Source organism: Pelagimonas varians, assembly GCF_003208435.1.
Lineage (GTDB): Bacteria > Pseudomonadota > Alphaproteobacteria > Rhodobacterales > Rhodobacteraceae > Pelagimonas > Pelagimonas varians.
Map to the genome: position 1 here is coordinate 1 of NZ_QKMF01000021.1, position 56,966 is coordinate 56,966.

54 protein-coding genes and 1 pseudogene (1 of these 55 running past the window's edge) are annotated in these 56,966 nt (G+C 52.2%); 28 read left to right on the forward strand and 27 right to left on the reverse strand.

Going from position 1 to position 56,966, the window contains the following annotated elements; genetic code table 11:
- From C8N36_RS20535 to C8N36_RS20570, 8 genes and pseudogenes are all read right to left on the reverse strand, one after another.
- Positions 1-109 (reverse strand): annotated as a pseudogene (locus C8N36_RS20535) (IS5/IS1182 family transposase); the annotation flags it as partial.
- A gap of 1,078 nt (positions 110-1,187) precedes the next feature.
- On the reverse strand, positions 1,188-3,446 hold the full coding sequence (locus C8N36_RS20540) for a tetratricopeptide repeat protein (RefSeq protein ID WP_141468219.1): 2,259 nt from the start codon (positions 3,444-3,446) through the stop codon (positions 1,188-1,190).
- On the reverse strand, positions 3,443-4,312 hold the full coding sequence (gene motA, locus C8N36_RS20545) for a flagellar motor stator protein MotA (protein WP_097806591.1): 870 nt from the start codon (positions 4,310-4,312) through the stop codon (positions 3,443-3,445). The genes C8N36_RS20540 and motA overlap by 4 nt, the downstream gene beginning before the upstream one ends.
- 77 nt (positions 4,313-4,389) lie before the next feature.
- On the reverse strand, positions 4,390-5,466 hold the full coding sequence (locus tag C8N36_RS20550) for a flagellar basal body P-ring protein FlgI (protein ID WP_245911010.1): 1,077 nt from the start codon (positions 5,464-5,466) through the stop codon (positions 4,390-4,392).
- Positions 5,467-5,501: 35 nt separating this feature from the next.
- Entirely contained in the window at positions 5,502-6,500 is a 999-nt protein-coding gene (locus tag C8N36_RS20555; protein ID WP_097806593.1) for a flagellin, read from the reverse strand.
- 11 nt (positions 6,501-6,511) lie between these two features.
- Positions 6,512-7,960 (reverse strand): flagellar hook-associated protein FlgK, encoded by a 1,449-nt coding sequence (gene flgK / locus C8N36_RS20560; RefSeq protein ID WP_097806594.1) that lies wholly within the window; start codon positions 7,958-7,960, stop codon positions 6,512-6,514.
- Positions 7,961-7,995: 35 nt separating this feature from the next.
- The gene (locus C8N36_RS20565; RefSeq protein ID WP_097806595.1) at positions 7,996-9,303 is read right to left on the reverse strand and encodes a flagellar hook protein FlgE; all 1,308 of its coding nucleotides are present in this window, start codon (positions 9,301-9,303) and stop codon (positions 7,996-7,998) included.
- Positions 9,304-9,408: 105 nt separating this feature from the next.
- Complete coding sequence (locus tag C8N36_RS20570; protein WP_097806596.1) at positions 9,409-10,245, reverse strand: flagellar motor protein MotB; 837 nt, start codon at positions 10,243-10,245, stop codon at positions 9,409-9,411.
- A gap of 208 nt (positions 10,246-10,453) precedes the next feature.
- Here C8N36_RS20570 and C8N36_RS20575 point away from each other — a divergent pair, with 208 nt between their 5' ends.
- Positions 10,454-12,610 (forward strand): YjbH domain-containing protein, encoded by a 2,157-nt coding sequence (locus C8N36_RS20575; protein WP_245911007.1) that lies wholly within the window; start codon positions 10,454-10,456, stop codon positions 12,608-12,610.
- Entirely contained in the window at positions 12,607-13,278 is a 672-nt protein-coding gene (locus C8N36_RS20580) for a YjbF family lipoprotein (protein ID WP_097806597.1), read from the forward strand. The genes C8N36_RS20575 and C8N36_RS20580 overlap by 4 nt, the downstream gene beginning before the upstream one ends.
- A gap of 16 nt (positions 13,279-13,294) precedes the next feature.
- Here the strand turns inward: C8N36_RS20580 and C8N36_RS20585 are convergent, their stop codons facing one another.
- On the reverse strand, positions 13,295-13,906 hold the full coding sequence (locus C8N36_RS20585; RefSeq protein WP_097806598.1) for a sugar transferase: 612 nt from the start codon (positions 13,904-13,906) through the stop codon (positions 13,295-13,297).
- Positions 13,903-14,739 (reverse strand): NAD-dependent epimerase/dehydratase family protein, encoded by an 837-nt coding sequence (locus C8N36_RS20590; RefSeq protein ID WP_097806599.1) that lies wholly within the window; start codon positions 14,737-14,739, stop codon positions 13,903-13,905. Before C8N36_RS20590 ends, C8N36_RS20585 begins: the two co-directional genes overlap by 4 nt.
- 121 nt (positions 14,740-14,860) lie before the next feature.
- Between C8N36_RS20590 and C8N36_RS20595 the strand changes: the two genes are divergently transcribed.
- Entirely contained in the window at positions 14,861-15,985 is a 1,125-nt protein-coding gene (locus C8N36_RS20595) for a polysaccharide biosynthesis/export family protein (protein ID WP_245911008.1), read from the forward strand.
- 101 nt (positions 15,986-16,086) lie between these two features.
- Here the strand turns inward: C8N36_RS20595 and C8N36_RS20600 are convergent, their stop codons facing one another.
- Positions 16,087-16,512: a c-type cytochrome gene (locus C8N36_RS20600; RefSeq protein WP_097806654.1), complete on the reverse strand. Its 426-nt coding sequence runs from the start codon at positions 16,510-16,512 to the stop codon at positions 16,087-16,089.
- Between the two features lie 168 nt (positions 16,513-16,680).
- Here C8N36_RS20600 and idi point away from each other — a divergent pair, with 168 nt between their 5' ends.
- Positions 16,681-17,223, forward strand: a complete 543-nt coding sequence (gene idi / locus C8N36_RS20605) for an isopentenyl-diphosphate Delta-isomerase (RefSeq protein ID WP_097806655.1) — start codon at positions 16,681-16,683, stop codon at positions 17,221-17,223.
- Here idi and C8N36_RS20610 read toward each other — a convergent pair whose 3' ends face one another.
- From C8N36_RS20610 to C8N36_RS20620, 3 genes are read right to left on the reverse strand one after another with little or no spacing between them, the layout of a single operon-like run.
- Positions 17,224-17,817 (reverse strand): Smr/MutS family protein, encoded by a 594-nt coding sequence (locus C8N36_RS20610; RefSeq protein ID WP_097806600.1) that lies wholly within the window; start codon positions 17,815-17,817, stop codon positions 17,224-17,226.
- Positions 17,814-18,812 (reverse strand): murein transglycosylase A, encoded by a 999-nt coding sequence (gene mltA, locus C8N36_RS20615; protein WP_097806656.1) that lies wholly within the window; start codon positions 18,810-18,812, stop codon positions 17,814-17,816. Before mltA ends, C8N36_RS20610 begins: the two co-directional genes overlap by 4 nt.
- A 50-nt stretch (positions 18,813-18,862) precedes the next feature.
- Positions 18,863-19,519 carry a Tim44/TimA family putative adaptor protein gene (locus C8N36_RS20620; RefSeq protein ID WP_097806601.1) on the reverse strand — a complete coding sequence of 219 codons (657 nt, stop codon included), beginning with the start codon at positions 19,517-19,519 and terminating at the stop codon, positions 18,863-18,865.
- A 104-nt stretch (positions 19,520-19,623) separates the two neighbouring features.
- Between C8N36_RS20620 and C8N36_RS20625 the strand changes: the two genes are divergently transcribed.
- A complete protein-coding gene (locus C8N36_RS20625; RefSeq protein ID WP_097806657.1) occupies positions 19,624-20,127 on the forward strand; it encodes an FxsA family protein in 504 nt (167 codons plus the stop codon).
- An 81-nt stretch (positions 20,128-20,208) separates the two neighbouring features.
- A complete protein-coding gene (secB, locus tag C8N36_RS20630) occupies positions 20,209-20,700 on the forward strand; it encodes a protein-export chaperone SecB (RefSeq protein WP_097806602.1) in 492 nt (163 codons plus the stop codon).
- A 14-nt stretch (positions 20,701-20,714) separates the two neighbouring features.
- On the opposite strand, the gene dnaQ is transcribed toward secB, so the two are convergent.
- Genes dnaQ through C8N36_RS20650 form a run of 4 tightly spaced genes read right to left on the reverse strand, consistent with a single transcriptional unit; the run spans position 20,715 to position 23,455 of the window.
- Positions 20,715-21,443, reverse strand: coding sequence for a DNA polymerase III subunit epsilon (dnaQ, locus tag C8N36_RS20635; protein ID WP_097806603.1), 729 nt, complete (start codon positions 21,441-21,443; stop codon positions 20,715-20,717).
- A complete protein-coding gene (coaE, locus tag C8N36_RS20640) occupies positions 21,436-22,029 on the reverse strand; it encodes a dephospho-CoA kinase (RefSeq protein WP_097806604.1) in 594 nt (197 codons plus the stop codon). Before coaE ends, dnaQ begins: the two co-directional genes overlap by 8 nt.
- Positions 22,026-22,859 carry a shikimate dehydrogenase gene (locus tag C8N36_RS20645; protein ID WP_097806605.1) on the reverse strand — a complete coding sequence of 278 codons (834 nt, stop codon included), beginning with the start codon at positions 22,857-22,859 and terminating at the stop codon, positions 22,026-22,028. Before C8N36_RS20645 ends, coaE begins: the two co-directional genes overlap by 4 nt.
- Positions 22,856-23,455 carry a Maf family protein gene (locus tag C8N36_RS20650; RefSeq protein ID WP_097806606.1) on the reverse strand — a complete coding sequence of 200 codons (600 nt, stop codon included), beginning with the start codon at positions 23,453-23,455 and terminating at the stop codon, positions 22,856-22,858. Before C8N36_RS20650 ends, C8N36_RS20645 begins: the two co-directional genes overlap by 4 nt.
- Positions 23,456-23,967: 512 nt before the next feature.
- Here C8N36_RS20650 and rho point away from each other — a divergent pair.
- From rho to C8N36_RS20680, 6 genes are read left to right on the forward strand one after another with little or no spacing between them, the layout of a single operon-like run.
- The gene (gene rho / locus C8N36_RS20655) at positions 23,968-25,239 is read left to right on the forward strand and encodes a transcription termination factor Rho (protein ID WP_097806607.1); all 1,272 of its coding nucleotides are present in this window, start codon (positions 23,968-23,970) and stop codon (positions 25,237-25,239) included.
- Positions 25,240-25,246: 7 nt separating this feature from the next.
- Positions 25,247-26,530: a tRNA uridine-5-carboxymethylaminomethyl(34) synthesis GTPase MnmE gene (mnmE, locus tag C8N36_RS20660; protein WP_097806608.1), complete on the forward strand. Its 1,284-nt coding sequence runs from the start codon at positions 25,247-25,249 to the stop codon at positions 26,528-26,530.
- A gap of 3 nt (positions 26,531-26,533) precedes the next feature.
- Positions 26,534-28,411 (forward strand): tRNA uridine-5-carboxymethylaminomethyl(34) synthesis enzyme MnmG, encoded by a 1,878-nt coding sequence (mnmG, locus tag C8N36_RS20665; RefSeq protein ID WP_097806609.1) that lies wholly within the window; start codon positions 26,534-26,536, stop codon positions 28,409-28,411.
- A complete protein-coding gene (gene rsmG, locus C8N36_RS20670; RefSeq protein ID WP_097806610.1) occupies positions 28,411-29,028 on the forward strand; it encodes a 16S rRNA (guanine(527)-N(7))-methyltransferase RsmG in 618 nt (205 codons plus the stop codon). Before mnmG ends, rsmG begins: the two co-directional genes overlap by 1 nt.
- Entirely contained in the window at positions 29,021-29,830 is an 810-nt protein-coding gene (locus C8N36_RS20675) for a ParA family protein (RefSeq protein ID WP_097806611.1), read from the forward strand. Before rsmG ends, C8N36_RS20675 begins: the two co-directional genes overlap by 8 nt.
- A gap of 20 nt (positions 29,831-29,850) precedes the next feature.
- Complete coding sequence (locus tag C8N36_RS20680; RefSeq protein ID WP_097806612.1) at positions 29,851-30,747, forward strand: ParB/RepB/Spo0J family partition protein; 897 nt, start codon at positions 29,851-29,853, stop codon at positions 30,745-30,747.
- 19 nt (positions 30,748-30,766) lie between these two features.
- Here C8N36_RS20680 and hemW read toward each other — a convergent pair whose 3' ends face one another.
- From hemW to rph, 3 genes are read right to left on the reverse strand one after another with little or no spacing between them, the layout of a single operon-like run.
- Positions 30,767-31,924: a radical SAM family heme chaperone HemW gene (gene hemW, locus C8N36_RS20685; protein ID WP_097806613.1), complete on the reverse strand. Its 1,158-nt coding sequence runs from the start codon at positions 31,922-31,924 to the stop codon at positions 30,767-30,769.
- Positions 31,917-32,528, reverse strand: coding sequence for an RdgB/HAM1 family non-canonical purine NTP pyrophosphatase (gene rdgB, locus C8N36_RS20690; protein WP_097806614.1), 612 nt, complete (start codon positions 32,526-32,528; stop codon positions 31,917-31,919). Before rdgB ends, hemW begins: the two co-directional genes overlap by 8 nt.
- Complete coding sequence (gene rph / locus C8N36_RS20695) at positions 32,525-33,238, reverse strand: ribonuclease PH (protein WP_097806615.1); 714 nt, start codon at positions 33,236-33,238, stop codon at positions 32,525-32,527. Before rph ends, rdgB begins: the two co-directional genes overlap by 4 nt.
- 104 nt (positions 33,239-33,342) lie before the next feature.
- Between rph and hrcA the strand changes: the two genes are divergently transcribed.
- Complete coding sequence (gene hrcA, locus C8N36_RS20700; RefSeq protein WP_097806616.1) at positions 33,343-34,407, forward strand: heat-inducible transcriptional repressor HrcA; 1,065 nt, start codon at positions 33,343-33,345, stop codon at positions 34,405-34,407.
- Positions 34,408-34,416: 9 nt separating this feature from the next.
- Positions 34,417-34,980: a nucleotide exchange factor GrpE gene (locus C8N36_RS20705; protein ID WP_097806617.1), complete on the forward strand. Its 564-nt coding sequence runs from the start codon at positions 34,417-34,419 to the stop codon at positions 34,978-34,980.
- A 36-nt stretch (positions 34,981-35,016) separates the two neighbouring features.
- Here C8N36_RS20705 and mutS read toward each other — a convergent pair whose 3' ends face one another.
- A complete protein-coding gene (mutS, locus tag C8N36_RS20710; protein ID WP_097806618.1) occupies positions 35,017-37,644 on the reverse strand; it encodes a DNA mismatch repair protein MutS in 2,628 nt (875 codons plus the stop codon).
- 122 nt (positions 37,645-37,766) lie between these two features.
- On the opposite strand from mutS, the gene C8N36_RS20715 reads away from it, so the two are divergent.
- Both C8N36_RS20715 and C8N36_RS20720 read left to right on the forward strand, forming a co-directional pair.
- Positions 37,767-40,022 carry an NADP-dependent malic enzyme gene (locus C8N36_RS20715; protein WP_097806619.1) on the forward strand — a complete coding sequence of 752 codons (2,256 nt, stop codon included), beginning with the start codon at positions 37,767-37,769 and terminating at the stop codon, positions 40,020-40,022.
- Between the two features lie 75 nt (positions 40,023-40,097).
- Positions 40,098-40,958: a ribokinase gene (locus C8N36_RS20720; RefSeq protein WP_097806620.1), complete on the forward strand. Its 861-nt coding sequence runs from the start codon at positions 40,098-40,100 to the stop codon at positions 40,956-40,958.
- 16 nt (positions 40,959-40,974) lie between these two features.
- On the opposite strand, the gene msrA is transcribed toward C8N36_RS20720, so the two are convergent.
- Complete coding sequence (gene msrA, locus C8N36_RS20725; protein WP_097806621.1) at positions 40,975-41,625, reverse strand: peptide-methionine (S)-S-oxide reductase MsrA; 651 nt, start codon at positions 41,623-41,625, stop codon at positions 40,975-40,977.
- A gap of 127 nt (positions 41,626-41,752) precedes the next feature.
- Here msrA and C8N36_RS20730 point away from each other — a divergent pair, with 127 nt between their 5' ends.
- Positions 41,753-42,649 carry a D-amino acid aminotransferase gene (locus tag C8N36_RS20730; RefSeq protein ID WP_097806622.1) on the forward strand — a complete coding sequence of 299 codons (897 nt, stop codon included), beginning with the start codon at positions 41,753-41,755 and terminating at the stop codon, positions 42,647-42,649.
- Positions 42,646-43,341 (forward strand): sulfotransferase-like domain-containing protein, encoded by a 696-nt coding sequence (locus C8N36_RS20735; protein ID WP_097806623.1) that lies wholly within the window; start codon positions 42,646-42,648, stop codon positions 43,339-43,341. The genes C8N36_RS20730 and C8N36_RS20735 overlap by 4 nt, the downstream gene beginning before the upstream one ends.
- On the opposite strand, the gene C8N36_RS20740 is transcribed toward C8N36_RS20735, so the two are convergent.
- Both C8N36_RS20740 and C8N36_RS20745 read right to left on the reverse strand, forming a co-directional pair.
- Positions 43,331-43,615 (reverse strand): SCP2 sterol-binding domain-containing protein, encoded by a 285-nt coding sequence (locus C8N36_RS20740; RefSeq protein ID WP_097806624.1) that lies wholly within the window; start codon positions 43,613-43,615, stop codon positions 43,331-43,333. The two genes, C8N36_RS20735 and C8N36_RS20740, sit on opposite strands and share 11 nt — an antisense overlap.
- Positions 43,616-43,755: 140 nt before the next feature.
- Positions 43,756-44,982 (reverse strand): argininosuccinate synthase, encoded by a 1,227-nt coding sequence (locus C8N36_RS20745; RefSeq protein WP_097806658.1) that lies wholly within the window; start codon positions 44,980-44,982, stop codon positions 43,756-43,758.
- Positions 44,983-45,115: 133 nt separating this feature from the next.
- On the opposite strand from C8N36_RS20745, the gene C8N36_RS20750 reads away from it, so the two are divergent.
- The 3 genes from C8N36_RS20750 to ilvA all read left to right on the forward strand — a co-directional run bounded on the left by C8N36_RS20750 (position 45,116) and on the right by ilvA (position 47,969).
- Positions 45,116-45,865 (forward strand): hypothetical protein, encoded by a 750-nt coding sequence (locus tag C8N36_RS20750; protein ID WP_170125943.1) that lies wholly within the window; start codon positions 45,116-45,118, stop codon positions 45,863-45,865.
- A gap of 79 nt (positions 45,866-45,944) precedes the next feature.
- On the forward strand, positions 45,945-46,706 hold the full coding sequence (locus C8N36_RS20755) for a hypothetical protein (RefSeq protein ID WP_097806626.1): 762 nt from the start codon (positions 45,945-45,947) through the stop codon (positions 46,704-46,706).
- A gap of 36 nt (positions 46,707-46,742) precedes the next feature.
- Entirely contained in the window at positions 46,743-47,969 is a 1,227-nt protein-coding gene (gene ilvA / locus C8N36_RS20760) for a threonine ammonia-lyase IlvA (RefSeq protein WP_097806627.1), read from the forward strand.
- Positions 47,970-48,000: 31 nt separating this feature from the next.
- On the opposite strand, the gene C8N36_RS20765 is transcribed toward ilvA, so the two are convergent.
- Positions 48,001-48,336, reverse strand: a complete 336-nt coding sequence (locus tag C8N36_RS20765; protein WP_097806628.1) for an Hpt domain-containing protein — start codon at positions 48,334-48,336, stop codon at positions 48,001-48,003.
- A gap of 149 nt (positions 48,337-48,485) precedes the next feature.
- Between C8N36_RS20765 and C8N36_RS20770 the strand changes: the two genes are divergently transcribed.
- The gene (locus tag C8N36_RS20770) at positions 48,486-49,766 is read left to right on the forward strand and encodes a PP2C family protein-serine/threonine phosphatase (protein ID WP_255253631.1); all 1,281 of its coding nucleotides are present in this window, start codon (positions 48,486-48,488) and stop codon (positions 49,764-49,766) included.
- A gap of 4 nt (positions 49,767-49,770) precedes the next feature.
- On the opposite strand, the gene C8N36_RS20775 is transcribed toward C8N36_RS20770, so the two are convergent.
- Positions 49,771-50,205 (reverse strand): NUDIX hydrolase, encoded by a 435-nt coding sequence (locus tag C8N36_RS20775; RefSeq protein WP_097806660.1) that lies wholly within the window; start codon positions 50,203-50,205, stop codon positions 49,771-49,773.
- A 77-nt stretch (positions 50,206-50,282) separates the two neighbouring features.
- On the opposite strand from C8N36_RS20775, the gene hslO reads away from it, so the two are divergent.
- The 6 genes from hslO to C8N36_RS20805 all read left to right on the forward strand — a co-directional run.
- A complete protein-coding gene (hslO, locus tag C8N36_RS20780) occupies positions 50,283-51,260 on the forward strand; it encodes an Hsp33 family molecular chaperone HslO (protein WP_097806629.1) in 978 nt (325 codons plus the stop codon).
- The gene (locus C8N36_RS20785) at positions 51,247-51,849 is read left to right on the forward strand and encodes a CoA pyrophosphatase (RefSeq protein WP_097806630.1); all 603 of its coding nucleotides are present in this window, start codon (positions 51,247-51,249) and stop codon (positions 51,847-51,849) included. The genes hslO and C8N36_RS20785 overlap by 14 nt, the downstream gene beginning before the upstream one ends.
- Complete coding sequence (locus C8N36_RS20790) at positions 51,846-53,009, forward strand: CCA tRNA nucleotidyltransferase (protein WP_097806631.1); 1,164 nt, start codon at positions 51,846-51,848, stop codon at positions 53,007-53,009. Before C8N36_RS20785 ends, C8N36_RS20790 begins: the two co-directional genes overlap by 4 nt.
- A 165-nt stretch (positions 53,010-53,174) precedes the next feature.
- On the forward strand, positions 53,175-55,037 hold the full coding sequence (locus tag C8N36_RS20795; RefSeq protein ID WP_097806632.1) for an ABC transporter ATP-binding protein: 1,863 nt from the start codon (positions 53,175-53,177) through the stop codon (positions 55,035-55,037).
- Positions 55,034-56,869, forward strand: a complete 1,836-nt coding sequence (locus C8N36_RS20800; RefSeq protein ID WP_097806633.1) for an ABC transporter ATP-binding protein — start codon at positions 55,034-55,036, stop codon at positions 56,867-56,869. Before C8N36_RS20795 ends, C8N36_RS20800 begins: the two co-directional genes overlap by 4 nt.
- A 67-nt stretch (positions 56,870-56,936) precedes the next feature.
- Positions 56,937-56,966 carry the 5' portion of a class I SAM-dependent RNA methyltransferase gene (locus C8N36_RS20805; RefSeq protein ID WP_097806634.1) on the forward strand. 1,206 nt of this gene lie beyond the right edge of the window, so the window shows 30 of its 1,236 coding nt (coding positions 1-30); the start codon lies at positions 56,937-56,939; its stop codon lies off the right edge, out of view.

Sequence of the window (56,966 nt, forward strand, 5' to 3'; positions counted from 1 at the left end):
AAGCCATCTCCGGATCAAACCAGATCGACAACGATCCGCGCTGCTTCAAGCTGTCATTGTAAGACGACCAGTTTGTGGTCTTGTACTTCGTCGGGGTCCAGCTGCTCATGACCGCCTGCTATCACACTGGATTCGCGACATGAATCCCCGCAGCCGATTTGTGCAACAAAGCCGTTTGCCGGACAACTTGATCTTAATCTGATCATTCAGCGGTGGCCTGCATGACGATTTTCCGAAGAAGAGTTGTACAAAACTGTGGATGAAGAAGCAGAAAGCTAGCCTTATGGCGACACTGTTGCAACCACGTATGACTGCGCATTGATCTGTGGCCGTCAATGTACCCGCGAAAGCGCGTTAAAATCTCGGTATATTTCAAAGGTCGGCAGGCGACGCGCTTGCCCAAATCGCTATGAAAGTGCGGGTATTGTGGCTTCGATCATATTCATCAACCGCAATTGGTTGCGCTGGCCTGACGCACCGCAGGCAACCAGGCGTCTCTACAAGCTCTACAACGATGGAAAAAATTGAACCAAATGGGTTCCGGCCGTAGAATTCAGGCAACTGCCTTCAGTTACATGGCAGGTGTTAGGCCGACTAAGCCTATGTTGGATCGCCCGCTGCTTTAAGTCCAGAACCACCCGGTTACTTGGTCTTCTGTCTGAATGGTCCCAAGGGCTTATTAACTCAGCCAGCTGGCACTCACATCGCTCAGGAATCGGCGCACCACCATCCGCCTGCTTCAGGACCGTCATGATTTATGCGTCGCTGCAATGTGCTGTCTTTATCCAAAATCTCCTCAGGTATCTGGTCGAGAAAATTCGGCCTTTAAACATTACAAATCCTAGGGATATTAACAAAGCTCATCGCCCTACGGCAAATATGGACATCGTAAAGAGGGGGCGTGGCAACCTACTCCATTGTCCAATTTGGAATTTTCAACATAAATAGCCCCGCAGCGTCGCTGAATAAAGAACGCGTAATGACTAAGCAACACTCAATAGCACACCACCAGTGTATTCGCCATGGCTGATCAGGATCAGGGCTAATGGGCAATCTAGCCACGGTTCGACCTCCGGCGTATCGAAACGCACCATGATCGCGACCCCAATTCCATCCAGTTCGCTATAATATTTTCCTCAACCGCAAACTATCGATTATGAGCCCTGACACCGGTGAATTCATTCACTTTAATTCTCCAGAAGCGTTGCTTCCAGAATATCCTTTATGGTTTCCCTAGATTTATAGCTCTCTTTGAAAAGCGATTCAACATCAGCCAACGAAACTCGATTGGGTGAATTTAGATTGGGTTCCGATTGGATCATGTCCGCCGCAGAGGATAACGGACCATCATCGACTTCCGATACTCGCTCCCAATCACCAGAAAGCCAGGCTTCCACTTGCGCATCACTTTTTTGTCCAAGTTCAGAAAAAATACTTCTTGCATAATTGTGGTCGCCCATTTGACTTCTTGCTACTGCGCGCAATCTCGAAACTTCCTGCCCTTGCAACCCAATTAACAAAATCTCAGACTCCTCAGGTCGGGATAGATCAAGAAGAGCCCTCGCCTGTAATAATCGTTTTTCGCGGTCTAGTTGCTGCTCGGAAACTTTCCCCAACACTCCAATCGCCGCGTTTGGAAGCCCCAATTCCATCATTCGGCGCGCTGCAGATAAAATTTGGGTACTGCCTAGAGCGTTCCAGTGCTCTGAGTCTATCAAGAAAAAATGCCTAAGGAATGACACATCATCCGCTCGATCAAAGATCGCTTCGAATATGTCATTGCGTGCTTCCTCAACTAGCTTTGGATTCACCCCTTCGACTTTGTTCAGGACATCGAGTGCATCTTCAAATCTTCCGTTGATCGTCAGAGACTTTAGGTGTGCTTCCCACATTTCAGAACCAGCGTCAGTATTCCGTAGTTCGGTTGAATAGGCTGCGGAAAGTTCGACAACCCTGTCGGAAACTTTGACGCCAGTTTGCTCCGCAATTTCAACTGCCGACACAATTGCTTCCGCTGTCTCTGGACTTTGACTTTCTGCCAGATTGTTGAATGCCGTGGAAGCTTGATCAATGTTACCACCCATGAGCTGAATCTGTGCTTTACCAAGTGTAATGCTGTTCGTTTCCTCACCTAACATTCTCTCCAATCTGCGAAGTATATCTTTTGCCGGTGCTGAAAATCCGTTCTTCGAGAGGTTTTGCGAAATTTTAGGTCCTAGTTGTTCACGCAAATGTTTAGGCAGCATTTCGAACCCCTGTAGAACCGATTCTTCATCAATTTCAGATGTGGATCTTAGACCGGTACCATCAACGACAGCCCAGACTGCCGCCAGCCCTTCACAAGCGAACTGGTCTTGAAACAGCTGCGAAGGATCGGAATCTCCGTCCACCAAATAGCTCAGCGCATGGAAAACCTTGTTTTCGGCTCCGCCTATCATCGTCAACGCCTCTCGGGCTTCGGCTCCAAAGCTAAAATACAAAAGGCTTTTAACGTAACTATTCATAACACTATTGTTAATTTTATCGAACTCGCCGAAAACGGCTCCGCGACGGGTCGCTAACACAAGGCTTACGTCATCAGTGTCTTCTTCCCATTTTGTAAAACTCAGCAAGGCGTCAGGCACACACTGCTGGCCACCAATTGAAATCCTACCACTGGCCTCCAAAGTTCGATCTAGAACAAGTTCCCGTAGTGCGACATCAGCCGATAAATCATTTAGATCACCGGGTTTTTGAAGAGACACATCATCGAATTTTCTTGGCGGCTGCTTTAAAATGCTAGTGGGATTCAATAGACCCTGAGTGGCAGCACTCGCCACATCGCCAAATATTTGCGCTCGGACCATTTCTGCTTGTGAATTATCAAATGGGTCAGAGTTTGAAATTTCTGGCCCACTAACCTCTGCACTTGCCAGAGGAGTATCAAATCCCATCGGATTTGCTGATTTTTTCGGCCCAATTCGTGGGCCTTGACTCAACCATACCTTCGTAAAATCTGCTTGGTATCGCGTCAAACTGCCTGCCTGTAATTGAGATTCAATAGGCAAATCAATTTCCCTACCCGTATCGTCAGTCGCACTCACCAGTTTTTCTTTTACGTCAACCACTAACATTTTGTTCTGGAAAATAAATGCTTCTGAGACACAGTTACATGCTAACTCAATATCAATTGCTGCTTCTTCAGGCACCGCCATCAACGCTGAAACCCTAGCTTTTGATATTTTTTCAAACACAGTCGAAGTGTCAAAATATGTCGGGTTCATTTCCAAATTTAGCCGCAATTTATTGCCTTTGGTTGAGGGAGATATGCTCCAATTGGTGCCAGTTGGTATATTAAAAACCAGCCGTGTAAAATCACCATGCTCACCGCTGCGAACAGATACTTGTTGCGCTGAGCCCAGAGTGGGAAAAAATATTAAACACAGCAGAGTCAGGATACGAGTCATGCAGCCTCCTGCTTCACTGACTTTAATGCCTCTTCTAGGTCTTCAAATGTGGGGCGAAAATAGGAAGGCGTGTTTTGACGACCGACTTCGATGCAAATATTGGTTGCGTGATTGTGCAAATTGGCCACCAACACTTCTCTAATTAAATGATAAAAATGAAGATCTTCATCCACTACAGCTTTGACCTTGGAAGCGAAGGGTGCAACGATGCCATAGGCTAGAAAAACGCCTAGAAATGTACCAACCAATGCACCGCCAATCATTTTTCCCAAAACTTCTGGCGGTTGGTCAATAGAAGCCATTGTTTTGATAACACCCAAAACCGCTGCAACGATACCAAGTGCAGGCAACGCATCAGCCATAGCTTGCAAAGCATGACTTGAATGAAGTGCATGTGTCTGCATTCCGTCGATTCGCTTGTCCAATACTTCTTCTACTTGATGTGGGTCATCGTAGTTCATTGATACGGAACGCATTGTATCGCAAATCAATTCCATTGCATACTTGTCGCCCATAATTTTTGGATATTTTTCGAAAATATTGGACTCGGAGGGAGTTTCAATATGCTCTTCAATTGCGACTGGATTTTGCCTTGCCAAGCGAATCAACTCAAATAAAAGGCATAGCAGATCGCGATAATCTTCGTTTTTCCACTTTGCACCTTTGAATACCTTTGAGATATCTTTGAGAGTATGTTTAACCGTCGGACCATCATTGGCAATTAGAAAGGCTCCTGCGGCTGCACCGCCGATCATCATGAACTCAAATGGCAGTGCTTTGAGAATAATACCCAGTTTCCCCCCTGCGGCCAGGTAGCCACCGAATACCATTACGAAAATCACGACAATTCCGATGATTCCCAGCATATCTGAACTCCCAGTATAAATTCAGTCATTACATTGACAGCAGGCGGTTAAAGAAACCTCTGCAAAACTGCAGGTTTTTACATAACGACAAAATCAGCGTGAAGGGCCCCGGCAGCTTTGATACTTTTTAGGATATCGATCATGTCTCTTGGGCTCACGCCCAGAGCATTCAGTCCGGCGATAACCTCGGACAAGGAAGTGCCCTCAGGAACAACAGCCAACCCAATCCCCGGCTCTTCCTCAATTGCTGCCCCAGTTCTAGGAACGACAACAGTATCACCATCGCTAAATGGGTTGGGCTGAATGGCCAAGGGAGCTTCTTCGATACGCAGTGTCAAATTTCCCTGCGATACAGCAACTCTAGAAATGCGTACATCTGACCCCATAACAATTGTGCCCGATCGTTGATCAACCACAACCCGAGCCTTGCGCTCTGGCTCAACAGACAAGTTTTCAATGGCAACAACAGCGCGGGCCGGGGACCTGGCTCCGGTTTTAGTCAGGTCAACATTCACTGTGCCTGCATCGGACATTGTCGCAGCGCCACGACCCACAGCCCTATTGATCACATCTTCTATGCGGGCAGCAGTTGTAAAGTCAGGCTCTCTGAGAGCTAGGCGCAATGATGACAGCTGACTGAAATCAAATTCAATTTCCCGCTCCACGCGTGCCCCTGAGGGGATCACACCTGCTGTGGGCACGCCTTGAACTACTTTTGCAGCATCCCCTTCTGCCGATATGCCACCTGCGATTACCGTTCCTTGGGCAACAGCGTAGATCTGGCCGTCGGCGGCATTGAGCGGCGTCATAATCAAAGTGCCGCCCAGGAGACTTTTGGAATCGCCAATAGCAGAAACCGTAACATCAATCTGCCCGCCAGTCCGTGCAAAGGCAGGTAACCGACCCGTAACCAGAACTGCAGCGACGTTTCGAGGCCTGAGCTGTTCACCTGTGACATTGACACCCAGTCTTTCCAGGATATTGGACATGATTTCTTCGGTAAATGGAGAGTTTCGAAGACCGTCCCCGGTACCGTTCAAGCCCACTACCAAACCATACCCCACCAGATCATTTGATCTTACGCCATCCACTTCGACGAGATCTTTGATTCGGACTGACTGGGCGTGCGCATCTGTGACGTGGGAAAATCCCATGACCAATGCAAAAATTGCTACGGCGCGAAAAATCATCATAAGTACTCCGCCAGCGACAGCCGTTGAGATCTGGCTGTGATCGCATAAAGGCTTTCTAGCTGGCCACGAACGTTTTCATATTTAGTGGCTGACTCATATTGATCCGTTCCAACCAAATCCAAACGCGCCAAACTGGTAGAGGCTGTTTCTGCTGCATTGCGTGCGGTTGTGTCTTCGATGCGGGCCTCCACTGCGCCCAAACCCGCCCGCAGTTCGACTATCGATTGTTGAGCCGCAAGCAGTTCTCGCCCCGACTTCGCCAGTAACTCGACTTGTAAATCTGTATCGAAACCCAAGCTGTCATCTGCGGCCAACGCGGCCATAGCCAACGGTTTTAGCAATTCGCGAAATGCTGGGTCCGTTGCCCGAATATCAATATCGGCGGTTTCCGTTTCACTCAGCTTAAGGCTTGCCAACCCAGTTGCCGATCCTTCGTAAGTGACCGTTTCATAGCCGCCACCGGCACCAAAAAAAGTGTCCAGCTGAGATTCGACTCCTGCCAATGTGGTTTCAGCTGCCAATGCAATCCGGAGGTCAGCAAGCATATCTTCACTTGAAGAGACGGCAGGCCGATCCGTCGCCGTTCCACCGAACAGAGAACGCCCGGCCACAGAGCGGTTGAGGCCATTCATGACCTGCCCCAAAGCGTTTTCGGCGTCATCAGACATTGTTTTCAGTAGCGGCGCAGTTGGTGTCAATTCCGCAGCTATCAGAATTTGCGACAGCGTTTCACTGCGGGACTGCATTTCACCCAAAGATGACTGCATCGTTCCTGAAATATACGTCGCCTCGGTTGTGTTGATGCGATAGGCAGACAATTTTGAAAGCGTTCGGTCGACCTCTTGCAAACTGGTCAAGTCCCCATTCAAATGTTGCGCAGAATCGGTGACAAAACCGGTTGCAACCTCAACTGCCAACTGGTCCATCTGCTCACGCAGGCGCACTTGGTTTGTCCGCAAGACCAAAGAGCGGGCCATATCCCCTACTGATTCCATTGTCTTCCTCCTCAGATAGACATCAAACGTTCCATCAACTCATCAACGACAGACATGACTTTTGCGTTTGCGGTAAAGTGTTGTTCGATCTGCATAAGCCGTTGAAGCTCTTGGTCGGTGTCGACCCCTTTTGAAAACTCCAACTCGCTTAGCGCAGTGTTTTGTGACGAAAGAAAGCTATGTTCATTTTCGGCCCGCACCCGCGTACCCGCAGCATTTGATGAAAACTCTGAGATATGGTTAACAAAGCTTCGAGAAACTGAAGGAAGCGTGGCTGAACTGGGAATAGATGACGTGTTCAACGCTTCAGAAATTGACTGCAACAAACGCCCTTCGCCAACTTCACCTTGAACCGCAGCTCCAAGACCATCCCGCAATCGCCAAACAGAACCGGAGTCAGGAGCAACAAGAGAGTTGAGTTCAATTCGGCCAGCTAGGCCAACTTCTTTGAGAGGATCCAAAGCAGTGCCAGCATCGGTAAACAAGCCGGGGTCTGTAGCACCAAGTGTCGCGTCTGGGCCGCCTGGCCCCAACCTTTCAATCAGGTCGCGTGCAATTGCATCCAGTTCTGCTTGGCTCTCTGGGGCGGCCTGATCTCGAATTTCAAACTGTGCCGCTAAACTGCCACCCGCGAAGAAACCCGATGATGTCGAATTCATTGCAAGGCCGTTCACAGTTAAACCGTTCAAGTCTCCATCTGCTAATGACATGCCGGGGCCGATTGCATTGACGGTTTCAAAGCCAATTTCCATTGGTGACCCATCAAGCAAAGTTGCCCCATTGGTCGTAAAAAGTGCAATTGCACCCCGATCACGTTGAACAACACGTAGGGGCACAATATCGGAAATACTGTCCAGAATTACGGCACGTTCATCGTACAGCGTCGCAACGTCCGACCCTGTGGAGCTGGCTTTAACAACCGCGTCATTGATCGCATCAAGTCGGCCCAGCGCGATATTTAGTGATTCAACTTGTTGGCCGATGGAAGTATCGGCCGCTTGCCGGGACTGCTGAATTTCAGTTGATAATTTATGCAAGGACTGTGTCAAAGACGTTGCCGATGTTGCAACGTTTTCAAGCCGTTGAGACGAAGACGGGTCGGTTGCAGCCGACAATAACGAATTTTCAAAAGCAGTGACCCGGGTAGCAAGAGCCCCTGCACTACCAGACTCTCCAACCAGTGTTTCCAGCTGTTTAGAATGGGTATACATGCTATTTGAATAGGCCAATTCGGCGTCAGACACGCGCCGATCAGCAATAATAACAGGGTCATTGTGCCGGATAACTCCAGCAATGCGGACGCCTCCAGACGTGCCCAACGACCCGGGGGTTAGGGCGAGCTCGCGCCGCCCGTACCCCTCGGTTGTTGCATTAGAAATATTGGTGGAAACCAGTGCGGCCGCCCGGGAATTGGCCGTAAGGCCACTAAAAGCGTTGTAAAGTGCACCCGTAAGAGACATTTGGCGACCTCCTTCAAAGGTCTGACGGTATTACGTCAGCGTTTGATATTTGTGGTTTCTTGCAGCATTTCATCAACGGTCTGGATGACTTTGGCGTTCGATGAATAGGCGCGCTGCGTTTGGATCATTGCCGTCAATTCGTTAGCAACATCGGTGGCGCTTTCTTCTCGGGCGTATGGGACGACATCACCTACTGGTCCATCACCGGCATCCCAAAGGAAGAAACTTCCGCTTTCGGGAGAAACCATGTAGATTTGCTTGTCCATTGCGACCATCCCGTTTGGATTGGGAACGTCAACCAGCGGAACCTGATAGATTGTTTTTGAAATCCCGGTGTCAAAAAAGGCATGAACAAAACCGTTTTCATCCACTTCCACGGTTGTCATTTTGCCGACCGGCGAACCATCTTTGGAAATGTTTAGCGGCTGAAATCTGTCACCAACCTGTGTCAAACCAGCGTTGCTGCCGGGTTCGCCAATACTAATCTCCAACGGCCCGCCGTTGACGTTCACAATCAAGTCACCCGTCAAGGGATCGTAGGTACCGCCAGACGTAGTCGCGACCGACAAAATCGAACCGCCAGAACCAGACGAGGAGTCAAATGTAACGACGTATTCACCGATGGGGTTACTTGCTGCATCCGTTGCGGAGTCGCTAATGACCACCGTCCACTCGTTTGATGAGCCTGTCGCCGGGATCGTTGGCGTATAGGTCATTGTGAGATTTTCAGACCGCCCAAGATTGTCAAAATACTCGACGGACTGCGTAACCGGATCACCTGTTGCAGTGGAATCTGTCCCGGTCGCCGGCAAGTTAACGCCCAGTGTAATTGTGGTTGTCGGTTCGCTGGTGAACTGGTTCAAATTGATCTGAATAGGTTCAAGGCTACTCGATGAGTCCCTCGGGTAGGTTGGCATAGTGCCATCGGAGGACGCCGGCCAACCCAAAAGCATCAATCCTGATTCAGTCTTTAGGTACCCATTTGCATCCACCCGGAAAGAACCGGTCGAAGTCAGAAACATCTGAGGGTTTTCAGCGCCAGCCTTCACCTCCGTTGCTTCTGCGACTGGCAAAAATCCATTTCCACGAACAGCCAAATCCGTCGCATTCGTCGTGCCAACCAGCGCGCCACTTTGATCAACCAAACGCTGTGTTGTTGTTCGTACGCCACCAGCGGTATAGCCACCGCCGTTGCTCGCCATAACCATCGAAGAAAAGTCGGTTTCTACCCGCTTGTACCCACTGGTCGAAGAATTCGCGATGTTATCGGAAATAGTCCCAAGCCGGGTTGCGTTGGCTGCTAGGCCAGACACACCTGCATTGAGCGAAGAAGATATCGTCATGGAAACGCCTTTCTGCTGTCTCTTTCAATATTGGAGACAACAGATAAGGCGCTCAGCTTAACGCTGACCTAACAGCTAAAATTCGATTGAATCTTAAATGATCGGCTACAAGTTTCTTAAGAACACAATTTCAATTCGGTTGTTACGGATATCCATTGTGTTCTCGCGGGTAGGTTCACGGTCCGCATATGAAGTGACCCTTTTTACCCGACCAGCCTCCAAGCCAGAGGAAAGCATCAGCTGCCGGAACTCAGAGGCCCGTTGTGCGGACACATCCCAAGAAGGGTTTTCAGCCAAAACAATTGGATAGGCAGAGGTATGCCCCTCAACAGCAAGCGGATTGGATACGATATAGGATGCCTCGACCAGCACTCTCGACAGGTCTTTCAGCAGGGCTGTCGGTCTGGCTCGATCATCGAACAGCCGGGCGTTTTCCGTTTCGAACAACTCGATAACCAGCCCCTCGTCGGTGACCCGGGTCATTATGTGCTCTAGTAGTTCGTCGGCGACCATGCTTTCGCCGCCTCTCCCCATCAAAAAATCTTCGACCTCTTCGAACACTTCGTCTTCTGCGGCTTTGTCGGCGTCTTCACCCGACGCGAAACCACCAGCAGCTTGGTTGTTGGCTTGCGCCTTCAAGCTCGTGGAACCCGTTCCCATTCGGGGCAAAGTATTCTCGGCAAAGACAGAATCCCCGCCTAACGCACCGCTCCCGCCACCGGAAACCCGTGCCATGGCAATCGTAGGACTAAAATAATCCGCTATGCCTTTGCGTTGTTTTTCAGTTGTTGCATTCAACAGCCACATCAACAAAAAGAAAGCCATCATTGCTGTCACAAAGTCGGCATACGCCACTTTCCAAGCACCACCATGATGCCCATCGCCAGCGACGATTTTCTTTCGTTTGATGATGACTGGCCGCACATTGCTGTCGCCACTCATCTCACCACCTTTTTTACTCACCGAGGAAAGGTTTAACCCGTAGGGGTTTACCACCGCGTTAATGTTTAAAAATGTTGGGTTAAAAGATGGTCGAAATCTGTGTTCCGAATTTCACACAGCCGGACAACATCGTGCATTGATGAATGGACAGATTCCTCTATAAATTCTAGAAATGTGCATTGAAAATATGAATTGGAGAGAAGCAGGCATGCCGCAATTTCGCATGAAAACGGTCAAAAGCCGCGCCTTGGTTGGCTGCATATCTCTTTCGGCGGCCTTGGGTTCCGTTGCGTTTTTCGCTTCAGCCCAAGAAAACAGGAACATTGTTTCCAACAACCTTTACGGCTCGCCCGGGCTTGTGGACATGCCGACAGCCGAAGCGCTGCCTGACGGGACGTTGACCACCACAGTCGCACAGCTGGGTGAAACCACCAGAACATCGATTAGCTTTCAAATCTCTGAACGTCTGAGCGCAAGCTTTCGATATTCGGCTTTGGCAGGATATACCGGCGGCTGGGACAATACATATTTTGATAGAAGCTTCGACCTACGCTATCAAATATTGACTGAATCGCAATATCGGCCATCCTTGACCTTGGGCCTCCAAGATGTGTTGGGAACCGGCCTATACAGCGGCGAATATTTGGTTGCCACCAAGACCCTCACTCCGGGTTTGAAAGTTACCGGCGGCTTTGGTTGGGGTCGATTTGGCGGGAATAACCCTTTTGCCACCACTGGAACACGCCCTGATGAAACGTTGGAAGAAGGCGGAATTCCGACTGTTGATCGCTGGTTCCGTGGTGACGTTGCGGCCTTTGGTGGGGTTTCGTATGCGCCAAACGATCGCTGGAATTTCAAACTGGAATATTCCTCAGACATCTATGAAGCTGAAGATGAGCGCGGTCAAATCAACTACACAAGTCCTTGGAATTTTGGCGTCGACTACCATTTCAAAAACGGCAATCAGATGTCGATTTATCACGCCTATGGTGACACATTAGGCGCTCAGTTCTCAATCGCTGTTAATCCCAGAACTCAAGGAGTTCCCGGTGGCTTTGAAACAGCTGGCCTGCCCATAAAGCCAAGAAACCCAAGCGATGTCCGCGATCTGGGCTGGACAACAAATCCAAATGCCTCCGCTTCGGCACAAGCTGCATTGACGCAACTTGCGGCCAAAGACGGTTTGATTGTCGAAGGCCTGACCCTCGAAGCACATCGGGCAACTGTTCGTGTCGTAAATCCAACTTACAACGTTCCTTCACAGGCCATCGGACGATTGGCACGCTCCATGTCGCGCAGCATGCCCGCGTCGGTCGAAGAATTCGTGATCATTCCAATCGCGACTGGCATTCCAATGTCAGCGATTGTTTTGAAACGTTCGGATTTGGAAAGGTTGGAGCATGAGGCCGCCACTGACATGCTGGTTCAAACCAGCGTTGTGGATGCTTACAAGTTGGCCCCTGCCCCGAACCCCGGAATTTATCCCAAATTCACTTGGGCAATTACACCTTATGTAGATGCTTCGGTGTTTGATCCCGATCAACCGGTTCGACTTGACGCTGGCATTCGCGCAAAAGCTGATTACGAGATTACATCGAACATCATTTTATCCGGATCGATCACCAAAAAATTGCTGGGGAACCTCGACGAAGATCCGCGGCAAGATGAATCCGGCCTGCCTCGTGTACGTACCGACAACGCCTTATATTCGGCCGAAGGCGACCCTGCGATCGAATATTTACAACTGGCAATGTACGGGCGCCCAGCATCACAGTTCTATTCCCGCGTTTCTGTTGGATATCTGGAACGCATGTATGGTGGACTTTCAACAGAAATCCTGTGGAAACCCGTCGGCAGCCGTTTGGCGCTTGGAGCTGAGTTGAACTACATCCAACGCCGTGATTACAATCAGCTGTTCGGCTTTCAGGATATGACAACTGAAGACCCCGTTTCCGGAGAAGAGTTTGAGATACCTCACTTGAACGGCCATGTTTCTGCCTACTACGATATGGGCAAAGGTTTTCACGGTCAGCTAGACGTGGGTCGCTACCTTGCTGGCGACTATGGTGCCACCATCACGCTAGACAAAGAATTCAGCAACGGTTGGAAAGTTGGCGCTTATGCGACCTTTACAGATGTAACTTCGGAAGAATTTGGCGAAGGGTCGTTTGACAAAGGACTACGTTTTTGGATTCCGTTGTCGCCGTTCATTGGTCAACCAAGCCGCAAAGTTAACCCGACAGTTATTCAATCCCTGTCACGTGATGGCGGTGCCCGTTTGAAAGTACGTGGGCGGCTTTATGAACATGTTCGGGAATACCACGAACCTGAAATTGCAAAATCCTGGGGAAGGTTCTGGCGATGAACATTCGAACTTGTGCCAAACTGGGGCTTGCGGTCGCCAGCCTATTGGCAGTCGCAGCGTGCAGCAGCTCGCAACCTAATGCGCTTGAAAGGGCCAAGTCTTTTCCGGCAATGCTGTCGAACAAGAAGCCAGCCCCGCCGGTTGTGAGCCCGCAGCAGATCAACGCGTTGCTGGCCAGTTCTGGAAAACCGTCGTCGGTTTTTGTGATAGAAAAAACGACAGCTCAGTTCATTATGGTTGAAGTCGAAAGAAATGGACGGATGCAAACCTTTGGGTCGTCATCACGTCAGGCCATTGTTGTTGATCGCGGCAAAATGGTGTCAACACGCGGTTTTGGCGGTGACTTGATGTCCTCCGAAGAAGGCGCGTTGATGTCTAAGGTTCGGTCACGGTCAGCCGGCACAGTCAACTATGCGCAGCGGTTTTTGACATCTGACAACAGAACGATCACTTCGGTTTACGAATGTAAACTTGCGACTGGCGGAACGGTTCCGGTGGCCTTGGGTGCCGTAAATAGCAGGGGCACCGTTGTCACTGCAGATTGCTCTGATCCTTATGTGTCATTTACCAACACATATGTTGTCGAAAGCGGAGGATATATCCTGAGCGGTCGGCAATGGATGGGGCCAACAATTGGCTACATGAACATCCAGCCCATCCGAAAATAAAACCGGAACCAACGAATTAGTGGAGCGAAATTTTGCGAAGAACCGTCGCAGTCATGAGTTTCACATCACCGCAAAAGGATTGGTTTTCCGCATAAATCAAGTCAAGCTTGGCCTTTTTAGGCACACAACGGCGGCAGTAAACCTCTTCGGTTTCTTCCGCCGTTTTGCATGGCTCAAGCAACCGCTCTTCTGTCCGATGAAATGCTAGAGTGGCAAGGCCAGTGACCCCCGGCCGTGATTGTAGCACCTTCGAATACAGCTCCGGAAACATGTCAACGTATCTACGAAGCGGTGGGCGTGGACCCACAAAACTGATGTCACCGCGAAAAATATTCCACAGCTGGGGCAACTCATCCAGCCGATACCGTCGCAGGAATTGACCCGTTTTAGTGATCCTGTTCGACTTGTCACCGCCCGAAACACCGCTATCAGCATCGTCATGATACATTGTGCGGAATTTCATCAGGCCAAACGGCTGATCCGGTGTCTTCATCCGTTCAGACACATAGATCACAGGCCGCCCCTCGCGAATAAGAATGGCAAAAGCAACCAAAACAATCGCTGGTGCCAAAGGCACCAGAAACAACAGCACAAAGAAGATATCCGCGGCGCGCTTTCCAAATGTCATGGCCAAACGCCCCCACGGCGCGCACTATTAACCAAGTAAGACGCGTCTGATGAACGGTCTGACAAAGGCAATATTCGCGCCAGTTTTGACGTATTGAGAGACACTGACGCAATCGCCTGCGGCGGCGCATCTTGCCAAGCCACCCGACACCCGACGGCCAAGGCTAAATCATGCATCGCCGTCACTGCGGGTGCGGCAATATTGACTGGCCCCGCAATATCTTTGACAAGTACCAACGCAACAATAGCACGGGCCAGATCATCTGGCGCGACATAACTGCGCAGGGGTCCCTGCCCGTCCGCGAACCGATCCAGCCGCAAGCTGCCGCCTGGTTTCATATTGGCAAAAAGCGAATCCGCACCAGCCACATTGGCAATGCGCATAGAAACCATGCTGGGTGCGCCCGGTTCCTGAGACAACTGCTCAATCAAACGCTCCATGCTTCGCTTGGACTTGCCATACTCAGTGGGTGGTTCGACATCGTCTTCTTCCCGAAGCGGCGCTCCGTTTGGGTGATAAACCGCAGCGCTCGAACAATGCAAAACGCGGGTCGCACCAAGGGATGACGCCAACTCAATGGCAGAGCGTGCAAGCGTAGAATTGCTGTCCAGACTATGCCCAGACCCCGGAACGGCCCCCCAAAGCGCTACAATCGCATCAACACATGGGAGGTGATCTGTTCTATCACCGGGAGACCACTGCACATCGCCCGCCCTCTTCGGGCTCTGCCTAGCGCAATATACGAGATCGACCAAAGGCGAGCGCTGTTCCGCCCAAACTGCGCGCAGCATTTTTCCCAGTTTCCCGCTTGCGCCCAGCACAAGAACTTTCATATTTTGCGGACTTGGCGCCACGGTTTGACCTCAATCTGCTTTCAAATGATCGTCGAACTGTCTATCAGTTACTCAAAAAGCTACAAATGAATTAGTGGCCATTTGAAGGTCGGGGGCGAAATTGCATTCCAAACTGAAATTGATCGCGACTGTTGTATCGCTTGTGGCCGTTTCGGCGTGCTCCGTATTGCCTCGGGGGTCGGGTGTCCAATCCGAAGTGACCGATGTGCAGTATTCGGAAAACCCGACTTACCAAGTTGTAGAAGTAACCCGCGCCAATATTCCCGGATTGTTGGCTTGGCCATCGGCAGGGTGGCATGGTCATTTCCATTGGCCGCAGACATCAAGTGGTAGCAACTCATCTATCATTCGAACCGGTGACAAAATAAACGTGACCATCTGGGACAGCCAAGAGAATTCTCTTTTGACCAACCCGGGTGAACGCTACACGAATATTGACAACGTCGAAGTTGATTCAAATGGCTCCGTCTTTTTGCCCTATGTCAACAAGGTCGGTATCCGTGGTTTGACCTCTTCTGGCGCACGCGCGAAAATACAGGAACGTTTGGAACCAATTGTGCCATCCGCACAGGTTCAGGTCAGCCTACAACAGGGCCGCGATCATTCGATTGATGTCGTTGGCGGTGTGAAAAACCCGGGCAGCTATCCGATGCCCTCCCGAAACTACAAAGTTCTCAATGTTTTGGCTGATGCCGGCGGCATCCCTCCTGCACTTCGCAATCCGCGCGTTCGTCTTTTGCGCGGCAGTGAAACATATGAAATTTCCGCAGAACTTTTGATGTCTGACGGGTCTAAAAACGCTCTGTTGCGGCCTCGGGATTCTTTGATCATTGAAGAGGACGACCGGAGTTTTGTCGCCTTTGGAGCCTCTGGCAAAGAGGATCTCATTTACTTCCCTAAGGAAGAACTGACAGCACTTGAAGCTATTTCATTGATGGGCGGACTATCGGACTACCGCGCCGACCCACAGGGGGTTCTTGTGTTGCGCGACTATCCGGTCAGCGCTTTGTCGTCGAGTGGCCAAGCCGGTCCAGACCTGCAACAAGTTGTGTTCGCGTTTAACCTAATCACGGCAGACGGTCTTTTCGCCGCGCGTAAATTCCCTGTGCAGCCTGGCGACACAGTATTGGCAACTGAATCTCCGATTACAGCTGTACGCACGATTCTCGAGCTGATCGGCTCTGTGGTTGGCGTATCGGCCCAGACTGCAAATCTCACGCAGTAAGAGACTGCCACTTGAGTGCTAACTTTCTACACACAAAAAAGGTGCGCCCCGAGAGGCGCACCTTTTAGTTTGACCGGCTCCGATCAGAGCCAAAGCCTGTTTTATTCGGCAGCTGGACCAACCGAAACCAGATAGGCGTATACATCTTCCGCGCCTTTTTTCAGACGGTAAGTCATTTTGGACTTTGCACCGTCGTCACCCAGATGTTCCCGCAGGAAAGCCTTGGGGTCAGCAACGTAGGCAACGAAAGTCTCTTCGTCCCAAACCAGTCCACCTTCGCCAGCGGCAACAATATCCGAGCCGTATTTGAAGCCTTCAAATGAACCGGCTGTACGGCCAACAATGCCATAAAGGTTGGGTCCAGTTTTGCCGCCCTTTACGATGTTTTCGCCAGCAGCATCCTGGATCATGTGGCAAGACTTACATTTCTTGAACACTTTTTCACCGGCAGCTGCGTCGCCAGATTCAGCCAAAGCACCAGAAGCGATAGTTGCTACGGCCAAAGCCGATGCGATCGTCAATTTCATGTTGTTCTCCATCATAGTCGCGCAGTCCTGAGCAACAGCCTATCAAACCGCACGGGGGGGCAACAATAGTCCTAAATGGGAAAAACATGCGACCATAAGACCATTGGCATGATCAAGCTGCCAGATCTGGCCCTTGACCAAGATGATTTCGCCCGCCAAGTAGCCAAAATGACAGATCATCAAGACACAGATTGGACAGCGGTGATTCCCGCTTGGGTCAACGGAATGCTGGCTCCGGTCGGGAAATTGGCTGCGCACCAACAGGGGCTACGTCACAAGGCCGTGTCAGTATTTGTAATGTCCGGAACACAGACATTGATCCAGCGCCGCGCATTGGGGAAATACCACACGCCCGGCTTGTGGGCCAACAGCTGCTGTACCCACCCGCATTGGGGCGAAAAACCATTGGATTGCGCAATCCGGCGTTTAGACCAAGAGTTGGGGATCAAGGGCATCGTCCCCAGATACCGCGATCAAATCGAGTATCGTGCAGATGTTGGCAGCGGTCTGATTGAACATGAGGTCGTTGATCTTTTTGTTGCCAAAGCGGATCGCGATCTGGCCATCACCCCAGATCCATCCGAAGTGATGGCCTATGAATGGGTTGAGCTTAGCGATTTAAAGCAGCGTGTTTTGGACACGCCTGACCTGTATACTCCGTGGCTGCGGATATACTTGGCGAAATACTCCGACCGGATTTTCGCAGTCTAGCTAACGAAACCGCCTCAAATACACATAGTAAGCCCCTGCCCCGCCGTGCCGTTGATGCGCTTCCGCCACTTGCAAAACCGCTTGTGCGATAGGTGCCATACGGAGCCATTGCGGGACCTGTGTTTTCAAAACACCACGGCGCCGAGGCATCGGATCATACGGGTCTTCGCGGCTGCCTTTACCTGTGATCACCAGAACCAAGCGGAGGCCTCTGGCCTGCGACGTCAAAATAAAGCGGATCAATTCCGGGTGCGCCTGATCCAACGTCAACCCATGCAAATCAGTTCGCGCCTCTGGCACCAGTTTTCCGCGCTTCATTCGCGTGAAGGCTTTACTATCCATCTGCAGGGGATCGGACTTGATCTTTTGCGACGTCGATTTGGGAAAAACATGGGTTTCAGTTTGTCTAATAGCCCGTTCACCCATCGAAAATGGTGATATCGACTCGCGCGGTGGTTCCACTTTCGGCCGCGAAATCTTTTTTGACATTGAGGGTTCGACCGGCTTCGGTCTCTGCTTTTGCAAAGGATCCGTGCGGCGCGCCACTTGTTGCCAAAGCTCAAGTTCCTCAGGGCGCAGACGCCGTTTGGTCATTGCACCGCTTCCGGCAGCAGCGCATAGGCACGCTGAATGGGCATCAGTACTACAAGTCGACCGGGATCCTTGATCCTGCCAGCGATTTGCCCTGCCTTGTCACCCGTTCCTATAAAAATATCTGCGCGCTGCGCACCTTTGATCGCTGATCCAGTATCTTGCGCGATCATCAAACGCCGCAGCGGGTTTTTGCCGCTTTTTTCGATCCAAACCGGAGCACCTAAAGGTGTAAAGTCAGGATCAACAGCGATCGACCTCATTGTCGTAATCGACCGGTTCATTGCCCCTAAAGGGCCTTTGTGGGACGGAACTTCGCTGACTTCGCGAAAGAAGACGTAAGACTGATTGTGAAACAGCAGTTCCTGTCCCTCAACTGGATTCCGGCGCACCCAACTTTTGATCACTTGTGCAGACACTTGATGCGGAGAATAAATGCCACGCCGAACCATTTCTTGACCAATTGACCGATAGGAATGCCCGTTGGCACCGCCATATCCAACACGAATGTAACTGCCATCCGGATAGCGAACCCGGCCGGAGCCTTGAATTTGCAAGAAAAACAGCTCGACCGCGTCGTCAACCCAAGTGATTTCCAAGCCGCGATTGTCCATAACACCGCTGGTTAGAATATCGCGCCGCGTCAGCCAAGGGCGCTGACTGCGCGCCTCGCTTGGCATTTTATAAATCGGATAACGGTAACGGTCACTCTTGTAGGGTGCGCCGTCCAGCTCCGGTTCAAAATAGCCGGTGAACAGGCCATCGGTGCCATTTGTAATCTGCACTGGCCTGAAAAACAGCTCAAAAAACTGGCGGGCATTGCCTGCTTCACTTGCGAGATTGCACAGGGATGTCCAATCCGGATCTTTCATATCGCGACAAGTGTTGCGGAACACAGTCAGCGCAGCGGCGTGGTCGTCTTTGTCCCAACCATCAAGGTCTTCGAACCCCAAAATGGCGTAAGACACCTCAGATTCCGCATTTGCTGCCTGTGTCATTGCCAACACCGCCGAGAATACTACCGAAAAAAACGTAAGGACAATCTGCGTCATTCGTCCGTGGCGACAAGCTGCCAGTTCGGGTCCGAGCTGCCCATGACATGTGCATAGGTCCAGACGTCTTTTTGCTTTTTGACGGCAGTAGCAGATCCTTCGATCACCTGACCTTCGGCGTCTTTTACGACCGACGTCAGATCGCAAACATAGCGGACGGTGATTTCCGCGGTGTTTGTAGAATCGTCAAACGTTGCCTCGGCCAGTGCCAATTCACGCACACCGATGAATTCGGCCTCAATTGTCAGGCCTTGTTCAGCGCGGCTGGCGACAACCGTTTCAAACGTCTCATAAACCTCTTCGGACAAAAACGGTTTAAGATCATCGATCTCTCCACGTTCAAATCCCATCAGGATCATCTCATAGGCGCCGCGGGCACCGCCCAAGAATTCCACCACAGAAAAGGATGGATCAATGCGTTTCATCGCGGCAAGCGCTTTGGCAGAATCGCTGTCTTCGGCAACATGATCGGCGATGTCGCGATCTGGGCCGCCTTCGATAACTTCAAAATCACGCCGCGCATCGCGGCCCTCACTTTGAGGAACGGGCGGTTTTTCAAAACCTTCACGCGTTCCCAATACACTGCGCAAACGCAGAACCAAAAAAACGGCGATTCCGGCAAGTACCAGAAGTTCAATGATATGCGAGTTCATCTGCACCTCGTTTGGGGGCGGTCATGGAATATTCTTGTTTGAATACCTATGTAGGTGTTGCAGGCGGGTTAGTCCACCTGAGCCGACAAAAGGAACCAAAAGCAATGTGGCTGTTTATCGCCTTTCTCTCTGTCCCGTTGATCGAGATCGCACTGTTTATACAGGTTGGCGGGCTGATTGGCCTATGGCCGACCTTGGCTGTAGTGGTATTGACCGCTATTTTGGGCACTTGGTTGGTACGCGCACAAGGCCGGCAAGCTATATCCAATCTTCAAAGCAGTTTCTCTCAGCTGAATGATCCAAGCGAACCTTTGGCGCATGGTGCAATGATCCTGATTTCCGGCGCATTGCTGCTGACACCCGGATTTTTCACCGACTTCGTTGGTTTTGCACTGCTTGCACCGCCCGTCCGATCCGCAGTCTTTGCTTGGGCGCGCAAGCGGGTAACGGTATCCAGCTTCCAGATGGGAGGAGAAATGCACAGTCAGCATCCAAATCAGCACCGTCCAGCTGCACGTCCCACCGAAGAAGTCATCGAAGGTGAGTTCACAGAAGTGCCTGATGGGAAGAATCCAAATCACCCCGGATCAGGATGGACACGTCATTAAAGTCCGACATAAAGACCGGGCATTGAGCCTTTGATTGATGGCTGATATGCATTGGATCGATTTCAAATTGGAGGCCGAACCATGGCAGAAAATAACGGTGCTGAAGCAGCACCCCAAGCGCCCAAAATGAATGTTCTGGCTCAGTTCATTCGCGATCTTTCTTTCGAAAACATTTTGGCGCAAAAAGGTGTTTCTGGCGAAGTTCAGCCAGAGGTATCCGTTCAGGTAAACCTGGACGCGAAAAAACGCACTGCAGAGAATCAGTACGAAGTTGTCATGAAGTTGAAAGTGGACAGCAAGTCCGCTTCGGCCAAAGAACAGCTGTTCTTGTTGGAACTGGATTATGCAGGTGTTTTCAACATCGAAGGCATTCCAGAAGACCAGATGCATCCGTTCTTGCTGATCGAATGCCCACGTATGTTGTTCCCCTTCGTTCGCCGCATCGTTTCAGATGTGACCCGTGACGGCGGCTTTCCGCCATTGAACCTGGAAACAATCGATTTCGTCGCGCTATACCGCACCGAGCTTCAGCGCCGTCAGGCCGAAGCCGAAGGCCAAACAGCCAACGCATAAATCAATCAATGCGCTCAGGTTTTAGACCAGAGCGCATTCTCACCGAGCTTTTCGACAAAGGCGGCATGTGCCGCCTTTTCTTTGTCCGAAACACGTGACGCCAAGGGATTGGAACGTACTGTTGGACGCCAATTCATCTCTGACACACCTGAAGCCGTGTTCGACGATACAGTCGTCAAACCAAAATCAGGCTGTTTACCCCCGATCAACTCCAAATACACTTCAGCTAGAATTTCACTGTCCAACAAGGCCCCGTGCAATGTGCGGCTTGTGTTGTCGATACTGAACCGACGGCACAGTGCATCCAATGATGCAGGCGATCCGGGGAACCGTTTACGAGCAATCATCAGCGTATCAATCGCACGGTCATTGTCGATTTTTGGTAGACCGATCCAGTCAAGCTCAGCGTTCAAGAATTTCATATCAAACGCAGCATTATGGATGACAAGCTGTGCGTCCCCAATGAAGTCCAAGAAGGCCTGACCCACTTTCTTGAAAACCGGTTTACCCTTCAGATTCACCTCGCCGGGGTTGGCTGCCCGAGGGCTAGCCAACAAATCTGGACCAATTCCGTGAACACCGAACGCCTCTTCAGGCATATCGCGTTCAGGAAAAATATACTGATGGTAGGTTTCGCCGGTGGGCATATGGTTAAACAGCTCTACAGCACCGATTTCGACAATTCTGTCACCAGAAAATGGATCAAAGCCGGTGGTTTCTGTATCCAAGACGATCTCACGCATTAGCCAACTGCCTTTTGATATCTGCCACAACTGCCGCAACTTGCGCCTTGGCATGCTCCAGACTATCGGTTTCTATAACATAGGTCGACCGGGCGCATTTCTCTTCGTTCGGCATTTGACGCGCTAAAATGCGATCCAAATCTGCGGCCGTCATTGTTCCGCGCGCCAACACCCGGTCGCGCTGTATCTGGGATGACACCGACACACAGGCAACCGCGTCCATCTCCGATTCACCGCCGGTTTCAAACAGTAAAGGAATGTCAAATACACAAATATTATCAATATGTTGAGAAATAAATTTTGTGCGATCAGCCTGAACCAAAGGGTGTACAATCGCTTCAATTCGGGGCAAGGCAGTGTGATCCTTGGCGATAATTGCGCGCAGTTCATCCCGCGAAACCATACCGTCTATGACAGCCTCCGGCCAAATATCAGAAATTGCCAAGGTCGCATCGCCATCAATTCCATAGAGACGATGCACCGCAGCATCCGCGTCCCAGACCGGGCAACCCAAGTCCGCAAACATCTGGGCTGTTGTGCTTTTCCCCATTCCAATAGATCCGGTCAGTCCAAGCTTAAAACTCATCTCAAAACCGCAGCACGTGTGGACTCATCAACCTCGGGGCGGGTTCCAAACCAACGTTCAAAGCCCGGTACAGCCTGATGCAACAGCATCCCCAAACCGTCTACAACCTGACATCCCTTGGCTTCTGCCTCTTTCAAAAGTCGGGTTTGCAGCGGCGTATAAACCAGATCCGTCACAAGCATTCCTGGTGCAAGGGCATCCAAAGGTACGCGCAGCTCTTTCTTGCCAACCATACCGAGCGACGTTGTGTTTACAACGGTGGCAGCACCTTCGATCAGGTTTCCTGCTTTGATCCAATCATAGACCTGCACGCGGTTTCCAAAAGCGTCCCGTAGCGCGTCCGCCCTTGCGCGTGTGCGGTTGGACAGGCGAATTTCTGGAACCCCTACGTCCAGTAACGAGGCAATAATGGCCCGCGCTGCGCCGCCAGCGCCAAAGACCACCGCCGGACCTCTGTCCGGCTGCCAATCTGCTGCATTTTGCCGCAAATTTTCGACAAACCCGTACCCATCAGTGTTATCTGCGTGAATTGTGCCGTCTTTCCGGAAAATCAGCGTATTTGCCGCCCCGATCAAAGTCGCCCGATCCGAAACAACATCTGCGATTTCCATAACGCGTTCTTTGTGAGGGATAGTAACGTTGAGGCCAACAAACCCTAAATCCGGAAGCATTCGGAGCGTTTGCTCCAGCTTATCTGGAGCAATGTCCATCGGAATATAATGGCCGGCCAACCCGTATTTCCGCAACCAATGTCCAAACAACCGCGGAGACCGAGAATGCGCAATAGGAGAGCCAATAACACCGGCCAAAGGGATACGGTCTAGGGTCATGCTGGGATGGCTCCTTGGTTTGAAAGTTGATTGAGAAGTTCCAGAAGTGGCAACCCGAGTACCGTGAAATGATTCCCGTCAACACGGGAAAACAAACGTACACCTTCAAGTTCAAGCTTATAACCACCAACGGATTGACCAACGTCAGGCCAGTTTCTGTCCAAATATTCTTCTAGATAACTATTTGAAAAATCACGCATAAGCATTCTAGCTGTCGCAACATGGCGCCAAACAGGTTCCGCATTTTCATACATAACGGCAGCTGACAATAGCTGATGTGGCTTCCCACGAAGCTGCAACAATTGATCGCGGGCTTCATCCTTGGTTTTTGGCTTATCAAAAATGCGCCCATCGAAAGCAAGGACTTGATCACATCCTAAAACGCGCAAGGACGGATTTTTCTGGGCAACCTTTCGCGCTTTGGATTCAGCCAGTGTATCGGCAATATCCCGAGGCGAGGCTTCCTCCAACTTGAGAGCCTGCTTGATCATGTCTTCATCGACACGCGGTGATTCTGTTATCACCGTTAAACCTGCAGAACGCAGCATTTCAGCCCGAATTATTGAGCCAGAGGCGAGAATAAGATGAGGATTCATGTGGATAGATCTGAGGGCAACTCTGTGTGGGTTTTCAGGTATGTTTTTGGGGAAAAATCCGGTCGGTTGCAAGCTTGGGGAAAACTAAGGACTTTGCCAAACGTTCAGCCATGGTTGTTTAGGGTGGGGATGGGAAAACTCTCGAGACAGCCAACCACCACGCTAAAGCAGGTTTTACACCACTTGTTCAAACAGGCCAGAGAGATACATAGACACTTGAATTTATTAAATAAATATGAACTGTATTCACAAGTACTGACAAAGCTTCCCCACATTTATCCTTAGAAAGAACCCTGTGGGGAAGACCGGGGACGAACATTTAATCCCCAGACAATTGGCGACACTATAACACCAAAATCCTTTCTATTTTCTTACTTAAATATAAGAAAGGCTCTCGAATTCCCGCTCATTGACTTGTTCGCTACGGGCAGGTACGCAGTCATTGCTCCTGTTCTGGAGTGAGTTTCCCATGAAATAAAGACGTAAGGGCCTATGGTCCTCTGGATGTTTGCATGACTGATGAAAGACTGAACCTTGCTGATCTAAAGGCAAAGAGCCCCAAAGATCTTTTGGCTATGGCCGAAGAGCTTGAGATCGAGAACGCCTCGACCATGCGCAAAGGTGAAATGATGTTCCAGATTCTGCGTGAACGCGCAGATGACAGTTGGGACATCTACGGCGATGGTGTGCTTGAAGTGCTCCAGGACGGGTTTGGATTTCTTCGTTCACCTGAGGCAAACTACCTGCCCGGTCCGGACGACATCTATGTGTCGCCTGACATGATACGGAAATACTCGCTGCGAACCGGTGATTCCATCGACGGTGAAATCAAGGCTCCTGACGGCGAAGAACGCTATTTTGCACTTGTATCGGTAACCAAGATCAACTTCGAAGAACCTGAGAAAGCCCGTCACAAGATTGCATTTGATAACCTGACACCGCTCTATCCCGATGAGCGTCTAAAGATGGAAATCGAAGATCCGACTATCAAAGACCGGTCAGCGCGGATCATTGATCTGGTCTCACCGATCGGCAAAGGACAGCGTAGCCTTATTGTAGCCCCACCACGTACTGGTAAGACAGTACTGCTGCAAAACATCGCGCACTCGATCGAAAAGAACCACCCAGAATGCTATTTGATCGTCCTGCTGATTGATGAACGTCCGGAAGAAGTCACTGACATGCAGCGCTCTGTTCGCGGTGAAGTCGTGTCCTCTACTTTCGATGAACCCGCACAACGCCACGTTGCAGTGAGCGAAATGGTGATCGAAAAAGCGAAACGCTTGGTCGAGCATAAACGAGATGTTGTGATCCTTTTGGATTCAATCACAAGACTTGGTAGGGCGTTCAACACGGTTGTACCTTCTTCAGGTAAAGTTCTTACCGGTGGTGTTGACGCGAATGCCTTGCAGCGACCTAAACGTTTCTTTGGTGCCGCGCGGAACATCGAAGAAGGTGGTTCGTTGACTATTATCGCAACTGCGCTGATCGACACAGGATCGCGCATGGACGAAGTCATCTTCGAAGAATTTAAAGGTACAGGTAACTCTGAGATTGTTCTGGACCGTAAGGTTGCAGATAAACGAGTTTTCCCAGCGCTGGATATCCTCAAATCGGGCACTCGGAAAGAAGAGCTGTTGGTTGACAAAATTGATCTGCAGAAAACCTTTGTTCTTCGCCGTATCCTTAATCCAATGGGGACCACTGACGCGGTAGAATTCCTGATTTCGAAGTTAAAACAAACCAAATCGAACACCGAATTTTTCGACTCAATGAACAGTTGATGGCTTCATGGAAACGATCTTTGCTCTGGCCAGTGCACCTGGAAAAGCGGGTGTTTCTGTCATCCGAATTTCGGGTCCAAATGCCAAGACTGCTGGAATAAACTTAGCGGGAGACCTTCCAAAAGCACGCACTGCGGCGGTCAGAATTCTCAGTGATTCAAATGGATTGCATTTGGATGAAGCGTTGGTTCTGGTATTTGAATCCGGCGCTAGTTTTACTGGTGAAGATGTTGTGGAACTTCAGGTGCATGGAAGTGTTGCTGTCGTGTCCGCCATTTTGAGGGAACTGGGAACTCTTGATGGCTTGCGGATGGCCGAGCCGGGTGAATTCACACGCCGTGCCATGGACAATGGTAGATTGGATTTGACGCAAGTTGAAGCCCTGTCCGATCTCATTGAAGCTGAAACAGAATCACAACGGAAACAAGCCCTTCGTATACTGTCAGGATCTTTAGGTAAAAAAGTCGAACTCTGGCGCAAGGATATCATAAGGGCGGCGGCGCTCTTAGAGGCGACAATCGATTTTGCTGATGAAGAAGTTCCAGTTGATGTTACAGCTGAAGTCACCGCATTGCTTGACGGAACAATTTTATCTATTGGCCAAGAGTTGTCGGGGTTGGATGCGGCAGAAAGTGTTCGGACTGGATTCGAAATTGCTATTGTGGGACCTCCAAATGCTGGAAAATCTACTCTATTGAACTACTTGGCGGGGCGGGAAGCAGCAATTACATCGGAAATTGCAGGAACGACCAGAGATATTATTGAAGTTCATATGGATGTTAAAGGCCTGGCAGTGACATTCCTCGATACCGCTGGTTTGCGAGAGACCGAGGATGCAGTGGAGAAAATTGGCGTCGAACGGGCCATACAACGTTCAACCGACGCGGATATCAGAATTCATCTAGTGCCAGAGGGAATGGATCCTGAATTGAAGGTCACTGAGGGTGATTTGGTATATTCACCCAAATCTGATATTTCTTCTGGGATTCACGGTATATCTGGCGTCACAGGTGACGGTGTGAGTGAGATGATTTCTTTAATTCACAGTGTACTGTCTGACAGAGTTAGTGGTTCCAGTTTGGTTAATCGGGAGCGCCATCGAGTTGTACTTCGGGATGGTGTATTTTTTCTAATGGCCGGTCGAGATTTATTGGCTTCTGGTCCAGATGTATACGATTTGGTGAGTGAAGAACTAAGAAGTGCAGTTAGAAAGCTTGAAGCGCTTTTGGGTAGGGTTGATGTTGAAAACTTATTGGATGAGATTTTCTCGAGCTTCTGTGTAGGAAAATAGGGAGTGTTTCACGTGAAACAATCTGATTTTGATGTTGTAGTAATCGGCGGAGGGCACGCTGGAACCGAGGCTGCGGCAGCCGCATGCCGCTTTGGTGCTAAAACGGCACTGATTACACTTAAGCAAGGTGACTTGGGGACAATGTCATGCAATCCAGCGATTGGTGGCTTAGGAAAAGGACATCTGGTTCGAGAAATTGACGCTATGGACGGGATAATGGGCCGCGTTGCTGATTTTTCAGGAATTCAATTTAGATTATTGAATCGCCGAAAGGGTCCAGCAGTGCAGGGTCCTCGGACACAGGCAGATCGAGATAGATATAAAAGTGGGATACAATCAACTATTTCCACTATTTCCGGACTGACGGTTCTTTTAGGAGAAATCACAGATCTCATCCAAAAGGGGAATGTGATCTGTGGCGTCACATTTGCCGATGGATCTGAAGTTAGCTGTAAATCCGTCGTTTTGACCAGTGGAACATTTTTGAATGGTGTTCTTCATGTAGGTGACAAATCCCATTCTGGTGGAAGAATGGGAAACAATGCTTCCATAAAGCTTGCAGATAGAATACGGGATTTTGGTTTGTCCCAAGGCCGGTTAAAAACTGGTACGCCACCTAGACTGGATGGGAAAACTATCAATTGGGACATTCTGGGCACCCAACCAGGGGATGAAGATCCTGTCATGTTCTCGTTTCTGTCTAAGAAACCAATAGCGCGACAAATTTCATGTGGCGTCACGCACACGAACAGTAAAACGCATGACATTATTCGAGAAAACCTAAATAGGTCAGCGATGTACGGTGGACATATTGATGGCGTTGGTCCTCGGTATTGTCCTTCGATAGAGGATAAAATTGTTAGGTTTGCAGACAAGGAGTCACATCAAATTTTCCTGGAACCCGAGGGATTGGACACTTCGACTGTTTATCCCAACGGCATTTCAACATCCTTGCCAGAGGACGTCCAGGAACAATATGTGCGCTCCATAGTGGGTTTGGAAAATGTTTCAATTGTGCAGCCAGGCTATGCGATTGAATACGACTTTATCGATCCTCGAAATCTGATGTCGACATTAGAGGTCAAGGATCTTAGCGGGCTGTATTTTGCAGGACAGATTAATGGGACAACGGGATATGAGGAAGCAGCGGCCCAAGGGTTGGTAGCTGGTCTAAACGCCGCTGCGATGAGTCTTTCCAGGGATACTGTCGAATTTTCTCGAACAGATAGCTATATTGGGGTTATGATCGACGACTTGACGTCTCGAGGTGTTACTGAACCATATCGAATGTTCACATCACGCGCGGAGTTCCGCTTAGCCTTGAGGGCTGATAATGCCGACCAACGTTTGACACCCGTTGCAATTTCGATCGGAGCATCTTCTGACATCCGCAGTCGAACGTTTGAGGATAAGATGGCAAGACTTAAAGGTGGTCGGGAAGCGTTGGACAAATTGGTTTTGTCACCAAATCAGGTTCGCAAGCTTGGTGTGAATGCAAATTTGGACGGTGTAAAGAGGTCCGGTTACCAACTGTTGGCTTTGAAAGATCTTACGTTTTCTATGTTAAAATCGGCAGAGCCTTCGTTGTCCGAGATTGACATCGAAATTTCGGATCAACTTGAGAGAGAAGCGCTATACGCGTCCTACATTGAACGCCAAAAACGTGATGTGGCTGCTATTCAAAAAGATACTAAGGTCAAGATTCCATTGGATTTTGAGTATTTGAATCTTTCTGGTCTGTCCAATGAGTTGCGGATCAAATTGAGTCAATCTCGGCCTGAAAATCTCGGGATGGCTGCACGTATTGATGGTATGACTCCCGCTGCACTTGCACTCCTTTTGGCAAAGGTTCGGCAATTTCCGAAAAGGGACGTATCGTGATGGATCTGGCGGATGTTAGTGATGTCAATGTTTCACGTGAAACAGAAGACAAACTTAAAGTGTTTCTGGGACTCCTGAAAAAGTGGACACCCAAAATAAATCTGATCGCACCAAGTTCAGTTGGAGACGCGTGGTCCCGACATTTTGTTGATTCAGCGCAGACGTTTAGACACCGATCCAGCGACGCTGGAATGTGGGTGGATTTTGGAAGCGGGGGTGGATTTCCAGGGCTGGTTTGTGCCGTTCTTGCCGAAGGAAGATGCCCGGACCTGCAATTCCAAATGATCGAAAGCGATGCGCGCAAAGGAGTATTTTTGCGGACCGTTATCAGAGAACTCGACTTGCGTGCGACCGTGCTGGTGAAGAGAATAGAGGAAGTTGAACCACTGAATGCCGATGTAGTGTCGGCGCGAGCATTGGCGTCGGTAACAGATCTATTGCCGATGGCGCAGATTCACTTGAAGCCGAGTGGCCGGGCTCTTTTTCTTAAAGGTGAAAAATGGGAAAAAGAAGTAGCTGAGGCCAAGAAATCATGGAATTTTTCCATGACACCCCATAAAAGTAAAACAAACCACATGGCAGCAATTTTGGAAATTGGAGATATATCTCGTGTCTGATCTGTCTCGTCCAACTGGTCCAAGAATAGTAGCGATCACCAATCAAAAAGGCGGTGTTGGCAAAACCACGACTACCATAAATTTGGCAGCGGCCTTGGCCGAAAAAAATCTAAATGTCCTTGTGGTTGACTTGGACCCACAGGGCAACGCATCGACAGGCTTGGGAATCGAACCCGAAGATCGAAAATTCACCACGTATGATTTTTTGGTGGATGAAGTCGAGTTGGAGCAGGTTATTCTCAATACATCAACGAAACTGGTATCTTTGATTCCGGCAACTGTTGATCTGAGTTCGGCTGACATTGAATTGTTCACTAACGAAAAACGTAGTTTTTTGTTGCATGATGCACTTAGGCAAACTGCGTTGGATGCATTTGCATTTGATTATGTTCTGATTGATTGCCCTCCATCGCTCAACCTTTTGACGGTGAATGCCATGGTTGCAGCGCATTCGGTTATAGTACCACTGCAGAGCGAATTTTTCGCCCTCGAAGGTCTTTCGCAGCTCATGCTGACAATCAGGGAAGTAAGGCAAACAGCTAATCCCAACTTGCGGATCGAAGGTATCGTGCTGACAATGTATGATGCTCGGAATAATCTTTCTCAACAAGTTGAGGCAGATGCCCGCGCGAATCTAGGGGATTTGGTTTTTAGGTCTGTTATCCCGCGGAATGTGAGGGTCAGCGAAGCGCCTTCTTACGCACTCCCAGTTCTGTCTTATGATACAGGGTCCAAGGGCGCCGCAGCATATAGATCTCTGGCGACGGAGCTCCTACAAAAACACGAAAATATTGCGGCTTAGAAACGCGAACGGAGGCAAAAATGGCAGATAAAAAAGAACAACGGCGTGGTTTGGGGCGTGGGCTATCTGCTTTGATGGCTGACGTTGGGCCAAATCATGATAATGTGGTATCTACGCCAAGGTCTGATCTTGTCGTTCCGATCGAGAAATTGGTTCCTAATCCGGATCAGCCCAGACGTGTTTTTACAGATTCTCAGCTGGAAGAACTAGCAAATTCCATTCGGGCGAAGGGTGTTTTACAACCTTTGATCGTTCGAACTAATCCTAAGAATACCGAACAATACGAGATTGTCGCAGGTGAACGCCGCTGGCGGGCGTCTCAAATGGCAAAACTGCATGAGATTCCCGTGTTGGTCCGGGATTTTGATGATACCGAAGTTCTCGAAGTCGCGATCATTGAAAATATCCAACGCGCTGACTTGAACCCGATTGAAGAAGCCGCTGGTTACAAACAGTTGATGTTCAAATTTGGGCATACACAAGAAAAGCTGGCAGAGGCTTTGGGGAAAAGCCGAAGCCACATCGCTAACTTGTTGCGTCTGCTTAACTTGCCAGAAACTATTCAGGACATGGTTTCGCGCAATGATCTGAGCGCAGGGCATGCTCGGGCCTTGATCACTGCGTCGAATCCTGAAGAGCTGGCTAGGACAGTTGTCGCCAAAGGCCTTTCTGTTCGGGATACAGAGAAGCTGGCCAAAGGCACTTTGATGTCTGCTCGACCAAAGGGGACAACAACCTCTCAGTCTGCGCCGGCCAAAGATGCGGACACCAAGGCGCTTGAAGGTGATTTGTCGGCTGCATTGAAGATGAAGGTTCAGATCGATCACAAGGCGGGGGGAGAATCCGGACGCGTGTCAATTTCTTATGATACGCTGGAAGAATTGGACGTCCTTTGCGCGGTGCTGAGCAAAGCATAATCACCGGGTCAAGGCCGGCTCAATCTGGTAGCAGTTCCGCAATAACTGCGTTGAGAACCAGCCGGCCTTGTTGTGTAACCCCAATCCTATCTTGACTACGAAACATCAAACCGAGTTCAAGTAGTCTATCAACAGTGGTGTCTAAGGATAGGTTATCGCACATTTTGTGTAGTCTAGCAGTATCTATACCGTCAGTTACCCGTAGCCCCATCATCAGGTATTCAGAGGCTTGGTCTTTAACAGATAGCTTCGAATTTATTTCGTCACCAGATCCAGTTTCGACCGATTTCAGCCAAGCGCCGGGTTGAAGCCAAGCAGAGTTGGCATATTTTTGCCCGCCCAAAGTGAGACGGCCGTGAGCGCCGGGTCCAACACCCGCATAGTCGCCGTAGTTCCAATAAATCAAATTGTGACGCGATTCAGAGCCTGGTGCCGCGTGGTTCGACACTTCATACGCTGGCATTCCAGCCGCCCCGCATAGGTCTTGCGTCAGGTCGTACATATCAGCAGCCAAGTCTTCCCCTGGAAGACCGCGCAATTTTCCCGCGTTCTGGCGATCCCAAAACGCAGTGCCATGCTCTACTGTCAACTGATACAGGGACAGGTGATCACCAGCCATTGCCAGCGCTTCTGATAGCTCGATTTTCCAATCATCAAGTGTCTGATCTTGACGGGCATAGATCAAATCAAAGCTAACGCGGCCAAACGTATTCTGCGCGATATCAAAGGCGCGCTGCGCTTCCTTGGCACTGTGCAACCGACCCAATCTACGCAGATCATTGTCGCGCAGGGATTGGATGCCCAAAGACACGCGATTGATGCCTGCTTCTGCAAAGCCGCGAAAACGATTTGCCTCCACGGAATTCGGATTGGCTTCGAGCGTGATCTCGATGTCATTGGCCCAAGTCCAATGGGTCTGTGCGGCATTCAAAATCGTTGCCACAGTCTCTGGCAACATCAAAGACGGGGTGCCACCGCCGAAAAAGATCGAACGCAGCAGGCGGCCGGGAGTCTGGGACGAAACCCGCAGCACTTCGGCGGCCAACGCATTGGCCCAGCGTGTTTGATCAATGTGTTTAACGACGTGGCTGTTAAAGTCGCAATAGGGGCATTTGGCCTCGCAAAAGGGCCAATGCACGTAGAGGCCAAAGCCCCCAGCTTGCCAGTCTTCAGTCAAAGCAGCCTGCTACCAGTTTACGGAACGCATCGGCACGGTGGCTGATCTCGTTCTTTTGCTCGGATGGCATTTCCGCGAATGTCACGTCAAAGCCCTCGGGTTGGAAAATTGGATCATATCCGTGGCCATTGTCGCCGCGCATAGGCCATACAACACGGCCTTCCATAACGCCGGGAAATACCTGATCCGTGCCGTCTGGCCACGCAAGAACCAACGTGCTGCAAAACCGCGCGGTCCAAGGTTCCGGCGCATCAGCTGCAACCAGCATGTCGTGGCTCTTGGTCATTGCCATGATGAAATCACGGCCATTCCCAGTCTCTGCCCAATCGGCGGTGTAGACGCCGGGCTGTTTGTCCAGCGCATCGATTTCAATGCCTGAGTCATCAGACAGGGCAGGGAGGCCCGTTGCCTTGGCCGCTGCATGTGCCTTGATCCGGGCGTTTTGGACAAATGTGGTGCCGTCCTCAACCGGTTCGGGTAGGCCCATTTCAGCGGCACCGACCACCGAAACCCCGAAGGGTTTCAGCAGTTCGGTGATCTCATCCAATTTGCCCTGATTGTGGGTGGCGACCAGCAGGCGGTCGCCGTCAAACTTGCGGCTCATACTGTTGCGGCCATTTGCGCTGCAACCAATTCGCCAACACCTTTTTCAGCAAGGTTCATCAACTCGCCCATTTGGTCACGAGAGAATGTAGACCCTTCAGCAGACATTTGGATTTCGATCAACTGACCGTCTTCGCGCAAGATGAAATTGCCGTCCACGCCGGCTTCGCTGTCTTCTGGATAGTCCAGATCCAGAACCGGTTGACCTGCATAGATGCCGCACGAAATGGCGGCGACAGGTGAAATCAAAGGATCTGTTTTGATATCGCCCGCTTTGATCAGTTTGTTGACGGCCAGTCGCAGCGCCACCCAGCCACCAGTGATCGATGCACAACGTGTGCCGCCGTCCGCTTGAATGACGTCGCAATCGACGGTGATCTGGCGCTCGCCAAGGGCAACACGGTCAACACCGGCACGCAGAGAACGGCCGATCAAACGTTGGATCTCAACCGTGCGTCCACCTTGCTTACCGGAGGTGGCTTCGCGGCGCATTCGTGAAGACGTGGATCGCGGCAGCATACCGTATTCTGCCGTCACCCAGCCAAGGCCGGACCCCTTGATAAATGGCGGTACGCGGGCCTCAAGCGAGGCGGTGCAAAGCACGTGCGTGTCGCCCATGCGGATCATGCAAGACCCTTCGGCGTGTTTTGTTACGTTCGTTTCGATTGAAACGGCGCGCATTTCGTTTAATTCTCTTCCTGACGGTCTCATGACAGATCCTTTAAGCTTGGTTGAGGCAGGGATAGACGCGCAGCCCCCCTGCGCGCAACCCTGATCGGGGCAGAGGCAGCATGCAGACGTAGGAAGAGGCCTGAATGAACGACGCAAGAGAAGTTCTATCCGAAATGAATGACCGTTCCCGCGAAGTGTTTCGCCTTGTGGTCGAATCCTATTTGGAAACCGGCGGCCCTGTAGGGTCGCGTACCTTGACGCGGGCTTTGTCGGAAAAGGTATCGGCCGCGACGATCCGCAATGTCATGCAGGATCTGGAGTTTCTGGGTCTGCTCGACAGCCCGCATGTTTCAGCGGGTCGCATCCCGACCCAGCAAGGTCTAAGGATGTTTGTGGACGGGCTGCTTGAGGTTCGGGATCTCGACAATCAGGACCGTATCAAACTGGACGCCACAGTGGGCAACAACGCGTCTGATGTGGGCGGGTTGCTTGATAAAGTTGGCGCCGCACTTTCTGGCGTCACACATGGTGCGTCCTTGGTCCTGACACCCAAGCACGAGGCGCCGTTAAAGCACATTGAATTTGTCAGCCTTGCGCAGGATCGGGCATTGGTTGTGATCGTCTTTGCGGACGGGCAGGTTGAGAACCGTCTGTTTACCCCACCGCCGGGACAAACGCCCAGCTCCATGCGCGAAGCGGCAAACTTTGTGAATTCCTGGGTTGAAGGCCGCACCCTGTCCGAGCTTGGCAAGATCATGATCGAGGAAATCAAGAACCGGCGCCAAGAGCTTGATACGCTTGCCGCGCAGCTGGTTGAATCGGGAATCGCGGTTTGGGAAAGTCCCGAAGACAATTCGGGGCGGTTGATCGTGCGTGGTCGAGCGAATCTTTTGGGCGAAGACACGGCCGATGCGGAGCTGGACCTGATCCGCACGCTGTTTGATGACTTGGAACGTAAGCAAGACATTGCCGAATTCCTTGAACTTACGGAACAAGGCGAAGGCGTGCGCATTTTTATTGGCTCTGAGAACAAACTTTTCTCACTTTCGGGTTCCTCTTTGGTCGTGTCTCCTTATATGAACGCGGATCGAAAGATCATCGGCGCCGTGGGCGTGATTGGACCGACGCGGCTGAACTATGGGCGCATTGTTCCGATTGTGGATTACACGGCCCAGCTGGTCGGAAAGCTGATTACCGACCGGAGTTAGAGGTAGAGAATGGCTGATCAAAACAAGAACGATTTTCTCGACGATATCGACGAGGCAGAAGCGCAGGAAACTGCGTTCGAAACCGAAGAGATTGACGAGGTTGCAATGGCCGTTGAGCAAGTGATTGCTGAACGGGATGATTTCAAAGACCGGTTTATGCGGGCGCTGGCGGATGCGGAAAACGCTCGCAAGCGGGCCGATAAGGACCGTCGCGAGGCACAGATGTACGGTGGCACACGTATCGCCCGTGATCTGATCCCCGTTTATGACAACTTGAACCGTGCTTTGACTGCTGCCAAAGACGCAGAAGGCGAAGGGTCTGCTGCGTTGATCGAAGGCGTTGAACTGACTCTCAAAGAGTTGCTCAGCGTATTTGATCGCCACGGTGTGAAGCGCGTGACACCTGAGGTCGGCGACCGCTTTGACCCCAAGATGCACGAAGCCATGTTCGAGGCTCCTTTGCCCGGTACAAAGGCGGGCGACATCATTCAGGTGTCTGCCGAAGGGTTTGTTCTGCACGAACGCCTGTTGCGTGCCGCGCAAGTGGGTGTCAGTTCCATGCCTGCTGGTTAAACTGGCGGTGCGTTCGGATTTGGGAAAGGCGGGGTTTTACCCCGCCTTTTCTTTGAGCAGCGCTTTCAAATCGTAGATGGCTTGCAACGCCTCGCGCGGGGTCATTTCATCTGGTGCCAAATTTGCGATCTTGCCTTCGACCTCGGATGGGCCTGATTTGGCGGGGACAGGCTCTGGCAGGGCCGCAATCGCGAACAACGGTAGATCATCTATCAGCGCCTTGGGCGACGTGCGATCGCGCTCTCCGGCTTCTAGCGCATCCAAAACAGTTCTGGCCCGTTTGATCACCGTTTTTGGCAGGCCCGCAAGTTGCGCAACCTGTACCCCATAAGACCGATCCGCCGCGCCATCACGGACCTCGTGCAAGAAGATGACTTCGCCTTCCCATTCCTTGACCGCAACGGTGGCATTTTTTACCCCGTCCAGTTTGGCAGATAGAGCGGTCATTTCATGATAATGCGTGGCGAATAAACCCCTTACGCGGTTGACCTCATGCAGATGTTCAAGAGTGGCCCATGCAATGGACAGCCCGTCATAGGTTGCGGTGCCGCGCCCGATCTCATCCAGAATGACCAAGGCCCGATCGTCGGCTTGATTAAGGATTGCAGCGGTTTCTACCATCTCCACCATAAAGGTCGATCTTCCACGCGCCAGATCATCGCTGGCCCCAACCCGAGAGAAGACCTGGCTTACAACCCCGATATGGGCGGAGCGGGCAGGGACGTAACTGCCCATTTGCGCAAGAAGTGCAATCAAAGCATTTTGCCTTAGATAGGTCGATTTACCCGCCATGTTCGGGCCAGTCAGGAGCGTTACAGAGGCTGCATCCCCATTTGCAGACAGGCTACAGTCGTTGGCTATAAACACCTCACCCGAGGATTTAAGAGCCGCTTCGACAACCGGATGCCGCCCGCCTTCGATATGAAAGGCGCGGCTGTCGTCAACCTTGGGCTTGCACCAGTCACGTTGCCTTGCCAATTCTGCCAGACCGACAGACAGATCAAATTCGGCCAAAGCGAGCGCAAGTTCTGACAAAGCCGGAGCCTGATCCAGAACGGCAGCCTTCAGGGTTTCATACAGCTGTTTTTCAATCGTCAATGCATCGGCACCGGCGCTTAGAATCCGGGTTTCCAGATCGGATAACGCAACGGTGGTAAAACGTACCTGATTGGCAGTGGTTTGACGGTGGATAAAGGTCTCATTCAGCGGAGGGCTGAGCATTTTGTCGGCGTGAAGGGCTGTTGTTTCAATGAAATAACCGAGCACATTGTTGTGCTTGATCTTAAGCGAGGTGATGCCCGAAAGTTCAGCATATTCCACCTGCATTCCGGCGATGACACCGCGCCCTTGATCGCGCAGTCGCCGCGCCTCATCCAGATCAAGGTTGAATTCGGTGGCGATGAAACCTCCATCGCGGGCCAGCATTGGCGGCTCGGCAACTAACGCTGCTTCTAGCTGTACCAACAAATCGTTTTGGCCGCGGAGGCCCTTCAAGGAACCTGCCAAAAGATCCGGCAGTTCTACGCCATCCAAACGTGTGGCAATGGCCTCGGCCTGTTCTATACCGTTTCGAATACTGGCCAGATCCCGCGGGCCACCTCGATCCAACGACAGCCGTGACAATGCACGGTCCAGATCCGGAACACGCCGCAAGGCCTCGCGCACGCCGTCAGCGGCAACAGCTTCGGTTCCCCACTGCACAGCCTCGAGGCGCCCGTAAATCACATCCACTTCGCGGGATGGTGACGACAGACGCCGCTCCAATAGGCGCGCGCCTGCTGCGGTCACGGTCATGTCGATCACAGCCAATAGCGATCCGGCGCGCCCGCCTTGCATACTGCGGGTCAGTTCCAAATTGCGGCGGGTGGCGGCATCAATTGACATAAGCCGCGAAACCGCCTCTTGGCGCGGAGGGCACAGCATTGGCATCCGGCCCTTTTGGGTGATGTTCAAATAGTCCGCCAAAGCCCCCATTGCACTCAGCTCGGCCCGTGTAAAAGACCCGAAGCCGGACAGCGTTTGCACTTGAAACACTCCGCACAAACGGTTTTCAGCGGCCGAGCTATCGAATGACGCATTGCCCAGCACGGTGACCTCGGCACCAAGGTCAGCCAGAACCTCGCGCAACTCCTCGTCCACGGTTTCTGAAGTGAGCAATTCAGAAGGTGCCAGTCTGGCCAATTCCGCCCCGATTCGTGACTGGCCGACAGGCATCACGTGAAACGCGCCGGTGGAAATATCAGCCCAAGCCAAGGCCCATTCGTCTCTAACCTTGCCCAAAGCGGCCAAATAGTTGTGCCTGCGGGCCTCAAGAAGGGTGTCTTCTGTCAATGTGCCGGGGGTTACAAGACGCACAACTTCGCGCCGGACAACGGATTTTGCCCCGCGCTTTTTCGCCTCTTCGGGCTTTTCCATCTGTTCGCCAACCGCAACACGAAACCCCTTGCGGATCAGAGTCAGGAAATACCCTTCGGCAGCGTGATGGGGCACGCCACACATCGGAATCTCTTCGCCCTCGTGTTTTCCGCGTTTGGTCAGGGCAATATCCAGCGCTTCCGAGGCAGCCACTGCGTCGTCAAAGAACAATTCGTAAAAATCACCCATGCGATAGAACAACAATGCATCCGGGTATCCAGATTTAATTTCCAAATATTGCGCCATCATTGGCGTTACGGTACTTTTATTTCCTTTGTTAGCGCTCACTGCACTTTCCCTCGTGGTTCCGGCATGACATTAAGCTGGCTTAGTCCGGGGTAAAACCCGCAATTTGATACCGGTAGGATGACATGGCCAAACTCAAATATACGCGCGAAGAAGCGCTCGCGTTCCACATCGACCCAACCCCCGGTAAATGGGAGGTGCAGGCCACCGTACCTATGACCACCCAGCGTGATCTGTCATTGGCCTATAGCCCTGGTGTTGCCGTACCCTGTGAGGAAATCGCCGCCAACCCGGAAACCGCATATGACTACACTAACAAGGGCAACCTTGTGGCTGTGATCTCGAATGGGACAGCAGTTTTGGGCCTTGGAAACCTTGGTGCGCTCGGATCCAAACCGGTTATGGAAGGCAAATCCGTGCTTTTCAAACGCTTTGCCGATGTGAATTCCATCGACATCGAACTGGATACCGAAGATCCGGACGAGTTTTGCAATGCAGTGCGTCTGATGGGGCCGACCTTTGGCGGCATCAACCTTGAGGACATCAAGGCACCGGAATGCTTTATCATCGAACAGCGTCTGAAAGAGGAAATGGATATTCCTGTCTTTCATGACGATCAGCACGGAACAGCGGTTATCTGCGCGGCGGGTTTGATCAATGCACTGAAAATATCCGGCAAAAAGATCGAAGACGTTAAGATTGTTCTCAACGGTGCGGGTGCCGCGGGGATTGCTTGTATTGAGCTGCTCAAATCTATGGGCGCGCGGCACGAGAATTGCATCGTATGTGACACCAAGGGCGTTATCTATCAGGGACGCAGCGCTGGGATGAACCAGTGGAAGTCGGCCCACGCGGTCGCTACTGAGCACCGCACGCTCGAAGAGGCCATGGTCGGCGCAGATGTATTCCTTGGCGTGTCGGCAAAAGGGGCCGTGACGCAGGAAATGGTCAAAGACATGGGCGACAACCCTGTGATTTTTGCAATGGCCAATCCCGATCCGGAAATCACACCAGAAGAGGCGCATGAGGTGCGGATGGACGCAATCGTTGCCACCGGCCGCAGCGATTATCCGAACCAAGTCAACAACGTACTGGGCTTTCCTTATCTGTTCCGCGGCGCGTTGGACATCCATGCCCGCGCCATCAACGACGAGATGAAGATCGCCTGTGCCCAAGCCCTGGCTGATCTGGCCCGCGAAGATGTCCCGGACGAAGTCGCATTGGCGTATGGAACCAATCTGACGTTCGGCCGTGATTATATCATCCCGACGCCGTTTGATCCGCGGTTGATCCACCGTATTCCGCCCGCTGTGGCCCGTGCTGGTATGGAAACAGGCGTTGCGCGGCGCCCGATCATCGATATCGAAGCCTATGAAGAGGGTCTGAAATCCCGCATGGATCCGACCGCATCGATCCTGCGGTCGATAAACACACGGGCCAAGACGGCTCAGGCACGCATGATTTTTGCCGAAGGCGACGACCCAAGGGTTTTGCGCGCTGCTGTGATGTATCAGCGATCAGGATTCGGCAAAGCACTGGTCGTTGGGCGCGAATCCGATGTGAAAGCCAAACTCGAGGCCGCCGGCCTTGGTGATGCGGTTCGTGAACTGGAAATTGTAAACGCTAAGAACACGCGGTATTTGCCTGCCTACAAAGATTTCCTGTACGACCGGTTGCAGCGTAAAGGCTTTGACCGGCAAGATGTGCACCGGATGGCAGCACGGGATAGGCACGTCTTTGCATCTTTGATGTTGGCGCACGGTCATGGTGATGGTTTGATCACTGGTGCCACCCGTAAATCGGCCCACGTGATGGAGCTGATCAACCATGTTTTTGATGCCAATGCGGAAAACGGTGTCGCTGGCGTGACTGCCTTGCTGCACAAAGGCCGGATTGTCATGATCTCTGACACCTTGGTACATGAATGGCCAAACGAAAACGATCTTGCCAATATCGCAGAGCGCGCCGCCGGAGTTGCGCGGCATCTGGGTCTTGAGCCTCGCGTTGCTTTTGTAAGCTTTTCGACCTTTGGATATCCGGTGTCTGAACGAGCTGAGAAAATGCACCTTGCCCCCAAGGTTTTGGACAATCGTGGCGTAGATTTCGAGTACGAAGGTGAGATGACCGTTGATGTGGCGCTGAATGTGACCTCACAAAAGTCATATCCGTTCCAGCGTTTGACGGGCCCGGCCAATATCTTGGTGGTGCCTGCGCGACACTCGGCCTCGATCTCGGTCAAATTGATGCAAGAAATGGCCGGTGCGACCGTAATTGGCCCGATCTTGGCAGGCGTTGATGAATCGATCCAGATTTGTTCGACCAGTATGACGGCGAACGATATCTTGAACATGGCGGTTTTGGCGGCTTGCAAGGTAGGCTGACGCCAGACACATGAGCATTGCGCATGGTGGGGGATTCTTTCACCATGCGCCCTCTGACCAAAAGGGGGTGCCGCCATGACCATTTTCAATCTCGGCTCGATCAATGTCGATCTTGTGTATCGGGTTCCGCATTTGCCGGGACCCGGTGAGACAATAGCCTCTACATCCTTTAAAAAGGGATTGGGTGGCAAGGGTGCGAATATGTCCGTTGCCATTGCGCGGGCCGGATCGCGCTGCACCCACATCGGATCTGTGGGGGATGATGGTCAATGGACGGTGGACACATTGGCCAGCGCGGGTGTGGACACGCGCCACATCCACCGGTCGTTGCCAACAGGTCATGCAGTTATCTACGTTGATGATGCAGGCGAAAACTCAATCGTGTTAAACGCCGGTGCGAATAGCTGCGTTTCGTCCGACGTGGTGGCTGCAGCATTGGCGGAAGCCAAAGACACTGATACGTTCATTTGCCAAAATGAGACAAACCTCCAAGCCGAAGCGGCACAAATGGCCCATGCCAAAGGCCTTTCGGTAGCCTATGCAGCCGCTCCTTTTTCGGCCGAAGCGGTCAAAGCGGTACTGCCCTATCTGGGCTTGTTGGTTTTGAATGAGGTCGAGGCCGAACAGTTGCAGACCGAAACAGGACATCCCATCTCTGAACTCCCAGTGCGCGATATCGTTGTAACGCTGGGTGCAGCTGGGTGCCGGTGGTATCGCGGCGGTCAACGCCGCGATTTCGCAGCTATTCCTGTCACGCCAGTTGATACCACTGGTGCAGGGGACACCTTTACCGGTTATTTGATTGCGGCTTTGGATCAAGGAAAACCAATGGAGGCCGCAATCGCATTGGCTGGCAAGGCCGGCGCATTGATGGTGACACGGCTTGGGACGGCGGAGGTTATTCCGACGCTCCAAGAGGTGACAGAGGCATTTTAGCCTGTGTTAGAGCCTATTATTTCGCAAATGGGGCGGCTGACCCCCACAGGGCTTTGACTTTCTGATCCCGGCCACAAGAGTCGCGGTATTTCTTGTAGGCCTCCTTTTGCTTGATTGGGCCAAAGCGGGTCAGGACGCGGTTTGTACCCTTGTAATAGGCCTGATGATAATCTTCGGCGTCATAGAATTTTTTGGCCGGAAGGATGGGGGTCACGATTGTGCGCCCCAAGGCCTTGGCGGCGGCGGCCTTTGCGGCCTCTGCATCGCGTTTTTGCCCATCGTTAGAGACAAAAATGGCTGTCCGGTAGCTCTCGCCGCGATCACAAAACTGACCGCCAGCGTCTGTTGGATCGACCGAGCGGAAAAACAAATCATACAGTTTGCGCTGGGACACGCGGGATGCGTCAAAATTGATGCGGACAGCTTCGTAATGACCAGTGCCGCCGCGCGTTACTTTTTTGTAGGTCGGGTTGGCAACATGGCCGCCGGTGTAGCCGGAAACGGCATCGCGCACACCGCCGACAGATTCGAAATCTGATTCCACACACCAAAAACACCCACCTGCGACGATGATCTCGTCAGCATGGGCTTTTTCGGCCTGCGCGGCAAAGCCGAGGGTCATCAAGGCCATCAGGGCAAGGGGGCGGGCACGGGTCAATAGGCGCATGGGGTTCTCCTTTTGAAAGCACACTGCCCAAAACCAAGACCCCAAACAATCCACTGACATCTGATCTCACCAACAGGTGAGCGCGCGTGAAGCTTGCATCGGCGATTGCGATGGATAGTGTCTGCGCATGACAGACGTATCTACACATCAGGCGCAAGATGATGCGCGCAATGACGCCATCCAGATTTGGGTGAACGGCACATTGAAACCCCGCGCCGAAGCAACGGTGAGCGTGTTCGATTCCGGCTTTATGCTGGGCGATGGTATCTGGGAAGGGCTGCGCCTGTATGACGGGCGCTGGGCGTTTCTGGAGGAACATATGGACCGGTTGTTCGAGGCGGCCAAAGCGGTCGACATCGATATCGGTCTGGACCGCGCTGGTGTGATTGCAGCGCTAGAGCAAACCCGCGCCGCAAATGGGATGACGACCGATGCTCATGCCCGGCTCATGGTCACGCGCGGCGTGAAAACACGCCCGTTCCAGCATCCTTCGCTCAGCCAGCAGGGTCCGACCGTTGTGATCATAATGGAGCATTCGCGCCCGTCTATTCCGCGACCCTTGCGCCTTGCTACCGTGCCGCACATTCGCGGATTGCCAATGACCCAGGACCCAAAGCTGAATTCGCATTCCAAACTGAATTGCATTCTTGCCTGTATTGCCGCCGAAAAAGCCAATGCAGATGAGGCGTTGATGCTGGATGTGCATGGCTTTGTGAATACCACCAACGCCTGCAATTTCTTTATCGTCCGCAAAGGGGCTGTTTGGACCTCGACGGGGGATTACTGCATGAACGGAATCACCCGTCAAAAGGTGATCGACCTATGCCGTGCCAACGACATCCCCGTATTTGAGCGGAACTATAGTCTGGTTGATACCTATGGCGCGGATGAGGCGTTTCTAACGGGCACCTTTGGCGCGCAAACTCCGGTCAGCGAAATTGACGGTCGGCAAATCGGCAGCGGGGATGCCGGCCCGATAACCCTGCGTCTGCGGGCGCTTTATAAGGACCTTGTGGCGCAATGAAGATCGCAATGTGGAGTGGGCCGCGCAATCTGTCGTCTGCGATGATGTATTCCTTTGGCAATCGAGCAGACTTTGCGGCTTGGGACGAACCGTTTTACGCAGCTTATCTGAAACGCACCGGCATGGATCACCCCATGCGGGAGGAAATTATAGCCGTCCATGACGCTGATGCGGAGTCGGTTGCGGCCACTTTTGCGGGGCCTGTGCCGGATGGCAAAGCCCATTGGTACATGAAACACATGGGCATCCACATGGATCAATCACCACTGGATTGGGCCAAAGATTGCGTGAATGTCCATTTGATCCGGCATCCTGCGCGGGTGATCGCGTCATATGCGGTCAAACGTGAAAACCCGACATTGCATGATATTGGGTTTGCCCAACAGGTCGATATCTTTGATCGTTTTCCCGGACCGGTGATCGACAGTGCAGACATCCGCCGCAACCCCGAGAGCATGCTGCGCAAGCTTTGCGATGCCATCGGTTTGGATTTTGATCCGGCGATGCTGTCATGGCAGGCAGGAAAGCGGCCCTATGACGGGGTCTGGGCTGCGCATTGGTACGGTGCGGTTCACAAGAGCACCGGTTTTGCTGGCGCTGAAGGGGACCTGCCTGCGCTTACCGGCGCAGCAGCAGACCTATGTCAAAGCGCTTTACCGCACTATGAAAAGCTGGCCGCGCTCAAGCTTTGAGCAGGTCGGCCAGTTTCATCGCCACGGCAGGGTTGCCGGAAATCTTGATCTTGCCGCTCATGACGGCAGTCATCGGGTTCAGTTTGCCAGACAGCAGTTTCATCAAATTGTCCGATGACAGTTTTAGCGTGCAATCCGTCTCGCGTTCCTGATCGGACGCGGTGCCATCGGCCAACACAATCACACCGGCGTCCCCGCAGTCGAACTTTAACGAACCGTCAAAGCTTTTAGTTTCCAAGCCCTGTTGTAGGCGCGGCAGTAAGTCTTTGAGCATTCCATCCTCCCAGCTTTGGACACTGGGGTAAAATGGCACCTGGAGACGGGCAAGGTTAACGTGGGGTCTGACGCTGCGGCACAACGAAAAACGCCCCGGATCAGAGATCCGAGGCGTTTTCCAATCCTATCTTCGGGGTCTTAGCCCTTGAGGCGGCGATCACGTGCTGCCAGCAGTTTCAAACGCAGCGCGTTCAGTTGAATAAATCCAGCCGCGTCTTTTTGATCGTAGGCACCTGCGTCGTCTTCAAAGGTCACATGGGCCTCGGAATACAGCGAATGATCCGATGCGCGCGCAACCGTAAATGCAGAACCTTTGTACAGCTTCAGCGTCACAGTACCGGTCACGTGCTCTTGGCTTTTGTCGATGGCGGCCTGCAGCATTTCGCGTTCGGGCGAATACCAGAAACCGTTATAGATCAGCTCGGCGTAACGGGGCATCAGGCTGTCTTTTAGATGGCCCGCACCGCTGTCCAAAGTGATCTGTTCGATGCCGCGATGCGCCTCAAGCAAGATGGTGCCGCCGGGCGTTTCGTATACGCCGCGTGACTTCATCCCGACAAAGCGGTTTTCAACGAAATCAAGACGGCCAATTCCATGCTTGCGGCCGTAGTCGTTCAGCTGCGTCAGGATCGTTGCGGGTGACATAGCAACGCCGTTGATGCTGACCGCGTCGCCTTTTTCAAAACCAACTTCGATGATCTCTGGTGTATCTGGCGCGTCCTCAGGGGATACAGTGCGCTGGTACACATATTCGGGTGCCTGATCGGCTGGATCTTCCAGCACTTTGCCTTCGGACGAGGTGTGCAAAAGGTTCGCATCGACCGAAAACGGCGCTTCGCCGCGTTTGTCTTTGGCGATCGGAATCTGGTTTTTCTCAGCGAAGTCCAACAGCGAAGTCCGCGAATTCAAATCCCATTCACGCCATGGCGCGATGCATTTGATATCGGGGTTCAGCGCATAAGCAGCCAGTTCAAACCGAACCTGATCGTTACCCTTTCCTGTGGCGCCGTGTGCGACAGCATCAGCACCGGTTTCTTCGGCAATCTCGACAAGGCGTTTTGAAATCAACGGGCGCGCAATCGACGTGCCGAGCAGATACAGCCCCTCATAAACCGCATTTGCGCGGAACATCGGGAATACGAAATCGCGCACGAATTCTTCGCGTACGTCTTCGATGTAGATGTTCTCAGGCTTGATGCCCAGCATCTCGGCTTTGGCGCGCGCTGGCTCCAGCTCTTCGCCCTGACCTAAGTCAGCGGTAAAGGTTACAACTTCGCAGCCATATTCTGTCTGCAGCCATTTGAGAATGATCGAGGTATCAAGGCCGCCGGAATAGGCCAGCACAACTTTCTTAGGCGCGGTCATGGAACTGTCCTTTAATGGGATTTCGCGCGGAGTAACGGTTTTTCGCAACAGGGGCAAGGCTGCGCGATTGACTGACCCATGTGGCGTGGTAGCCATAAGACAGTTTTTTGTAAGGGGCGGTACGATGAAGGGCATGCTGATTTTCAAACACGCCATGTCTATGGTGCTTCGGAATTGGCGTGAGGCGGTTCAAATCGGATTGGTTCCGATGTTTATCCTCTTTGGATTTTTGGTGGCGATTGTGGGCCCTGAAATCTTTGGCTTTGTTCAGCACGTCGACCCATTTGGAACAGAAGAGGTGCCAAGCAACGCCCTTTTGGCACCGATTTTTTGGGTTTTCGGTGCCATCATCCTTTGTGCCATATGGGTATTTGTGGGCTGGCATCGTTTTATTTTGCTAGGGATATATCCCAAAGGTTGGATTCCGCGGCCCTATCTGCGGGCGGTACTGGCGTACTTGGCACGCATTTTCATGCTGTTGCTCATCGGTTGCTTTTTGCTGGTTCTACTGACGATCCTATCGGCAGCGCTGTTAACCATGCCGGGGACGGGGAATATGGTGATTTTCGGTTTTTACGCCATCATCTTGATTGTGTTTACCCGCTTGTCCCCCATCCTACCTGCAGCTGCGATCGGTAAGAACCTCAAACTGGTGCAGGCCCTTGCAGCAACAAAGGGGGCCAATGTTGATTTTCTGATAGTGATTGGTCTTTGCGCCTCGGTTGTTGTTGCTTTGGCACTGGGGGTTGGTCTGGTTGAAAGGCTGGTGGGAGGGATCAGTGTTTTACTGCTCATTCCGGCCAATCTGTTTTTGACATTGCTAGCTGTCAGTATCGTCACAACAATCTATGGCCACTACGTTGAGAAGCGGCCGCTTACCTGACCCCGCGCTAGGCACCATTGTTGACACAGGCCCGCGACGTGGTAGCCATTTGGCAGTTTTTACAAACGGTGAGGGTGTCATGAAGGGCTGGCTGATTTTTAAACACGCATTTGGGATGGTGTTGCGCAATTGGCGCGAGGCTTTGCAAATTGGTTTGGTTCCGGTGCTGTTGGTGGTTGCCTTCGGCGTGGTGGTCTTGCGCTCGGCTGCGGTTGAATTGTTTCGCGGCGTGAATCCCGAGGACATGGATTATGTCTTTTCGCAACCGCAGGTGATTTCGGGCGTTCTTGTGGTTTGGCTGGTGGCTGTGATGTCCATGCTGTGGATTGTGGTGAACTGGCATAGGTTTGTTTTACTGGAAGAATTTCCAACAGGCTGGGTGCCGCCCTTTAGATTTGGTCCGGTGTTGGGCTATTTCGGGCGTATTATTTTGTTGGGGTTGCTGGCTTTGCTGCTGATGATCCCTGTGGGAATGGTTGCTGGCCTGCTGATGGTGATTCCGGTTTTGGGTGTGCTGGCCTTTGGTGCCGCGTACGTTCTTTTGGCAATTGGCATCTATCGGGTGATTGTAATTCTGCCCGCCTGTGCGGTTGAAAAACCGATTTCGCTTGGGGCTGCTTTCGCTGCGACCAAGGGGGCGAATTTTGATATTTTTATCCTGATGATTGTTTCTTTCGGCGCTAACATTTTACTGCAACTGGTGATTTTGGCCTTCTCGGCGATTCTTCCGCTGCTAGGCATTCTTGTCTCGATCCCGGTTGCCCTTGCGCTTGCCTTGGTCAACGTCAGTGTACTGACAACGTTTTACGGTCACTATATCGAAGGTCGGCCGATTGAGTGACTTGCACGCGGGCCGGGTCTGGGTCACTCATCGCAAATGAGTGATTTTCAGCACAAAGCCCGCCAAGCCACCGCAGCGATGCGCGAGGTGTTTCCAGAAACGCCTTTGCTGCGCAACGATCATCTTTCGCAACGGTTTGATGCTGATATTTGGCTCAAGCGCGAAGATCTGAGCCCGGTGCGCAGTTATAAACTGCGCGGTGCGTTGAATGCGATGCGCAAACAGCAAGACAAGGGTCTGTTTGTCTGTGCCAGCGCTGGAAATCACGCCCAAGGTGTCGCCTATATGTGCAAGCATTTTGGCGTGCGCGGCGTGATCTTTATGCCGGTCACAACACCACAACAAAAAATTCAGAAAACGGGCATGTTCGGCGGTGACAATGTCGAAATCCGCCTTGTTGGGGACTATTTTGACGATTGTCTTGGGGCTGCGCAGGCGTTTTGTGCATCCGAAGGCGGGCATTTCTTGTCGCCCTTCGATGACGAGGATGTCATCGAAGGACAGGCCAGTGTCGGGGTGGAAATTGCCGAACAGTTGGGGCGGGTTCCCGACCACTTGGTTATTCCAGTGGGCGGCGGCGGCCTTAGTTCCGGTTTGCTCAGCTATTTTGGAACGCAGACACAATATACGTTTGTTGAACCCTTGGGGGGGGCTTGCTTGCGCGCAGCGTTGCAAGCGGGAAAACCCACAAGTCTGCCAAAGGTAGACACCTTTGCCGACGGGGCGGCAGTGGCCAAGATTGGTGCAAAGACTTTTGCGATTCTAAAGGGGGTTGGTTTGGCCAGCTCGCTTACAATTCCCGAAGACCGCCTCTGTACGACCATGATTGAACTGCTGAACGTCGAAGGTATTGTTTTGGAACCGGCAGGAGCCCTGTCCATTGATGCGCTCAAAGATCTTGGGCAGGCGATCAAGGGACGTACGGTTGTCTGCGTTGCATCTGGTGGCAACTTTGATTTTGAAAGATTGCCAGAGGTCAAAGAGCGTGCGCAACGGTATTCGGGGGTGAAAAAGTACTTTATCCTTCGTTTGCCGCAACGGCCCGGCGCATTGAAGGATTTCTTGAATCTGCTTGGCCCCGATGATGATATCGCAAGATTTGAGTATCTGAAGAAATCGGCACGAAACTTTGGCTCGGTTCTGATTGGTATCGAGACGAGTGATCCAGAACAGTTTGCGCAATTGTTCAATCGTCTGGATGCCAATGGGTTTGCATACCAAGACATCACCGAAGACGAAATCCTGGCGCAATTTGTGATCTAACACCCGATTTACGCGGTTCACTAGATAGCTGCTACGCGGCAAGCCTGGCCGGAAGTTCGGCCTGAAACACGTCACGCGAGCCTTCGTAGGTTGTGCGCAATTCATCCGGTGAAACGACCCCAACACGGCCTGAAGCTGCTGCTTTTTCGCCTTTTAGGCAAAGCTGCGCCAAGGCTTCGAAGCCCAGATTCAGCGCTGCGCCCTTGAGAAAATGCATCTGCTCTTCGGCAATTACGGCATCATCTGCTCCTTCAGCGTAGACACCAATAGAGTTTTCAACCTCGTCCAGAAACAGTTCAACGACTTCACCAAAGTCTTCTGCACCGATTTCTTCTACGAGTTCGTCAACGCGAGACCAGTCGATCATAGGTCACCTCCTGCTTGTGAAAATACGGGCTGAGGGTGAACAAGAGGTTTCCGAGACAATTGGGATAGCTTGCATTTTATGTTTCAGTCGTCGTTAAGAGTCTGGGCTTAGGACGGTACTCAAGCAAGACTCTGTTCAAAGGAATCGCCGTGCAAACTGACCCCGTCAACAAACCAGCCGCGCTGACGGGTGTCGTGCGCGTTGTGCTGATTGTTGATGACAGTCGGTTACAATTGCGGATCATGACCGCCATGCTAAGCCGTATGGGTTTCGAAGTTCTGTCCGCTGAGTCCGGCGCAGAGGCCTTGGAAATTTGCGCCAAAGACAAGCCAGATTTGGTTTTGTCCGATTGGATGATGCCGGGGATGGATGGTCTTGAGCTGTGCCGTAAGTTCCGGGACATGCACCGCGACAGCTATGGATATTTCATCCTTCTTACATCCAAGAGTGAGAAGGGGGATGTGGCACAAGGACTGGATGCAGGGGCAGACGACTTCCTGACGAAGCCGGTAAACTCCCATGAATTGCGCGCGCGGATCAATGCAGGTGCGCGGGTCTTGTCAATGGAACGGCAGCTGTCTGATAAAAACAGACAAGTGTCTGAGGCATTGACTGAACTGCAAGAAATACACGAAGCCATCGACAAGGATTTACGTCAGGCCCGCACAATTCAACAATCGCTTGTTCCTGAGCGGGTTTGCGAAGTTGCGACATCGCGGGTCAGCCTTTTGCTGCGTCCTTGCGGGCATGTTGGGGGCGACTTGGTGGGGATGTTCCGCCCCGGATACGATCGCCTTGGCCTTTATAATATTGACGTTTCGGGTCACGGAATCACCTCGGCCATGGTGACGGCGCGTGTTGCAGGTTATCTTTCCAGTAACTTCCCAGATCAAAACGTCGCTTTGGAAAAACGGTTTTCCCGATTTTATGCCATGAGAGAACCTGCAGAAACGGCCTGTCTGCTGAACCAAAGACTGGTAGCTGATCCGGGGGTTGAGGAATATTTGACCATGGCATACTGCGCGGCCGACCTTCAAACGGGCCGTGTCCGAATGGTTCAAGCGGGGCATTCACCGCCGATGATTTTGCGGGCGAACGGGGATGTGGACTTCATTGGTGATGGCGGATTACCCATCGGTTTGATCGAAGAAGTCGACTATGATCAGCATGAATTCCAAATGCATTCAGGTGATATGCTATTGCTCTATTCTGACGGTTTCACAGAAGCCGTTATGAACAACGGAGAGATGTTGGGCGAGGATGGTTTGGCCGTCTTCTTCAAAGAAGCGGCCCGATGCGGTCAGGGTCCCGATTTGGTAGAAGACTTGTACTGGCGGCTGACCTCGCAGATGGAGGACCCGACCAAGCTGAGCGACGATGTATCTGCCGCCCTGTTAGAGTTTGACATTCTCAAGGAGCGGGTTGATTGAAAACCTATAGACAAAATTTTTCCACGAAATGTGCATCGCCAGGATTGTCCAGCCGCAATGCTGCTGCTTTCAGGCCCAGCCATAAGGCGCGATGACCCGGCTCGGTTGGTGCGCTCAGTTTGCGCACGGGACGGGCGCAATAGATAATACAAAGCTTTTCGGCCCAAAGGTCGTATTCGGGCATAAAAGTGAACCGGCGAAAGGCACCTAGCCGGACCGCCCTGCCAATTTTCCACCCTGTTTCTTCCATGACTTCACGGTGCAAGGCCGCCAGTGGGTGTTCACCTTGATCTATCCCCCCGCCAGGTAGTTGCAGTTCGGGACCAGGGGCCTGTTCGGTTAATAGCAATCGGCCGTTTCTCGGCAAAATAGCATAGGCACCGGGCCGCAAAGTATATCGTTTTTCTTGCTGTGGCGGGCTACCAAAGCGCTTCATCATGACTTGGCCCTTTGCGTTTGACTTGATCGCACCTATATGGCTGCGATATGCCATCCCCCGGCAGATAAGGAAACCCCATGAGCATTGGCACCAAAATCGCTTGGGACGATACAGTCCTGCCCTTTCAGCTTGACCGCACAGATATGCGTGGCCGTGTGGCCCGTTTGGACGGCGTTTTGTCAGGTGTTTTGAAACAACACGCCTATCCAGAACCCGTCGAAGCACTTGTGGCTGAGATGGCTTTGTTGACTGCATTGATTGGTCAAACCATTAAGCTGCGCTGGAAATTGTCGCTACAGGTTCAGACCAAAGGTGCGGTACGCATGATTGCGACCGACTACTATGGCCCGTCCGAAGAGGGTGAGCCGGCTCGCATCCGCGCCTATGCCAGTTTCGACAAGGATCGGATTACCGACATTGCGCCGTTTGAGCTGCTCGGCAAAGAAGGGTATTTCGCGGTCTTGGTTGATCAGGGCGATGGAATGAAACCCTATCAGGGGATCACCGGGCTGGCTGGAAACAGCCTGTCAGATTGCGCTACCGCATACTTTGAGCAGTCCGAACAGCTGCCGACACGTTTTGGCTTATCCTTTGGTAAATCGACCGAGCCTGGCGTTCCGGAACATTGGCGCGCTGGCGGGATCATGTTGCAACACATGCCCAAGCAATCGCCCTTGATGAAAGGCGCGGAACACGTGGTCGCCCAGCCGGCGCAAACTGCAGCTGAGATGGCGGAAAACTGGGATCGGGTGAACTTCCACCTCGACACTGTTGATGATCTTGAGCTGATTGGCCCTAGCGTGACACCAACAACCCTGCTGACCCGCCTGTTCCACGAAGAACAGCCCCGTGTCTTTGACCCGCAGCCGGTCAAATTCGGCTGTACCTGTTCCGAAGACCGCGTGCGCCAAAGCCTGTCGATCTATTCGGCCAAGGACATCAAGACGATGACCACGGACGACGGCAAGGTAACCGCAGATTGTCAGTTCTGCTCGGCGCATTATGTTCTTGATCCTTTGACTGTTGGATTTGAGGCAAAAGATGCCGATCACTGACCAAATCGAAATTCTCAAGGCGGCGCTGGGCGAAAGTTCGGCACCGTCCTCTGATTTCGACTTGAATCCCGATGTGCAAATGCCGGCTGGGCGGAAATTACGGCCAGCGGGGGTATTGGTGGCATTTCAAAAGGGGCCAAACGGGCTGGAGCTGGTGTTGACCAAGCGGTCTTCGCGTCTAAAACACCACCCGGGCCAGATCGCGTTTCCGGGTGGAAAGGTCGACGAAGGGGATGCTGACGTCATCGCCGCAGCGCTGCGTGAGGCCGACGAAGAGATCGGCCTGAACCCAAGCAACGTAGAGGTCATTGGGACCCTGCCATGCCATGAAACGGTGACGGCCTTTCAAGTGACGCCTGTTTTGGCCCTTGTTAGAGACTATTTTACACCAATTCCTGAACCGGGAGAGGTGGATGAAGTCTTTTCTGTTCCGTTTGAACATGTCGTCGATCCCGCCCGTTACAGCATTCAATCCCGTCGTTGGCAGGGACGTCGGCGTCACTATTTCACGGCTCCGTTTGGGCCGTACTACATCTGGGGCGCCACAGCGCGGATGTTGCGCGGGCTGGCTGATCGGGTGACGCGATGACCACGGTCTCCGGTGATTGGTTGACGTCTGCTGGGGCCCAGTCGGTTTTGGCGATGCTCGAAGATTCCGGATATAGTGCCTATGCGGTGGGTGGTTGTGTGCGAAATGCACTGCTGGATGTTGCTGTCGCAGACGTGGATATTTCCACCAACGCCCGTCCACAGACCGTGATTGAGTTGGCGAAAAAAGCGGGTCTGCGGTCCGTTCCAACCGGGGTAGATCATGGAACCGTCACCGTTGTTGCGGAGGGTGAAGGCTATGAAGTCACCACGTTTCGCGCTGACATCGAGACGGATGGCCGCCGGGCCGTGGTGCAGTTTTCCGACGACATCGGCCAAGACGCCATTCGCCGAGATTTCACAATGAATGCACTTTATGCAGACCGTCGCGGTCTTGTACTTGATCCATTGGGCGGGCTTCCTGACCTTCGAGCTAGGCATCTAAGATTCATAGAAGATGCAGACCTTCGCATCCGCGAAGATTATCTGCGCATTTTGCGGTTTTTTCGGTTTTTCGCATGGTTTGGCGATCCTGAGGCAGGCATGGATGCCGACGCCTTGGCCGCCATTGCAGGAAATTTGGACGGGCTTTCGCAGCTATCGCGCGAAAGGGTCGGTTCTGAGATGATCAAGCTGTTGTCGGCAGCCGATCCGGTTATGGCCGTCGCGGTTATGGAGCAAACAGGAGTGTTAATGCAGATCCTTCCGGGGGCCGTTTCTCGCAGCTTGGGGCCGTTGATCTTGCATGAAACCACGCTGTCTTTGGCCCCCAACGCGCTGCGCCGCTTGGCCGTTATGGGGTTTTCGGATGGTCCTTCTTTGCGTTTGTCAAAAGCCCAGCAAAGGCAACTTGACCTGTATCGGAGCCTGATTGGCGCGACCGAGCCACCCAAAGTAATCGCATATCGCCACGGGGCAAAAGTGGCCACCGAGGCGATTGCATTGCAAGCTGCAAGCTTTGAACACCCTTTGACCTTGCCGGATGTGCCAAGCCTACAAGCCGCCGCATCCTTCCGGTTTCCAGTGATTGCCGCTGACCTGATGCCTGAGATTTCGGGCGCAGCCCTTGGACGGACTTTAAAACATCTCGAAAACCTTTGGATCGCCTCTGATTTCACTTTGGGCAAAGAAGCGCTTTTGGCATTGCGCGGCGAGGGGTGACAAACGTAGGATTCTGCGCTATCACACAATCAACCCAAGGAGGATACATGATGGTGCGAGACAGGTTTTATTTCAGCTACGTCTGAGCCTGTCTGCATGTGTGGTCCGGCAATGGCTGCACTCTCTTCACCATTATGATTACCGCTCTATTCAGGAGCCCTCCGAATGTTTCGTTTCTTTGAAAATCTTGTAGATCCTTATTGCGACTATCCCCAAAATGACACGCCGCCGACGCGGTTGCTGCCCTTCATGTTGGATTATTCGCGTCCCTTCAAACAGGTGTTTATCTGGGCGGCCTTGCTGTCTGTTGTCGTGGCTGCGGTTGAGGTCGCTTTGATTTGGGCCATGGGTTGGGTTGTCGATATCCTGACCGGTGATCCTACGCAGGCATGGGCGCAAAACGGCAAACTATTGATATTGCTTGCCGCCTTCATCCTTATCGTCCGGCCCATTGTCCAAGCACTGGATGTTTTGATCCTCAACAACGCAATCTTGCCGAACTTTGGCACCTTGATCAGATGGCGGGCGCATGGGCATGTGCTTCGTCAGTCGGTTGGTTGGTTCGAAAATGACTTCGCGGGACGGATTTCCAATCGCATTATGCAAACGCCGCCCGCCGCGGGCGAAGCTGTCTTTCAGGTTTTTGACGCAGTGACCTTTTCGGTGGCTTATGTCATCGGGGCCTTGGTGATGCTGGGTGACGCAGATCCGCGTTTGATGATCCCGCTGGTCTTGTGGCTGGCGGTTTATGCGGTGTTGATGCGCTGGACGATTGTGCGCGTTGGCCCGGCGTCCAAAGCGGCATCCGATGCCCGCAGTCAGGTCACTGGACGGGTTGTCGATAGTTATGCCAACATCCACTCCGTCAAAATGTTCGCTCACCATGATCGTGAACTGACCTACGCCAAAGAGGCTATCGAAGTCACGCGCCAGACGTTCCAAAAGGAAATGCGGCTCTATACCTTTATGGATGTCGCTTTGGTTACGCTGAACGGCTTCTTGATCGTTGGTGTTGTTGGCTGGGCGATTTGGTTGTGGATGCAGGGCGACGCAAGTGCAGGTGTGGTTGCTGCCAGCACCGCCTTGGCGCTCCGGCTCAATGCAATGACGGGGTGGATCATGTGGGCTCTGACCACGTTGTTTCGCCAGTTGGGGGTTGTGTCCGAAGGGATGGAGACTATCGCGCAGCCGATTACATTGACAGATGCACCGGATGCCAAACCGCTGGAACTCACCGCTGGGCGGGTCGAAATTCAGTCTCTAACACACCATTACGGGCGCGACTCAGGTGGCATGCAGAATGTGTCTATCGACATTCAACCGGGCGAAAAACTGGGTTTGATCGGGCGGTCCGGCGCGGGCAAATCGACTTTGGTCAAACTGCTGTTGCGATTCTACGATCCTGAAGGCGGGACAATCAAGATTGATGGACAAGACATCACGCAAGTGACCCAAGACAGCCTACGTCAGAACATCGGTATGGTGCAGCAAGACAGCTCTCTCCTGCATCGCTCGGTGCGCGACAACATCCTGTATGGCCGGCCCGATGCCTCTGAGGCCGAAATGATCTCTGCCGCCAAGCAAGCGCAGGCTTATGAGTTTATTCTGGATCTTGAAGATCCCGAAGGGCGCAAGGGGTTTGACGCCCATGTCGGCGAACGCGGGGTCAAATTGTCCGGCGGTCAAAGGCAACGGGTGACGCTGGCGCGTGTGATCCTGAAAAACGCACCGATCTTGTTACTGGATGAGGCGACAAGCGCTTTGGACAGCGAAGTTGAGGCCGCGATTCAAGATACACTGTACGGGATGATGCAGGGCAAAACGGTGATTGCGATTGCGCACCGGCTGTCCACCATCGCCGAAATGGACCGTATTTTGGTAATGGATCAAGGCATGATTGTAGAGCAGGGCAGCCATGACGTGCTTTTGGCGCAGGGAGGGCTATATGCCAGATTCTGGGCACGCCAGTCTGGTGGATTTATCGATCCGGACACAAAGCCGATTAACGATTCGAGGGTAGCGGAATGAAGGTAGCCGATTGGATTAAACCGTTCGAGCGATCGGACACGCCGCCACCCACAACTTTGGGTGCGTTCATCCGTTGGGCCTTGTCCGGTGCATGGGTGATGATCTTTGTCGCAGCACTGTTTTCGGCAATCGCTGGCGCGATGGAGGCGGGGACTGCTTATTTTATGGGTCTGGTTGTCGACAAGGCCACCACTTTGGGGACAGAGGCGTTTTTTAGCGCACAGAATACCGGCTTTTTAATCGTTGTTGTTGCCTTCTTTATTGTGATGCGGCCAATCGTGTTTGGTCTGTCGTCTATGGCAAACAACTACATTGTCATGCCCAATATTCCGCCGCTGATTTTGTCCAAGCTGACCCGGTGGACTTTGGGCCAGTCGGTGACGTTTTTCGATAACGATTTCGCAGGGCGAATTGCGCAAAAGCAGATGCAAACGGCGACGTCTTTGACCATGGTGGTGTCCGAAGCTATCAGCGCTATCGTTTTTGCTTTCGCCTCCTTGGTTGGATCGGTGTTTCTGCTGGCGACAATTGACGCCCGTGTTTTGACCGTATTTGCGATCTGGTTGGTTGGCTATTTTGCATTGATCCGGTGGTACTTGCCGCGGATCAGGATCAGTTCCGGGGAACGGGCGGGTGCGCGCGCCAATGTAAGCGGGCAGGTGGTCGATACGATCACCAATATCAAAACGGTCAAGCTTTTTGCCTCTGATCGTCACGAAGAACTGGCTGCCCAAGGCGCCATGGTTGGTTTGCGGGACAAATCGTTGGCCTTCGGGGCGCTGTCTGCCAGCTTCCGCTTCTTCTTGATGTTGCTTGCCGGCCTTTTGCCCGTGCTCTTAACTGGGGCGTCGTTGCTTTTGTGGCGCGACGGCATTGCGACGACGGGCGATGTGGTCGCAACGGCGGCCATTGCGGTGCGGGTATCGCAAATGACCGGTTGGGTCAGCTTTACGCTGATGGGGCTCTATTCCAACGTTGGCGAAGTTGAAAACGGTATGAAGACTCTTGCTCCGGCCCAGCGGGTGGAGGACAGCGCAAGCGCCACACCTCTCGCTGTTGAGGGCGGAGAGATCGCTTTTGACCAAGTCGGCTTTGCCTATGGCGGCGCAACCGGTGGGGTGCAGGATGTTGATCTGGTGGTGAAATCGGGCGAAAAACTGGGGGTTGTCGGGGCCTCGGGTGCCGGGAAATCAACACTTGTTTCGCTGCTTTTGCGGCTGTTTGACCGCGAAGCAGGGACGATTTCCATTGATGGGCAAGATGTGTCCGAGATCACTCAAGACAGCCTGCGCGATTCCATTGGGATGGTCACTCAGGAAACGGCGATGTTCAATCGGTCCGCTATGGAGAATATCCGCTACGGCAAACCGGACGCGAGCGATGAGCAGGTCTACGAGGCCGCGCGCCGCGCCTCTGCGCATGATTTTATCTTGGAGCTTAAGGACCACGAAGGGCGTAGCGGATACCATGCCCGTCTTGGTGAGCGTGGGGTCAAGCTGTCTGGTGGACAAAGGCAGCGGATCGCCTTGGCGCGCGCCATTCTCAAAGACGCACCAATTTTGATTTTGGATGAGGCAACAAGCGCGCTCGACTCTGAGGTCGAAGCCGAAATCCAAGAGGCATTGACCACCGTAATGGAGGGCAAAACAGTTCTGGCCATTGCGCACCGGTTGTCGACCATAGCGCAGATGGACCGCATCGTCGTGCTGGATAAGGGCCGGATCGTCGAGCAAGGGCCACATGATGTGCTTTTGGCGCAAAACGGCCTATATGCTCGGTTCTGGGCGCGTCAATCGGGCGGATTTTTAGACCCGCAACAGGCTGCGGAATAAGCGTGTTGCTGCTGGGATGTTCTGAAACCCCTCGACGCAGCGCAAAATTGCGGGCAATAGGCGTTTTATGCAGCGTTTGATTATTGAAAGACTAGGG

What these genes read in the sequence shown, in the direction of transcription:
- msrA (WP_097806621.1), bottom strand. Translation starts at nt 41,625, where the DNA reads ATGCGCCTATTGACCCGTGCCCGCCCCCTTGCCCTGATGGCCTTGATG.
- C8N36_RS20570 (WP_097806596.1), bottom strand. Translation starts at nt 10,245, where the DNA reads ATGAGTGGCGACAGCAATGTGCGGCCAGTCATCATCAAACGAAAGAAA.
- dnaQ (WP_097806603.1), bottom strand. Translation starts at nt 21,443, where the DNA reads ATGCGTGAGATCGTCTTGGATACAGAAACCACCGGCTTTGATCCATTT.
- C8N36_RS20645 (WP_097806605.1), bottom strand. Translation starts at nt 22,859, where the DNA reads ATGACCCTAGACCGTATCCCTTTGGCCGGTGTTATTGGCTCTCCTATT.
- C8N36_RS20705 (WP_097806617.1), top strand. Translation starts at nt 34,417, where the DNA reads ATGGCTGATCAAAACAAGAACGATTTTCTCGACGATATCGACGAGGCA.
- hrcA (WP_097806616.1), top strand. Translation starts at nt 33,343, where the DNA reads ATGAACGACGCAAGAGAAGTTCTATCCGAAATGAATGACCGTTCCCGC.
- C8N36_RS20800 (WP_097806633.1), top strand. Translation starts at nt 55,034, where the DNA reads ATGAAGGTAGCCGATTGGATTAAACCGTTCGAGCGATCGGACACGCCG.
- C8N36_RS20790 (WP_097806631.1), top strand. Translation starts at nt 51,846, where the DNA reads ATGACCACGGTCTCCGGTGATTGGTTGACGTCTGCTGGGGCCCAGTCG.
- mutS (WP_097806618.1), bottom strand. Translation starts at nt 37,644, where the DNA reads ATGATGGCGCAATATTTGGAAATTAAATCTGGATACCCGGATGCATTG.
- C8N36_RS20555 (WP_097806593.1), bottom strand. Translation starts at nt 6,500, where the DNA reads ATGGAATCAGTAGGGGATATGGCCCGCTCTTTGGTCTTGCGGACAAAC.
- C8N36_RS20540 (WP_141468219.1), bottom strand. Translation starts at nt 3,446, where the DNA reads ATGACTCGTATCCTGACTCTGCTGTGTTTAATATTTTTTCCCACTCTG.
- C8N36_RS20565 (WP_097806595.1), bottom strand. Translation starts at nt 9,303, where the DNA reads ATGACGATATCTTCTTCGCTCAATGCAGGTGTGTCTGGCCTAGCAGCC.
- C8N36_RS20575 (WP_245911007.1), top strand. Translation starts at nt 10,454, where the DNA reads ATGCCGCAATTTCGCATGAAAACGGTCAAAAGCCGCGCCTTGGTTGGC.
- C8N36_RS20650 (WP_097806606.1), bottom strand. Translation starts at nt 23,455, where the DNA reads ATGAATCCTCATCTTATTCTCGCCTCTGGCTCAATAATTCGGGCTGAA.
- mnmE (WP_097806608.1), top strand. Translation starts at nt 25,247, where the DNA reads ATGGAAACGATCTTTGCTCTGGCCAGTGCACCTGGAAAAGCGGGTGTT.
- ilvA (WP_097806627.1), top strand. Translation starts at nt 46,743, where the DNA reads ATGAGTGATTTTCAGCACAAAGCCCGCCAAGCCACCGCAGCGATGCGC.
- C8N36_RS20730 (WP_097806622.1), top strand. Translation starts at nt 41,753, where the DNA reads ATGACAGACGTATCTACACATCAGGCGCAAGATGATGCGCGCAATGAC.
- C8N36_RS20740 (WP_097806624.1), bottom strand. Translation starts at nt 43,615, where the DNA reads ATGCTCAAAGACTTACTGCCGCGCCTACAACAGGGCTTGGAAACTAAA.
- C8N36_RS20775 (WP_097806660.1), bottom strand. Translation starts at nt 50,205, where the DNA reads ATGATGAAGCGCTTTGGTAGCCCGCCACAGCAAGAAAAACGATATACT.
- coaE (WP_097806604.1), bottom strand. Translation starts at nt 22,029, where the DNA reads ATGAGTTTTAAGCTTGGACTGACCGGATCTATTGGAATGGGGAAAAGC.
- flgK (WP_097806594.1), bottom strand. Translation starts at nt 7,960, where the DNA reads ATGTCTCTTACGGGTGCACTTTACAACGCTTTTAGTGGCCTTACGGCC.
- C8N36_RS20715 (WP_097806619.1), top strand. Translation starts at nt 37,767, where the DNA reads ATGGCCAAACTCAAATATACGCGCGAAGAAGCGCTCGCGTTCCACATC.
- C8N36_RS20625 (WP_097806657.1), top strand. Translation starts at nt 19,624, where the DNA reads ATGTGGCTGTTTATCGCCTTTCTCTCTGTCCCGTTGATCGAGATCGCA.
- C8N36_RS20745 (WP_097806658.1), bottom strand. Translation starts at nt 44,982, where the DNA reads ATGACCGCGCCTAAGAAAGTTGTGCTGGCCTATTCCGGCGGCCTTGAT.
- C8N36_RS20585 (WP_097806598.1), bottom strand. Translation starts at nt 13,906, where the DNA reads ATGACATTTGGAAAGCGCGCCGCGGATATCTTCTTTGTGCTGTTGTTT.
- C8N36_RS20550 (WP_245911010.1), bottom strand. Translation starts at nt 5,466, where the DNA reads ATGGGATTTTCCCACGTCACAGATGCGCACGCCCAGTCAGTCCGAATC.
- C8N36_RS20795 (WP_097806632.1), top strand. Translation starts at nt 53,175, where the DNA reads ATGTTTCGTTTCTTTGAAAATCTTGTAGATCCTTATTGCGACTATCCC.
- C8N36_RS20785 (WP_097806630.1), top strand. Translation starts at nt 51,247, where the DNA reads ATGCCGATCACTGACCAAATCGAAATTCTCAAGGCGGCGCTGGGCGAA.
- C8N36_RS20755 (WP_097806626.1), top strand. Translation starts at nt 45,945, where the DNA reads ATGAAGGGCTGGCTGATTTTTAAACACGCATTTGGGATGGTGTTGCGC.
- C8N36_RS20765 (WP_097806628.1), bottom strand. Translation starts at nt 48,336, where the DNA reads ATGATCGACTGGTCTCGCGTTGACGAACTCGTAGAAGAAATCGGTGCA.
- C8N36_RS20590 (WP_097806599.1), bottom strand. Translation starts at nt 14,739, where the DNA reads ATGAAAGTTCTTGTGCTGGGCGCAAGCGGGAAACTGGGAAAAATGCTG.
- C8N36_RS20720 (WP_097806620.1), top strand. Translation starts at nt 40,098, where the DNA reads ATGACCATTTTCAATCTCGGCTCGATCAATGTCGATCTTGTGTATCGG.
- idi (WP_097806655.1), top strand. Translation starts at nt 16,681, where the DNA reads ATGACAGATCATCAAGACACAGATTGGACAGCGGTGATTCCCGCTTGG.
- motA (WP_097806591.1), bottom strand. Translation starts at nt 4,312, where the DNA reads ATGCTGGGAATCATCGGAATTGTCGTGATTTTCGTAATGGTATTCGGT.
- hslO (WP_097806629.1), top strand. Translation starts at nt 50,283, where the DNA reads ATGAGCATTGGCACCAAAATCGCTTGGGACGATACAGTCCTGCCCTTT.
- rsmG (WP_097806610.1), top strand. Translation starts at nt 28,411, where the DNA reads ATGGATCTGGCGGATGTTAGTGATGTCAATGTTTCACGTGAAACAGAA.
- C8N36_RS20750 (WP_170125943.1), top strand. Translation starts at nt 45,116, where the DNA reads ATGCTGATTTTCAAACACGCCATGTCTATGGTGCTTCGGAATTGGCGT.
- mltA (WP_097806656.1), bottom strand. Translation starts at nt 18,812, where the DNA reads ATGACACAGGCAGCAAATGCGGAATCTGAGGTGTCTTACGCCATTTTG.
- rho (WP_097806607.1), top strand. Translation starts at nt 23,968, where the DNA reads ATGACTGATGAAAGACTGAACCTTGCTGATCTAAAGGCAAAGAGCCCC.
- C8N36_RS20600 (WP_097806654.1), bottom strand. Translation starts at nt 16,512, where the DNA reads ATGAAATTGACGATCGCATCGGCTTTGGCCGTAGCAACTATCGCTTCT.
- secB (WP_097806602.1), top strand. Translation starts at nt 20,209, where the DNA reads ATGGCAGAAAATAACGGTGCTGAAGCAGCACCCCAAGCGCCCAAAATG.
- C8N36_RS20620 (WP_097806601.1), bottom strand. Translation starts at nt 19,519, where the DNA reads ATGAACTCGCATATCATTGAACTTCTGGTACTTGCCGGAATCGCCGTT.
- C8N36_RS20580 (WP_097806597.1), top strand. Translation starts at nt 12,607, where the DNA reads ATGAACATTCGAACTTGTGCCAAACTGGGGCTTGCGGTCGCCAGCCTA.
- C8N36_RS20610 (WP_097806600.1), bottom strand. Translation starts at nt 17,817, where the DNA reads ATGACCAAACGGCGTCTGCGCCCTGAGGAACTTGAGCTTTGGCAACAA.
- rph (WP_097806615.1), bottom strand. Translation starts at nt 33,238, where the DNA reads ATGAGACCGTCAGGAAGAGAATTAAACGAAATGCGCGCCGTTTCAATC.
- rdgB (WP_097806614.1), bottom strand. Translation starts at nt 32,528, where the DNA reads ATGAGCCGCAAGTTTGACGGCGACCGCCTGCTGGTCGCCACCCACAAT.
- C8N36_RS20735 (WP_097806623.1), top strand. Translation starts at nt 42,646, where the DNA reads ATGAAGATCGCAATGTGGAGTGGGCCGCGCAATCTGTCGTCTGCGATG.
- C8N36_RS20680 (WP_097806612.1), top strand. Translation starts at nt 29,851, where the DNA reads ATGGCAGATAAAAAAGAACAACGGCGTGGTTTGGGGCGTGGGCTATCT.